Below are 50,029 nucleotides of genomic sequence, written 5' to 3'. Positions count from 1 at the left end.
CTGCATACTGTCGGAGCTGGTGAGATGTCCGGCGTTGAGTCCAATTAAACCGCAGGCTCCTCCGGTTGTAGTGCTCCCCCGCCAATTCCTTTAAGTTTCATCCTTGCGGACGTACTTCCCAGGCGGCTCACTTCACGGCTTCCCTACGGCACAGCACTGGCTCGTAGCCAGTGCCACACCTAGTGAGCATCGTTTACAGCTGGGACTACCCGGGTATCTAATCCGGTTCGTGACCCCAGCTTTCGTCCCTCACTGTCGGATCCGTCTTCCTGAGGCGCTTTCGCCACCGGTGGTCCGTCCAGGATTACGGGATTTCACTCCTACCCCAGACGTACCCCTCAGGTCTTCCGGTCCCAAGCCGATTGGTTTCCGCCGGACGCCTGCTCGTTGAGCGAGCAGATTTCCCGACGGACCCTCTCGGCCAGCTACGGACGCTTTAGGCCCAATAATATCGGTCATCACTCGAGCTGCCGGTGTTACCGCGGCGGCTGGCACCGGTCTTGCCCAGCTCTTATTCCTGTACCACCCTACGGTACAGAAAAGCGAGGGCTCTATGCCCTCGCACTTGGAGTTCCCTTATCGCACTGTCGTGCAGTGTAAAGTTTTCGCGCCTGCTGCGCCCCGTAGGGCCCGGTATCTTGTCTCAGATACCGTCTCCGGGCTCTTGCTCTCACAACCCGTACCGATTATTGGCACGGTGGGCCGTTACCCCACCGTCTACCTAATCGGCCGCAGCCACATCCTATGGCGCCGTAGCATTTCGGGCTCAACCCAGTTCCAGGGAGAGAGCCGTATGAACTATTAGCCTCAGTTTCCCGAGGTTATCGTTCTCCATAGGGTAGTTTGGCCACGTGTTACTGAGCTATCTGCTACGAATATGAATTCGTGCAACTAGCATGGCTAAATCGAACTCCAATAGCAATGACCTCCGGCAGGATCAACCGGAATGCTCCCGAGCGTAAGCTCGGGGGGCTTGGCGGGTGCACCGCGTGAACGGTGCATCCATATCACATTGCGTGGTCCGAGTCCGGTGAGCCAATCGGCATGGCCGATCGAGCGTCACCGAACTACCAAGGCTAACATCAGATTCCATCGTGTACGGCGGACCGCAGGGGTGGAATCCTCATTTCCTTACGGACCTGAACATTGTCGAGAAGACATCTTAAACCCATCGGAGTCGTTCTCCGAGGGCGGCCCCTCGAACGTTGGTCCGTGACTGAGGCACGAGTTGAACGTGCCCCAAATCGCGTCGTCTTTCGCGTTCGTATCCGAATGCCCTGTGACGTATAAGGGCGTCGGTTCGTGCCAACGCCGACGTGGATGTCGGCGGGCGGTTGCATTAGTATCGGAGGCCTCGTGTAGTACATAAGGCCTTCGAACCGAGGCGAACCGTCGCCCGGAGAGCACCGGAGACGTTCCTGCCTCCGAGCCGGATCGCGGCCGGAGGGAGTGGCGCGTCGCGCCACGTCGTTTGCATTCTATCGAAGAGCGATGATACACTTAAGGCCGTCGAACCATCGGCGGCGTGTGAACCGCATGACGTGAGACTGGTTATCGTGCTCGGTGCCCGTTACAGAACGATGTCGCGCGGGCGGAGGCCGACCGGTCATCCCTCGCGTGTGCGTCCGGTCTGGTCGGGATAGAACCGCGCACCCTCCACTCGACGCTCCGCCCACAAACGCCTTTCGAGCCTGCGGGCTACTCGCTCGTGGTCCGGATCAAATAGGGTAGTTTGTTCCACACGTGCGAACGCACGTGCGAGTGAGGAAGTGGCGACTCAGTCCTCGAGGTGGTCGATGCCTTTCTTCGAGACGTTCGCCTCCGTGATCTCCTCGGGCATCCAGTCGGGTTTGTCGTCGGGAGCCGTCTCGTTCCAGGCCCAGCCGTCGTAGATGTGTACCTTGTCGGTTCCTTTCTCGCGGAGTCGGATCTCGGTGCGGTCCGCGTCGTCCTCGCTCGGCGCGGGATCGAGTCGGCGGGCGGCCTTCAGTGCGGCCTGCCGTGGGGTGTTGCCTGAGAAGACGCTCTCCTCACCACTGTCCTCGCGCAGCGCGAAGTTTCGCTTACCATCTTCACGTACCATGATTGTCCCTCCATGCTCATTGAGCGCATGCCCCACCATAAATATATCCCCAAAAACGGGGGACGGCGACGATGTGTTTATAAATGATGCCCGGTTCGGGGGTGGATTTCGTCGTTCGAACGCCCGATTTTCGCCGGTTTTACCCCACCGAAACTCTCGCCCGCGGTGGTCTGTGGCGTCGAGACGTAGAAAACACTTAAGTACATCCTATGGCGAACACACGAGATAGACTACCGCGATGGTACGGAAAAAGAAGTTGAGCCCGAGTGGCGCCAAAGACGAGAACGGCGAATACCACAACGTCCACATCAACCTCCACGAAGACGAGCTCGCAGTTGCAGGCATGGACATCGGCGACGAGGTGTTCGTCCGCGTGCGCGAGGACAAGATAATCATCCAGAAGGCAGACCAAGACGAAGTCGAACACGAGTTCTAACGCCGTACCATCCCCACGGCTGTTTCGGGAGATTTACCCGCAGCCGCGCCGCTTCCCGACGTATGGACGCGTACGATGTCGCGAGACCGCTGCTGTTCCGTCTTGACGCCGAGACCGCCCACGAGACCGTCCACCGGGGCCTGTCGGCTGTCCAGGGGACGCCGGTCGAGCGACTGCTCGCGCGTCGCTACACCGTCGACGACGACAGGCTGGCCGTCGGGGCGTTCGGTCAGTCGTTCCCGAACCCCGTCGGCGTCGCCGCGGGCTTCGACAAGAACGCCGAGGTTCCGCGTGCGGTCGCCGCCCTCGGCTTCGGCCACGTCGAGGTCGGAGGCGTCACCGCCGAGGCACAGCCGGGGAATCCCCGCCCACGCATGTTCCGCCTCCCGAGCGACCGCGCGATCATCAACCGCATGGGGCTGAACAACCAGGGCGCGGACCGCGTCGGTCGGCGGCTCCACGAGTCCGACCTGCCGGACGTGCCCGTGGGCGTCAACCTCGCGAAGTCCGAACACACGCCCACCGAGGAGGCACCCGCGGACTACCGCTACACCTACGAGCGCGTCGGCGACGCCGCGGACTTCTGCGTCGTCAACGTCTCCTGCCCGAACTCGGAGGGCTTTCGCGACCTCCAGAACCGCGACGAGATGGCGGCCATCCTCGGCGAGCTGGTCGACGCCGGCGCGGACCCCCTCCTCGTGAAGCTCTCGCCGGACCTGCCCGACCCCGCCGTCGAGACCGCACTCGACCTCGTCGACGAGTTGGGCCTCGACGGTGTCGTCGCCACGAACACCACGACCGACCGGCCGGACTCGCTCACGCACGCGAACGCGGACGAGACGGGCGGGCTCTCCGGCGCACCCATCGAGGAGCGCGCCACGGAGATGGTCCGCTTCGTCGCCGAGCGCGTCGACGTCCCCGTCGTCGGCGTCGGCGGTGTCGCCTCCGCGGAGGGCGCCTACCGGAAGATCCGCGCCGGGGCCTCCCTCGTCCAGCTCTACACCGCGCTCGTCTACGAGGGGCCCTGCCTCGCCCGCGACATCAACGAGGGCCTGCTCGACCTGCTGGAACGCGACGGCTTCGACTCCGTGGAAGACGCCGTCGGCGCTGACCTCTAAACTAGCTTGCGACGATTTCTGAGCTATCCACGTGGCGCGCGACTGGCGAGACTGCGCGAGCGGTGCGCGGTTCGGAGCGAGCGCTAGCGAGTGAGAACCGCGACTGCGAACGGGGAGCGTGCGACCCGTGAGCGACAGCGAGCGCGTCGAGCCATTCCGTGCGAGGGATGAGCGAGGGAGCCTGCGAGCGAACGGGGGCTCGTCGGACCGCAGCTCCGACGGTGGGATTGAAAGGGGCTGCTCGCTCGACGAACCCGGACCCAACAAGCACCGGAGCGGAGCGAGGAGCGCAGTTGTGGTCCCGGGAGTCGAGCGAGCAGGGGCTTTCTGGGCGTCGTCGTCACCAGCAGTTCCCATAACCGAAACCAGTCCATCGAACCAAACGACAGAAATCGCGACAAGAGAGACGAGTTACTTCAGCGCATCGAGCCGGAACTCGAACGCGACGACCGGAAGCTCCAGATCGTGTTCCACGAGCACGGCCGGATGCAGCTCACCCACCACTCCAACCTCCGCATCGTCCATCACGACCGACGCTGTCCGTCCGTCGATGAACGACGGGTGCTCGGTCGGCGGCGTCGACAGCTCCACGTCGAAGTCCCGCGCGAGTGCCTGCAACACGGCCTTGGCGTCCTCGTAGGAGGCGTCGTGGCGGGCGAGCGCACCGGCGACGGTGTGGCGTTCGCCGACGTAGGTGTCCTCGGCTGCGTCGTACTCCGCTGCGAAGCCGACCTCGGCGATGTCCTGCGGGTACGAGCGGTGGGTGTTGTTCTCCAGCACCATCGCGAGCGACGGGAGCGCCCACGACCGGACCATGGTGTAGTCCTCGCTGTAGGGCTCGGTGATGGTGACGGGCTCGCCCGCGCCGACGCAGTCGTGCTCGTCGGGGTGGACGCGCATCCGCTCGTAGTTCTCTTCCTCGTTGGTCATGTGGAAGTTGAGCAGGTCGGTGAAGCCCAGTCCCACGAGCTGGTCGCGCACGGCGTCTTCGAGGTTGGAGCGGTCGTGACGCCCCCCGACGGTGCCGACCTCGGGGTACTGGGGCTCCAGCTCGTTGAAGCCGTACGCGCGGCCCACGTCGTCGACGAGGTCGAGCGGGTGGAGCACGTCGACGCGGTACGGCGGCACGTCGACCCGATAGGTGAGCTCGCCGTCCTCCGTCTCCTCGGTGGTGGCGTCGAGCCCGGACCGTTCGAGCAGATCGACGACCTCGTCGGGGTCCAGGTCGACGCCGAGCAGGCCCTCGATGCGGTCGTGCGTGACGTGCTTCTCGCTGGTCGAGAGGGCCGGCCGCACGAGGTCGACGCCGGGGTCGACCCGTTCGATACTCTCGTCCGCGTAGACCGGGTCGTCGGGGTAGTCGACGGTGACCTCCTCGACGGTCGCGCCGCGGGCGTCGAGCGCGTAGCAGACGATGTTCAGCATCTTGTCGATGGTCCACTGGTCGGTGCCGGTCATCTCGACGAACAGGTCCCGCGACTCCGTGCTGACCTCGGTCCGGCGGCCGTTGATGACCGGCGGGAACGAGAACAGCCCGATGTCGTCGTAGATGGCGGGGTAGCGCTCGTAGTCGGCGACGATGTCGGCGTACTCCTTCCCGGTCTGGTGCTCGGTGAGCACCTCGCCCGGGGTCAGCTCCCGGTCGCTGTCGAGCGGGACGAACCGGTCCCCGTCGGGCTCGACGCCGACGTACTGGATGCTGTTGCCGCCACCCTCGCTGGCCAGCTTGCCCTTCAGCATCGTCAGGTCGTGGATACCGATGGCACCCTTGACGCGCTTGCGACCCATGGTCGCGTGGAGCTTCTCCTGCAGCTGGATGAGCGAGTCGAGCGCGGCCTCGTCGAGGCTCACGTCGCGGATGACCGCGCCGGTGACGAACGGCCGCTCGTCGGGCACCGACGCGTCGACCTCGATGGTCCAGTCGGCGTCGTTCGTGTTCGGCACGTAGACGCCGCGGTCGTCGCCGTACTGGTAGCGCAGGCTGCGCGCGACGCCCTCGACGCTCAGGCGGTCGAGCCGGTCGGGAGCGAACTCGAGCTGGAACTCGCCCTCCTCCGTCTCGCCCTCGAACTCCAGCCCGAGGCCGAACAGGTCGTCCTTCAGCTCCTCGTCGTCCTTCTCGTCGTGGCCGGTGAGCCGGCGCAGCTCGTCGGGATTCACGTCGACGACGGGCATCAGTGCACCACCTCCTCGGTCCGCAGGAAGTCGAGGTCCACGAGCGTCCCGTGCACGTCGCGGATGTCCTCGAAGCCGTGGGTGAGCATCAGCAGGCGCTCCAGCGCGAGCCCCCAGGCCATCACGTCGCAGTCGACGCCGAGCGGGCGGAGCACCTCCTCGCGGAAGATGCCCGAGTTACCGATCTCGACGATCTCGCCCGTCTCGGGGTGCTCGCCGAACAGCTCGAAGCTCGGCTCCGTGTACGGGTTGTAGTGGGGCTTGAACTCCAGGTCGGTGATGCCGAACTGCTCGTAGAACTCCGTGAACGTGCCCATCAGGTCGCGCACCGAGAGGTCCTCGGCCATCACCCAGCCCTCGATCTGGAAGAACTCCAGCAGGTGGGTCGCGTCGAGCGTGTCGTTCCGGTACACCTTCTCCACCGAGAAGTACCGTTGCGGCGGCTCCAGCTCGCCCTCGGCGTGGCCCGACAGGTAGCGCATCGACAGCGAGGTGGTGTGCCCGCGCAGGTCGACGCCCCGGGCCACGTCTTCGGTCCACGGCGAGTGGTAGCCATCGCCGTCCGGGCCGACGCCGTTGCGGTGGGCGTCCTCGACCCGGTCGACGAGGTCCGCAGGGAGGTCCTGCATCGGCGGCACGTCCAGCGCGAACTGGTCCCAGTGCGTGCGCGCGGGGTGGTCCTGTGGCATGAACAGGCAGTCGTTGATCCAGAACTCCGCGTCGGCGTGGGGGCCCTCCATCTCCTTGAAACCCATCCCGACGAGGGTGTCCTTCACCCTGTCTGCGGTCTGGCGCAGGATGTGCTTCTTGCCGCCGTAGCGCGTCTCCGCGTCGGCCTCGACGTTGTACTCGGCGAACTCGACGTCCTGCCACTCGCCGCTCGTGAGCAGTTCGGGTGTGAGCTGGCCGACGGTCTCCGCCGCCTCGACGCCTTCCATCAGCACGGTCACGCCCTCGTCAGTCAGCGTGACCAGCCGCTCGGTCGACTCCGAGACGGTGACGAGGTCGCGGCTCACCAGCTGCTCGCGCACCGACGCCTCGATGTCGCCGGCGTCCACGCGCCCGTCGGCGAGCGCGGCCAGCACCGTCGCCTCCCCGTCCGCGTCGGGGTCGGCGTCCGGGTCCGCCGTCAGCTCGCCCGCGTCGATCCGTCCGTAGCCCTTCCGGGCGTAGTTCGCCAGCGCGATGTCGACCGCACCGCCCTCCAGCCCGGACGCCCCGATGACCTGTCCCATCGAGACGGGCTCGTCGGTCGCCCCGACCTCGACGGCCGCCCGGTAGAGCCGGACCTCCGGCAGCCCCGACTCGACGTACGTCTCACCTTCGTCGGTGAGTGCGACTCGCTCCTCGGTTCGCTCCTCGACCGTGAGGAGGCCGCTGTCCTGTAGCTCGAACACCGCGCCGACGACCGTCTCGGGCTTCTCCCCGAGCTCGTCGGCCAGCGCAGACACCGACCTCGCGTCGGTGGCGCTCGCGGCTTCGAGCACCGAAACCTGTGTCCCTGGTAGTTGCATTGGTGGTGGATGCTCGCGTCTCTCAGTTAGCTATTCCGGACGAGCGCGCGATTTCGTCGGCCGACGGCGGATTGGTCGCCGTCCGCCGAGTCCGCCGCGCTCACGCCAGCGCAAAAAAGCCGAACCCCAGGGTGTCGCGACGACCGCGCTTGCCTGCGATACCTCGATGGCGGGATTCGGCTGCCATGCTCCCTCGTTTCTGTTAGTCGGGCAAAAGCCTTCGGTCAGCGTGTGAGTTCGTTTGTGTCGGGCGACTATCCGATAGGCGCAGGACACTCTGGAACCGCGAACAGCCAGAAAGCCCCGGCGGGCTACACTCCCGCGCCTCGCTGCGCTCCTCGTTCCTGCGGTGCTTGCTTCGCCGAGATTCGTGTAGCCCGCCGCCCCTTTCAGTCCCACCCGACAGCGACCGCACCGCACCTCATACCTCCCCAGCCTCCTGCGGTGCTCGTTCCTGCGCTCCTCGTCCCTCGCACGAGTGTCTGCTCGCGGCCTCGCAAGGCTCGGCACGCTCGCCAGCCGCGCGCCACCCGGCTGACCGGGGAGCTACAGAAAGCATTCGCTCCAGAAGGCAAGAACGACCAGAACCACCGAATTGAATCTACAGCCGGTCGAGCACGGCCTCGCGGTCGTACTCCAGCGTCAGCTCCCGCGACCGGCCACGACCCTCGACCTCGGCGTACTCCGTCTCGACGATGCCGAGGTCGTCGAGCTTGTTGACGATCTCCGAGTAGCGGGTGTAGCCCAGTCCGGTGCGCTCGTGGAATATTTCGTACACGTCGCCGGCGCGTTCGCCCTCGCACTCGGCGATGACCTCGACGAGCGCGAGTTCGGACTCGCTCAGGCCCTCCAGCGAGCGTCGGAGGTGGACGTACTTCGACTTCTCGTAGGCCGCCTTCACGTCCTGCTCCTCGACGGTGCGGGATGCGCGCATCTCGGCGTGGAGGCCGGCGCGGCGGAGCAGGTCGATGCCGACGCGGAGGTCGCCGGTCTCGGCGGTGAACTCGGCGACGAGGTCGAGGATCGGGGCCGGGATCACGTCGTCCTGGAAGCCGCGTTTGACGCGCTCGCGGAGGATCTCGACGATCTCGCCCTCGTCGTACGGCGGGAAGTAGATGTCCTCGGGCCGGAAGACGGACTGCACCCGTGAGTCGAGCTCGTCCATCACGTTCAGGTTCGGGTCCGAGGAGACGACGATGACGCCGATGCGCGCGCCGGAGTGCTCCTCGTGGGCCCGGAGCAGCGAGTACAGCGTATCTGAGGCCTCGCTCTCGTAGAACAGGTAGTTCACGTCGTCGAGCGCGACGACGAGCACCTCGTCCTCGTCGACGAGTCGCTCCGTGACCTGCGAGAACAGCTTCTTGAACGAGATGCCCGAGGCGGGCGGCTCGTAGTCGAACATCCCCTCGAACAGCCGGGAGAACACCGAGTAGCGCGTCGCGTTCATCTGGCAGTTCACCCGGACGGTGCGCACGTCGCTGGTCTCCGCCTGGAGCTCCGAGAAGAGCTTCTGGACGGCCGTGGTCTTCCCGGTGCCAGGCGGGCCGCGGACGACGGCGTTGAGAGGACGGGACCCCCGGACGGCGGGGCGGAGGACGTACTGCAGGCTCTGAGTCTGGGTCTCGCGATGTTTGAACGTCTCGGGGACGTAGTCGATCTCGAACACCCGCTCGTTGCGGAAGACGGACTCGTCCCAGCCCAACATTCCCTCGTCTGGAGGGTCCTCAGCCATCACTTTCACCACGCTACGCTGAGTACTTAGTCCTTCGGCAGACTCGCGTCAGACGGCCGAAAATGGTCGCGACGGTTCTGCCCGGTTTCCCTGCCCGGTTCAGTGCATCTCCTGGATGCCGCTTTTGATGTCGCCCTCGTTCATCGACATCCCGTGGACGTTCTGGGCGTGCTCTCTGACCATCGACACGATCTCGCCCTCGTCCTCGGAGTGTATCTCGAACGCACAGCCCTCCTGGCTACAACCGAATGATTTCGCCATGGATCCGGCTACGCGAGCGGGCCACTTCGACATGAACCACCTAGCTGGCGGGTAACGACGGCTGACTCGCCAGGACACCGATAAGTCGACGTTACCACCGTCTCCGTAGCCCCCTCACTCGAACTTCTCCAGCAGCCGGTCGTAGAACGCGCCCTCGGACTCGCCGGCGAGCTTCTCGACGATGAGCTCAGGCGTCGAGCGCGCGAGGTGGTCCTTCACGGGCGAGCGGTTCACGACGAGCTCGCCGTCGACCAGCCCGACCGCCTCGATGCCGTCGACAGTGACGGAGAAGTTCGCCGTCTCACGTATCTCGCCCGCGAGGTGGGAGACGAACACCGCCGACGCGCCGTTCTCCTCCAGCGCTTCGAGGATGCCCGCGATGATCTTGGCCGACGCCCCCGGCTCCGTGATCGACTCCAGCTCGTCGACGAGCACCAGCGAGTCCGCGCCGCCGTCGGCCACGTCGGCGAACTCCCGAACCGTGGACTCGAACGCGCCCGCGTCGAGGGTCCCCTGGGTCTTCGCGTGGTAGTGCAGCGCCGAGAACCGCTGGAGCCGCACCGACTTCGCGGGGACGGGCAACCCCATCTGTGCGAGGACGACCACGCTCGCCACGAGGTCGAGCGTCGAGGTCTTGCCGCCGGAGTTCACCCCGGACAGGAGCGCGACGCCGTCGATGCCGTAGTCCACCGGGTCGACCTCGTCGTGGGTCACGTCGAGCAGGAGCGACCGGCCACCCTCGATCTCGATACCCGAGCCGTCGAAGGCGGGGAGCGTGCAGTCGTAGTCCGCGGCGAAGCGCGCGACCGCGAGCTCCACGTCGAGCTCGAGCGCCGCCCCCACGAGCGCCTCCGCGTCGGCGCGCCGGTCCGCCAGCTCGTCGGCCAGTTCGCGCTTCAGCCGGGTCTCGCGCCGCTCCTTCGCGGCGTTCACGTCCTCGCGGAGCCGCGAGACCACCGACTCCTCGTGCTCGACGGGGTACGTCGGTTCGTCGCCGAAGGCTCGCCGGGCGACCTCGGCCTCGCCCGCGTCCAGATCGAGGCTCTCGACGAGGTGGTCCCGCGCGGCGTCGACGGCCGCTGCGTACTCGTCGGCGAGTTCGCGAGAGAGGAGCGAGTCGACCCCGGCCCCGCGCTCGACCAGCGAGAGCAGGTCCGCGCCCTCGATGGTCACGTCGCGCTCCTCGATGGCCTCCCGCAGCCGGTCGTTCGCCACGCTCTCGGCCATCCCGACCGCCGCGTCGAGGTCGTCGAGCGCGGTCGCGAGCCGGTCGACCTCCTCGTCGCCCGCGATGCCGCCGTCCTCGGCCAGCCCCGAGAGCGCCGATTCCAGGTCGTCGAGGTCGCAGGGCGCGTCCAGCCCCGCGGCGCGATGCACCGCGATGGCCGCCCGGATGCGGTCGCGGTTCGTCGCGAAGAACGCCAGCGCACGCTCCGGCACGACCTCGACGGGGTCCGACAGCGTGTCGGGCTCGACCCGCACGTCCCCTTCGACCTCGACGCCGGCGAACGTCTCGTCCAGCGCGACGACGGTCGAGTAGCCCCGCGCGAGGTCGGCCAGCCCGCGTGCGTCGTCGACGACCTCGACCGGGAGCTCCGGAATCGCCTCCCGGGCCCGCGCGTACGTCTCGCCGTCGGTCGTCGCCAGACAGCGGTCCCGGACCGACACGTCCCGGGGCTCCTGCAGGGGTTCGACGCCCGCCAGCGCGTCGAGCACCCCCTCCGAAACCTCGCGGTCCATCGCGCACTCGGTGAACGCGCGTACCTCGTCGATGCGCGACCGCGCCGCGCTCGGGTAGAACGTCTCCATCCGCTTGGCCCCGTAGTCGGTCACGGTCCGGGCCTGCAGCTCGCCGAGCAGCTCCCGGTACACCTCGCGGGCGCGGTCCGTCGCGAGGAAGCCGCCCGGGTCGTCGTGTTCGGTCCGGATGGCCGCCCGCGCGATGCGGGCCGCCCTCCCCTCGGAGACGCCCGGCGCACGCGAGAGCGTCGCCACGTCACCCGCCCGTAACGCCGCCTCGGGGTCGTCGAGTTCGGCCAGCGCGTCGGCCGTCTTCGCGCCGACGCCCGGTATCGCCGACAGTTCCATCGGGTTCCCCTATCCGCGGCTAGGCGAAAAAGCTCCCGCCGACTTCGCACCGACGCCGGTATCGCCGACACTCCCGCGAGCGAACGGCGCGGGTCGGAACGAGCGAAGCGAGTGAGAACCGCGCCATGAGTGAGTGGGAGGCCGTCGGAACGCGAGGTCGAGCCTGCGAGACCGAGCGCTCCGACGAGCGTTCCATCGGCCTCCTCTATCCGCGGCTAGGCGAAAAAGCTCCCGCCGCCGACGCCCGGTATCGCCGACACTCCGGCGAACGCGGGAGAGTGCCGAGACCACGCAGACGTTTCATCCCGGAGTCCGAACTGTCGACCATGCACGCGAACACCGTCCGCGAGGCGTTCCCCGAACTCGACGCCATCCAGGATGACGACCTCAGGGCCGGCGTCGTCGAGGCCTGGGCGACCACGATGGACGACCACGGCGTCACCGACCTCGCGGCGGTCCCCTGGTTCCCACCGGCCCAACGCGATCTCGGCCTCGACGACGAGTACCTGGTCGAGCACGTCCGCGAGGTCACGGCCTGCGCACTCGCCCTCGCCGAGAGCCTGCTCGACCACCGCGACGTCAACCTGTCGCTCGACACCGTCGTCGCGGGGGCGCTCGTCCACGACGTGAGCAAGCTCGCCGAGTTCGACGGGATGGACGCGACGCCGGTGTCCGACCTCCTCGGGCACCCCCACTACGGCGTCCACCTCGTCGCGCGGGCCGGGCTGCCGGTCGAACTCGCCCACATCGTCCTCTCGCACACCCACCGGACGACCGTCGAACCGGCGACGCTGGAGGCGGTCATCGTCGCCCACGCCGACACCGTCGCGGCGGCGGCCATCCGCTCGCGCGCGACCGACGACCTCCGGACGGTGTGACCCGCCCGTGTCCCGACGTGTCATACCGCCGGGACCCTTTTTGAATGCAGCCCTGTCTCTCCGCCGATGACCGACGCCAGCCTCGATACAACGGACCTCGAAGCATACCTCGCGACCGAGCTGGACGCCGAGATCGCGGCCGTCGGGACGCTCTCGGACGGGCTCAACCTCGTCCTCGCGGTGTCGACACCCGAGACGGAGTACGTCCTGCGGCGGCCCAACAAACTCCGCGACAGGCAGTACATCAACGCGCTCCACGACGAGTACGGCGTGATGGAACGGCTCCACGACACGCCCCTCCCGACGCCGGAGCCGGTGCTGTACTGCGACGACCCGTCGATACTGGACGGCGCGTTCTTCGTCATCCCACGCGTGCCGGGCGAAGTCGTCCCCCTCGGCTCGGACCTGCCCGAACGGTTCCGACATCCGGCGGCGAGACGACAGCTCGCCCACACGCTGGTCGACACCCTCGCAGACGTCCACGCGCTCGACCCCGAGCAGTTCGAGGGCGTGTGCGACCGCCGAACCCCGCGCGAGCAGGTCCAGAACGGCCTCGACCGGCTCGACGAGGCCACGGCGGTGACCGGCCGCGAGTTCGACCGGCTCCGGGCCCTCGGCGAGTGGCTCGTCGGGAACGCGCCCGAAGACCCGGAGACGACGCTCGTCCACGGCGACTTCCGCCCCGGAAACGTCCTGTTCGCGGGCGAGGAGACGCCGGAGATAACCGGCGTCCTCGACTGGGAGGCGGCGCTGCTCGGCGATCCGCTCACCGAGCTCGGCTACCTCCTGCTGCGCTGGGGCGACGCGGACGACCCGACACCGTCGCTCGACGCCATCGCGGAGCGCTACCCCGAGCACGAGCGGACAGTCGCACACCTCCGCGAGCTGAACGAACGCGGGCTCGCGCCGTTCACGACCGACCCCGGAAGCCCAACCCGGCGAGAGCTGGTCGACCGGTACGAGGAGCGGACAGGTCGGACGTTCAAGCACGAGCGATTCTACCGGGTGCAGGCGGCGTTCTCGCTCGCGTCGGTCTGGGTGGATCTGCACCGCTACCGGGTCGAACACGACGAGGACTCCGATTTCGAGCCGTTCATCGACCACATGACGCTGCTCGCGGAGGGCGTCGTCGACGGCGAACGGCCGCTGTAGAACGGATTCCGGCGACGGGCGAACGCTTATACCGTTCGTCTGTCAGCGATAGGTCATGCCAACCGTACAGGCGGACTCACACCGTGGACGAGTGTGTCAGGCGTTGTCGACGCGAGACTGGATGGATTGCCACGACGTCGCGAACGAAATCGGGTACTCCACCGGTGGGGCCTCGAGCGTCCTCTCCGATCTGGCAAGAGCGGACTACGTCGAACGAAAAACCGTCGAGGGACGCGGCTCGGTGCAGTACGAGTATCGATTGAAGTCGAACGTCAGCGTCCAGTAACGGCTCTGAAGACGAACCGGGTCAGACCGCGACCGTCGCGTTCGCGTCCGTCCCGTTCCACCGCGCCGACCCCTCGGCCGGCCACTCGTCGTCGTCGCCGGCGAGCTCGTCGTGGTCGACGGCGTAGATGGTCACCTTGTCGTTCTCGAAGGCGACCGAGATGCCGTCGTGGTGGTGGAACTGCCGGATGTCACCGCCGTACAGCTCGTTGGCGCGGGGGCCGACGTAGATGTACCGCACGTCGTGCTCGCGGAGCGCGCTGGTCGCGTTCGCCCAGGTGCCGGTGTAGATGTCGTCGACCTGCTCCATGCGGTGGAGGTACGCCTCGCCCCCGCGATAGTTGACCTGGTGGTCCCAGCCGAGCACCGTCGGCAGGCCGGTCAGCGTCGCGGCCGGCGTGATCCAGTCGTACTCGACGTAGATGTGTTCGGGGTCGTCGGGCACCGGCGTGTCGACGGGTTCGACGATGACGGGGCGACCCTCGCGGTCGTCGAGCCAGTGGATGGCCTCGATCTCCTCGGCCTTCCAGCGCTCGTGGGTCGCGAGGCCGTCGATGGTCGCCGGCGCGTCGTCGTCGTACGGCGTTTTCACCTCGTCGGCGAACGCCAGCGCGACGAACGGCGTGCTCGTGAGGACGACGCCGATGGCGAGGACGGCGATGCCGAGCGTCGCGAGAGACGACCGTGCCGGGGAGCCGCCGTCGGCCGCCGCCGTCGTGTCGGCGTGGGTGTGCGGACCGGCGTCGTCCGCCTGTGCCCCCGGTCCGGCGTCGTCGACGCCAGCCGTCTCCGGCATGTCCGCGTCGGCCGTGGACTCGCTCGCGAGCGCGTCCCAGGCCTCCGAGAGCACGAGTGCGGTGATGCCCCCTGCCCCGGCGGCGGCGAGCGTCCAGCCCTGTACCGCCACCTTCAGCGTCGTGTTCCAGCGCGGCAGGTCGTACGGCGCGACGCGGGCGTGGAGCACCTCGAACGAGAGCAGGAGTCCGACGCCCGCGACGACGAGCACGCCCTCGAAGCCGGCCCGGTCGGTTCGGACGAGCCACCACATACCGAGCAGGATGGGGCCGACGACCGCGAACACCGCGAAGTCGAGCACGTGGACGAGCACCGCGCCGACGGCGAGGAGACCGACCGCGCCGCCGACGGACGCCCACGTCGGCAGCGCGCGGATCTCGGGCCAGCTCCGGTAGAGGACGAAGCCGGCGAACAGCGCCACGATGCCGCCGTAGATGACGAGGAACGGCGCGAGCCCGGTTCTCGGGGGAAGGAAGCCGATGCCGTCGTTCGTCGGCACGTGTCCGAATATCAGGAACGGCGAGGCGAGCGCGACGCCGAGGACACCCACGAGCGCGGCGAACACCCCCGCGAGGACTACCCGCCACGTCTCGGCGGCGAGCCGACGACCGAGCGCGGAGCCGGGCGCAGTGTCGGGCGTCCCGTCCTCCGCCGGCTCGGCAGCCGCCGAAACCGCGGGCTCGTAGTGGAGGCGCTCGCCGAGCGCGCCGGGCAGCAGCGTCGCCGGGTGTGCGTCGGCGGCGGCCATCGCGAGCCACGCGAGTCCGACCGCGGTCGGGAGCGACCAGGTGTTCATGAAGCCGAAGACGCCCGCGATGAGTCCGATACCGCCGTAGACGAGGCCGAGCCGCCGGAGCCGGTGCTCGGCGGGGGTGAGGTAGTACGCCAGCGCGAGCGCGGCGGCGACGAGGATGTAGCCGTTCGCGAGCGCGTGGCCGTGGAGGTCGGACTTGATGAACGAGTACAGCGGGAACTCCTGGAGCGTACCGGGGACGACGTAGCGGGTGAACCACCAGCCCCAGCTGTCCATGTGGCCGCCCTCCTGGATGGCGGCCCGCATCGCCTGGTCCATCGTCTCGATGCCGTCGTCGCCGATGTAGAAGCGTCGGGCGACGAAGCCGAACGCGGGCTGGCCGTACTCGACGGCCACATCGATGGGGAGCGCACCGAACACCAGCCGGACGAACGTCGTGAGCGCGCCCGCGATGGCGACGAAGAAGACGCCGAACGCGCCGCCGAGGCGGTACGAACGGTCCTTGAGCGAGGTGACCGTGCCGACCAGCCCGTAGGCGGCGACGACGAGCATCGCGTAGAACGCCGGGATGCCGAGGTTGAACGCGTACCGGGCGGGCGTGTCGGTGAGCATCGCCATCATGGCGACCTGCATCTGCGTGCCGTAGTAGTACCGCAGGGGTTCGCCGGCGAACCAGAAGTCCTCCGGTGGGAGCGAGCCGGCCCGGAGCAGCGACTTCACCAGTCCGAAGTGGAGGAACTGCTCGCCGCCGACGGGCGTGATACCGGCGTTGTACGCGCGGAACGCGGTCAGGAACAGGAAGCCCAGCGTGAAGACGACGTAGCTGCCGGCGACGCCGCGCCAGTCCGGCTCGACGCCACGGTGGAGGACGATTCCGGAGACGACGACGACGACGAGCAGGCTGGCGAACACGGTGAGAGAGCCGAACGTCGCCTGGCCGAGCCAGAACACGAGGAGGACGGTCGGGAGCAGTGCGGCGGGAATCGCGAACGCGGCCCCGCGCCGGGGGAACTGGCGGAAGACCACCGCTGCAAGGGGGGCACCGATGACGGCGAGGGCGGCGAACACGAGGAGCCACTTCGCGACGATGAACACCTCGAACATACGTACGAACGCACCGCCCATCCGGCGTAAACCTTCTGGAGTCCGCAGTCGGGTAGCCGGCTCCTACTCCCGGTAGTCGGTGTCGCCGTCACAGACCACGACCGGGCCGTCTTCGGTCAGTCGCACCTCCGACACCGCACAGTTGCCCTGGTCGTGCTCGGTGAGTGCGGTGACGATGTCCTGCCCGCGGAGGTGGCCGAGAAGGACGTACAGCGGGCCACCGTGGGTGACCACCGCGACCGTCCCACCATCGGGGACCTCGGCGACGAGCCGGTTCCACGCATCGAGCACGCGCTCGCGTGCCGTGAGCAGGGACTCGCCGCCCTCGGGGTCGGTCCGTGCCGCCTCGACGCCGATCTTGTGGACCGCGAACTCCGGGTGCCCCTCGAACAACGTCTCGTAGGAGAGCCCCTGATACACCCCGAAACTCCGCTCCCGCCAGCCGCGGTCGTAGTCGACCGGACAGGCGACGTGCCGGGCGACGAGCCGCGCCGTCTCGCGGGTCCGCCGGAGGTCCGAGGCGACCAGCCGGTCCACGTCGTAGCTGTCCGCGAGGTGCGTGCCCAGCCGCCGGGCCTGTTCGCGCCCCGTGTCGGTCAACGAGGTCGGTGCCCAGCCCTGGATGCGCCGCTCGCGGTTCCACGTCGTCTCGCCGTGGCGTGCCAGCACCACCGTCGCGTCGTCGGCGACCGACTCCATACTGGATGGTCGTCGGCCGCAGAGAAGTGTGTACCGACTCTCCCTCGTGGGGTCTCAGGCGTCGTCGCCGTCGTCGGTGCTGCTCCGCCAGCGCGCGACGAACAGTCCCGCCTCGAAGAGGACGACGAGCCCGACGACCAGGCCACCGGCCTGGACCTCGGTCAGCGTCACCCGCTCGACGAGTTCGACCGCGCGCGGCTCGGGGGTGCCGAGGTAGCCGACGGCGATGGCACCCAGCCACACCGGGACGCGCGTCGCCTGGACGGTGTCCCACGCCCGGAGGCTCCCGATGTAGTTCTTGTTCACGTAGGCGACCAGCTCGAACACGAAGACGATGGCCGCTCCCAGCAGCAGCGACGTGGCGTCACCGAGCCCGAGCGTCGCCAGCGCGTCGGTCACCGCGGGCGGGAGGTCGCCGTAGTACCCCGTCGGGATGGGCCACGGACCGAGCGTGTAGCCGACCAGCCCGGCCAGCACGTACACCTTCGGGCGGCTGTTCCGGAGCTCCGCGACCGTCGGCACGGGCGAGGTCTCACGCGTCCACTTCAGCAGCAGCAGCGTCCCCTCGAACAGCCCGATCATCGACGCGGCGACGATGAACGGTGCGACACCGGTCGGGTCGGGCGAGAACAGGAACGAGATACCCATGAACGCGCCCCAGAACAGCAGCCGGCGGTCCTGGAGCCACTGCCGGGTCGTGATTCCCATCATGATGGCGAGCATGATGAGCAGCGGAATCTGGAAGACGATGGCCTGGAACGCCATCAGCGTGATGATGAGGTTGAACGTGTCCGAGAGCGCGAACGCGATGTTCGCAGAGCCCTCCGTGTAGTAGAGGAAGTACTCGAACAGCGCCGGGAGGACGAGGAAGTACGCGAAGGCCATCCCCGCGACCGCGAGCACGAGGCTCACCGGAACGGACGCGAGGTAGTAGCGGCGCTCCTTGGGGTAGAGCCCGGGACGCATGAACAGGTAGGACTCGTAGACGAACAGCGGGAGCGCGACGACGATGCCCGCCAGGCTCGCCACCTTGATCTTCGTCAGGATGAACTCGAGCGGCGAGTACACGTGCGGGCGGGTTATCTCCGTCGTCGTCGGCAGCAGGTCGTACCACATCGTCGTGATGATCTGCTCGGAGGCCGGGATGGCGAGCGCGCTCGCCGCTGCCGCCGCGAGCAGGACGATGCCCAGCCGGCGGACCATCTCCTCGATGTGGACCGCCAGCGGCAGCTCCTCGTCGTCCGGTGGCCCCTCGAACTCCTCGTCGTCGTCGAACGGGTCGCCCGGTTCGCCGGGCGTCGTCGGGTTCTCGCCGATGGCCTCGCTCGGCCGGGTGGCACCGGCGGCGTGGCCGACCGGCACGTCCTCGCCGCCGTCGGCCTCGCTCGGGAGACCGTCGCCGTCGTCGTCCGCCGGCGTGGGGTCGTGCGGGCCCATGTGTATGTCGTCGCCGGTCGCCGGCGACTCGACCGGGACGTCGGCCGGCTCGTCCGGAGCGTCGTCGGCCGCCTCTCGCACCGATCTGGCGGCTGCCTCCTCAACCGACTCCACGGGCTCGTCGTCCGCGGAATCATCGGCGGGGTCGCCACCGGGGAGGTCGGGTTCGCGTGGCGGCTGCTCGTCGTCCTTCGAGAGCCCCGTATCGTCCGGATCCTCCGGCATCTACCAGAGGTAGAAGTCGCGCGCGTTATAGACCTTTTCTTACCCCCGTCGGCGACTCGGAGAAGAAGATTGATGTGAAAGAGGTGGAAAGCTACCCCAACGAATGAGTTCCGTCATCGGTGAGGACACCGCCCGAAGCATCAACAGCGGGCGGGAGACGGCCGGTGTGATGCTTCGAACGCTCCAGAAGCATCTCCAGAAGGTGTTCATCGTGTTCCTCGTCGGGATGATCGGGACCATCTACTCGCTTCGCCTGTTCATCTGGGATTTCCTCCAGCAGAACACCAAACAGCGGATGCCGCCCGACATCGCCCTGCAGGTCGACGTCATCGCCCGGACGCCGTTCGACGTCATCCTGCTCCAGTTCAAGATCGGGGTCATCGTCGGCGCGCTGCTCGCGCTGCCGCTCCTGCTCTACTTCGCGAAGGACTCGCTGGCCCAGCGGGGCTTCCAGCCCGACGTGCCGCTGTCGCGCTGGCAGATCGGCGGCATCGTCGGGGCGGTGTTCATCCTGTTCATCCTCGGCGTCATCTACGCGTACGTCGTCTTCTTCCCGTTCATGTTCGAGTTCCTGGCGACGAACGCGGTGAACGCGTCCATCAAGCCCAGCTACGACATCACGATGTGGACCGAGTTCATCGTGTTCCTCACGTTCTCGTTCGGGCTCGCCGCCCAGCTCCCGCTCATGATGTCGTCGCTCTCCTACGTCGAGCTCGTCTCCTACGAGTTCTGGCGTGACAACTGGCGCTACGCGTTCCTCATCATCTTCGTCTTCGGCGCGCTGTTCTCCCCGCCGGACCCGTTCACCCAGATCATGTGGGCCATCCCGCTCATCTCGCTGTACGTGCTGAGCCTGGGCTTCTCGAAGGTCGTCACGAACCTGAACCGCGCCGGCGGCTCTGGGCCGAACGCACCAGACCAGAACCTGCTCCGGAAGCGGATGCTACAGTTCGTCGGCATCGCCGTCGCCTCGGCGGCCGGCACCGCCACCTTCTTCGCCAGCGAGGGGACGCAGATCGTCTCCGAGCAGCTGTTCCCGGCCATCCCGTCGATGGTCCGTCCCGGCCCGCTCTTCCCGACGAGCGACCCGCTCTCGCTGTTTGTCGTCGGTCTCCAGGGCGCGTTCGTCATCGCGGGCTCGGCGCTGGTCATCTACACCATCAACATGCTCCGCCTGCCGGTCGTCCCGAAGGGCGGGACCCGGCCGGGCGACCCCACGTCCATCGACGTCGGCCAGCTCGACGCCGCGGGCGTCCGGGCGGCCCCGCCCGAGGTGTTCGCGGAGATGAGCGAGGAGGAGGCCGTCGGCTACGCCCGCGAGGCGATGGACGCCGACGAACCCGACAAGGCCGAGGCGGTGCTGGACCGCTTCGACGAGGCGGAGGCGGCCCGTGAGGCGGAGGAAGCCGCCGAGCAGGCTGCCCAGGACGAGCCGAAGTCACTCGCCGACCCCACCAGCATGGGGATGGAGCGCGAGAGCCACGAGAACTACGTCGAGGACGAGGAGGAGGAGGGTGGCTTCCTCTCGCGGACCACCGCCGGCATGGTCGACCCGTTCACCGAGGACGAGACGACCGAGGATGACATCGGCGGCTACTACTACGACGTGATGTTCATCTTCGAGTCGATCACCTCGAAGCTGTTCCGCGTCGTCGGCCTGTTCATGGTCGTCATGTTCGGCAGCTTCTACTGGCTGTACACGGGCGGCCTGGGCGACATCAAGCGGAACTTCATCAAGCGCATCCCGCCGGCCGTCCGTGGCGACCCCGCGGCCGTCGGCTTCGACACGGCGTTCGAGGCGGGGAAGCCGCTCATGGACGCGATGACCGTCGCGCCGGGCGTCTCGCAGGCCCCGTCGAGCGGCCCCGCCAACCCGGGAGCCGTCGCCAGCGGCCAGCCCTACTCGGAGATCGTCGCCAGCATGGGTGGCCCGAGCGAGGTCGGCCTCATCGTCGCGCTACACCCCGTCGAGGCGCTCATCTTCGAGGTGAAGGTGAGCTTCCTGTTCGGCGTCGCCGCCGCACTCCCGGTGTTCATGTACTACGCCTGGCCAGCGATGAAGGAGCGCGGAATCGTCTCGACCGGCGAGAACTCGACGTTCCTCGTCTGGGGCGCCGCGCTGTTCGTCGGCTTCGCCATCGGGAGCGTGCTCGGCTACTTCCTCGTCGCGCCGACCATCATCTCCTACCTGGTCGCCGACGCCATCCAGGCCGACATGGTCATCTCCTACCGCCTGAAGAGCTTCTTCTGGCTCATCTTCTTCACCACCCTCGGTATCGGCATCTTCATCGACATCGTCGTCACGATGCTGCTGTTCCACTGGGGCAACATCGTGAAGTACCGGACGTTCCGGGAGTTCTGGCGGCCCATCGTCGTGAGCATCTTCCTCGCGGCGGCGCTGTTCTCGCCGTCGGGCGTCCTGACGATGTTGGTCCTCTCCATCCCCATCGCCCTCGCGTACCTGCTCGGCCTCGGCCTGCTCAGTATCGTGACCGTCCCCTGGCGGCTCCGCGGTGGTGGCGGTGGTGGCGGTCGCGGCGAGCCCGAGGAGCCGGCCGCCGACGAGGCGGCCTGATAGGTCGCTCCCGACGCCGATCCGCACTCGCAACTCGTTCGCGTCGTCTCGGTCGACGACGCTGTTGGAGTCGATCGCACGACCTCATCGTGATAGGGACGATTCACGGGGAGCGGACCGGGCGAGTGTCCCCCAACCCTCCTCTGTCACCACGTCACCCGTCTTTCGACGAGCCTTCGAGCGGAAACGGCAGGCGGCGACTGCACGCTCACGCTTCGATCCAGGCCGCGATGTTGGCAGTCGGCGTCGTTCCCCGAGGACAGATGACGGTGCCGGTCCGGTGTCCCCTGGCTGGAACGTGCGTGAAAACCAGCGAGCGCTCGACGCTCCCGCACCGAACCACTACTTCGACCGAACTGAGGCCGGTTTCTCCTTCGTTTTCCAGACTGACTGTCACGCGAATGCTCCCTCCCTGTGGACTGTCGGACGGCAACGGCTCGACGGAGTCGATGGTGGCGGTCGGCTCGGCGGCAGTGGGCGCGACGATTGCCTGCGACGCGATATACCCGAGCAGACCAACGAGCAGGAGGGCGCTGACGATCATGATGCCGGTCTCGAGGAGGTCGCCGCCCGCGATTTCGGTCGCGGTGTCGTCGTCTGTACCGGACGCGTCCGTCTCGGACTGCTCGTCGGGTGTCATCCGAGGATCACGCGTGCGCCGCTTGCGCCGATGGCGGCGGGAAATGCGAGGACGACCGTCCGACGCGTCCAGGTCGCGACCGGTTCGCTCTCGATGCCCCCGAGTGCGACGAGCAACCCGAAGGCGACGAGGAGCCCCACCACGGTGACGATACAGGTCTGGCCGACCTGTCGCCAGCGCGAACGACCCTGAAGCCGTCGGGACTGGCCGCGGAACTCGAGTTCGTAGAGCATCAGATACGTGACACTAACTGTGACGAGGAGGAGCACGCCGACCCGTGTCCAGTCGATCTGTGCGGCGATCAGCCCGATTTCGCCCGTCGGAGCGATGGGGGCAGCGAAGAAGATCGCCCCCAGCGCGAACACGCCGAGGTTCTGCGGGAACCCCGCCTCGGAGAGCTCCTCTTGCTCGCCGCTGAGTAACTCGTTGGCCAGCGCCGCGCCGACCGCGAGCGGGACGACCTGTATCAGCCCCATTCGGACGACGACAGGAAACGGCGTCCGGAGATCGACGACCCCGAGCAGAGCCAGCGTCGCGTACCCGATGAAGAGGCTCTGAAAGACGATCTCGGTGAACTCGACCCAGAGGGGCGACCCGCCGTCCCGACGCAGCCCGGTATCGGTCCCTCCTGACTCGGCGTCCTCGTCGGATCTGAAGCCGACACTGCGCGTGATCAGAACGACCAGCGCGAGGCCGGCGACGACGAACCCGAGCAGGTGGACGGCCGAAATATCGGCAGCCAGCCGCCAGCTCTCGACGGTGTAGGCAAAGGAGATGCCGAGGACCAGGAGCGCGCCCGCCATTCCTCGCCCCTGCTCCCGGAGTTCGACGGCGAGTTCCATTGCCCGAAGGTACCGTCCCGTGGTGAAAATTATAGTGAGGTTACTCCGGCAACGACAGGGTACCGACGCCATCGCACAGAGAGGCTCCGCCGAGGGCGATCTGACGCCGTTCGTTCGCCGGACCGACGTGAACTCCTGTAAGCAGTAACGTTTTAATCGTCCGATTCGCATCTTCGCCAGAGAATACTATGGGAGCAGAACATCACAGCGACCGCAGTACAGCCGTCCGAATAGCCACGTCCGTCTCTGTACGGTGACAGTGGGATGCCCAAGATCAGCGTCGAGATTCCGCAGGAACTGCTCGACGACCTCGACGAGCACGTCGGCGACGACGGGAAGTTCGTCAACCGCTCGGACGCCGTCCGCTCGTCCATCCGGAAGAACCTCGACATCCTCGACGAGATAGACGCCCGTCACGACCGGCTGGAGGACGACGACGAGTAGGAGACGACGCGCGAAGAACGGCGAGAACCAGCTACAGCGGCTTCGCGAAGCCGAAACGGGGCTTCACTTCGGTCACCTCGACCTCGACGGTCTCGCCCTCGTCGGCGCCGTCGACGAACACCGTGAAACCGTCGACCTTGGCGATGCCGTCGCCCTCGCTGCCGACGTCCTCGATGGTCACCTCGATGGTGTCGCCGGGGCGGACGGGCGCGGTCAGCCGGTGCTTGGCGACCAGATACACCTCGGAGGACTCGTCGCGCGACGCTTCGGGCGTGGTCGTCCGGACGTACTGGAACTCGGCCTCGATGTCCTCGCGCAGGTCGTCGAGGTCCTGCCCCTGGAACACCTTCACGGCGAAGTCGCCGCCGGTGTCGAGCACGTCCAGCGCGGTCTCGAACGCCTGCCGGGCGAGGTGGACCGAGCGGGCGTGGTCGAGCTGGTACTCGCCGGTCATGTTCGGGGCCATGTCCGAGAGCACCACGTCGACCTCGTTCCCGGCAGCCTCGCGGACCTGCTCCTTCGTGTCCTCCTCGGTCATGTCGCCGCGGATGGTCTCGACCCGGTCGTCGTACTCCTCGTCGAACGCCTTGATGCGCTGGAAGTCGACGCCGATGACCGTTCCCTGCGAGCCGACCTCTTCGGCGGCGACCTGCAGCCAGCCGCCGGGGGCGGCCCCGAGGTCGACGACCGTGTTGCCCGGGCCGAACAGCCCCTCCTTCCGGTCGAGCTGTTTGAGCTTGTACGCCGCCCGCGAGCGGTACCCCTCCTGTTTCGACTTGTTGTACCAGTGGTCCTTGCGCGCCATGGGTGGTCAGTTGCCTGTTGTAGCCCGCGAGCGCGGTTAGGGCCTTCGTTCCGTGCTCACCGCCCACCCACCTTCTCCGTGACACGGAACTCGCCGGGCGGGTTGAGGATGCCGACGACGGTCCCCATCGAGTGGACGACGGTGACCAGCGGCGCGAGCGGCAGCGCGAGGCTCCACTTCAGCTCGTCCCGGCCGTAGCACTGCAGGCCACGGGCGTACCAGAACAGCGTGAGCAGCCCGAGACCGAACGAGAGGACCATGAACAGCCCGCCGGTGCCGACACCGAGACCCAGCACCGACAGCGGGATGGCGACGAGGGTCACCACCGGCGAGAGCGCCCACGCGAAGTTGCGGATGCGGGTGAGCAGCTGGTAGCGCAGCGGGAGCCCCGTCGCGGCCTCGACGTTGCCTGCAGCCCAGCGACGGCGCTGCTGGGTGATCTCGGAGAGCGACGGCGGGGCCTCGTTCCGGCAGGTCGTCGACGCCAGCTCGTAGCTGAGGTCCTCGACCTGCTGGGCGGCCGCCCAGACGAACGCGGTGTCCTCGACGAGCGTCTCGCGGTCCCAGGTGACCTCCTGCTCGACGGACTCCCGGACCGCGATGCCGCCACCCCACGCGAACAGCGGGATGGAGAGGCGGGCGAACGCGCGTTGCTCGATCTGGACGCCCATCCGGTAGACATCGGCGAGGTACGACAGCACGGAGCCGGTCCGGCGGGGCTGTTCGCGGAGCTGCACCACGTCGGCGTCGGGCAGGCCGTCGAACGACGCCATCTGGCTGTCCTCGTCGAGGTAGAGGACGAACTCGCGGTCGCAGTCGAGCGCGCGGCGTGCCCACTCGATGGCGCGACCCTTCCGGACGGCGTCGCAGTCGAACCCGTCGGGGACGACGTGGACGGTCGCGCCGTCGACGTCGATGTCCGCCTCGGCGACGACGTGGACGTCGTCGAGTTCGGCCGGGAGCGAGTCGACCGTCGCCTGCACGACGGACGCGGCGTCGATGGTGAGGATGCGGACCTGCACGTCGTCGCCGCCGTGGACGGGTTCGGGCGGCTCGTAGTTCGCACCGACGACGTAGGTGAGAACGACCCAGACGAGCGCCGTCAGCGCGAACAGCGTGGTCGTGGCCCACAGCAGCAGTGCCAGCGCGCGCTGCCACTCGACGAGGCCGAGTGTCACCGACGGCACCACCACGGCCAGCGCGGCGAACAGCAGCACCGCGCCGACCGTCGTGAGCGTGATACGTTCTGTATTCATCGTGTCCCCGGCTCGGGCTCACGGCCATATGAACCGCCGAGACGGTCCAGTCGAGTTCGAACCGTTTCGGACGCCGTCTGCGGGTTTGAATGGATTAAACGGTCGAAAGCCGGGGGAGGTGCGACGTTCGGGACGGGCGACCTGACGTTCGACGGACTCACCGTCGAGGGGCCGGGAGCGACGGTGACGAACTTCTGAGAGCCGTGCGACTGGGCGATTCACACGCGCTCGCGCGACCGAAAGGGTGTTTTTTTAGTGTCCGGTTTCGTAGCGTGATTCAACATGTTCAAGGCCATCGTGAGCGCCGAGACGCTCAAGACGACGCTCGACTCCGTGAGCGTCCTGGTGGACGAGTGTAAGGTCCACCTCGACGAAGACGGCATCGAGATACGCGCCGTCGACCCCGCCAACGTCGGCATGGTCGACCTGCGGCTCTCCGCCGAGGCGTTCGAGTCATACGAGGCCGACGGCGGCGTCATCGGCGTCAACCTCTCCCGGCTCGAAGACATCGCCGGGATGGCCGACGCCGGACAGCTCGTCGAGCTCGAACTCGACGAGGAGACACGCAAGCTCCACATCCAGATCGACGGGCTGGAGTACACGCTCGCGCTCATCGACCCCGACAGCATCCGCCAGGAGCCCGACATCCCGGACCTCGACCTCTCCGCCGAGATCGTCATCGAGGGCAAGGACATCAACCGCGCCGTCAAGGCCTCCGACATGGTCTCCGACCACATCGCACTCGGCGTCGACGCCGACGACGAGCTGTTCTACGTCGACGCGGAGGGCGACACCGACGACGTCCACCTCGAACTCACCACCGAGCAGCTCATCGACCTGCAGGCCGGCGACGCCCGCTCCCTGTTCAGCCTCGACTACCTGAAGGACATGAACAAGGCCATCCCCGCCGACGCCGAGGTCACGCTCGAACTCGGTGCGGAGTTCCCCCTCAAGATCACCTTCCCCATCGCCGAGGGGCAGGGCTCGGTCCTGTTCGTGCTCGCACCGCGCATCCAGAGCGACTGAGGCCGTTCTCGCTCTCTCCTTTCTCACGCTCGCCGCCACGCCGCGTGCCCGAGTGACGCGGCCGGGAGGCAGACCAGCGACCCGAACAGGAACACCACCGCGGCGAGTTCGACGAGGGCGACGGCGCTCACGGCGACGACGACCGCTGTCAGCGCGCCCACCCCGAGCGCGACGTTCCGGTCCCCTCGTCCAAGCGCGATACCGACGACGAACGCGTGGGCCGCCGCCAGCGCGGTCGCGGCCATCGCGAGCGCCAGTGTCGGCTGGTCGGTTGCGACGAAGTAGCCGAGGAACGGGACGAACGCGACGAGCGCGACCGGCCAGTGGGCCTCGGTCACGCCCGCGACGACGTCCCGGTAGCCCGGCGACGACCCTGTCATGTGCCGGGGTTGGAGTCGCGCCGGGAAAAGCACAACGTCGTCCGCCGAGGTGGGCACAGGAGTCAGCGTGAACGAACGTAGGGTCACCGTAGCGCTAGCCGTGGGGGCCGTCGCCGGGATGGCACGAACGGTCGTCCGGCCCCCTGAACGGTTCACGAACCGTCGGCAGGGAACGCGCAACTATGCCCTCGAACGGCGTACTCGAAGGTAATTCTCGACCGGGGGGTTGGGAGTCAGGGACCGTCACCTCGCACGAGAAGCACCAGCTATGGAAACACCGATCACCACCACAGACGACCGAGAGAAGACCGCAACCGGAATCTCGCGACGCCGCGTGCTACAGAGCACGGCGCTGACGACCGGCGTCTTCGGACTGGGACTGCCGTTGTCGAGCACGACCGTGCTCGCGGACGAGCACACCGACGGACGCATCGACACCTGTAACGCGACGCTCGACATCGTGCTCGCGCTCGACTACTCCGGCTCCATCGGCTCCGCCCTCTGGGGCGACATCGAATCCGGTGCCGAGAGCTTCGTCGACGTGCTGAACGACGACAACCAGCTCGGCGTCGTCACCTTCGGCGACACCGGCAAGGCCTACGACTTCGGCACGCAGGAGTATCTCCTGCTCGCCCAGGACGGCACGACCGACAACCGGCCCGCGATGAAGGCCGCCATCCCCGGCGTCGCGCCGCCCAACGAGAACGGGACCCACATGGCCGCGGCACTCGACCTCGCCGACGACATCCTCGACGGCCAGGGCCGCGACGGCAAGGAGGTCATCGTCCTCCTGACCGACGGCGAGCCGAACTACCAGAACGGCATCGTCGGCAACGGGTCGAACCCGCCCGAGGACGAGGCCGACGGCACCGTCGGCGGCGTCTCCGGCTACGTTCCCACCGCGACGACGGGCTTCGACCCCGAGGGCGACGGCGACAAAACCTACGCGTACACCGGTGGCTCGACCGGCACCGACGCCGTCATCACCGACGGCGAGCGCGACGAGACCGAGGCGGTCGCCACGGTCGCGAAGGCCGACGGCACCCGCATCGTCGCGGTCGGTATCGGCAGCGGCGTCGACGACGACTACCTCCGCGACCGCATCGCGACCGCGCCCGAGGACTACGTGCAGGTCGCGAACTCCAGCGAGCTCGGTGCCGCGCTGCGGAACCTCCTCTCGGAGATCTGCGACGAGTGCGACGAGTGCGAGGACGAGGGCCTGCTCGCGAAGTACGAGTTCGAGTGCGTCGAGACCGTCGACGACGAGTGCGTCGCGTACGACTTCGTCCTCGAGACGGGCGACGAGAGCCTCGTCTCCTACACGGCGGGCAGCTACGTGAACAAGGACGGCGAGGAGTTCGAACCCATGACCGCCACCTTCGACACCGGGTACTGCACGGTCTACGCGGTCGTCAAGGCCGGGCGCGGGCTCGAAGTGCAGGAACTGGTCGCCGAAGACGGTCAGGTCACCGCGGAGTACATCGCACCGCACGCCATCAGCTTCGTGGCGTTCTTCTGCACCGAAGACGCCGCGGAAGCGTTCGCCGAGAGCTTCCCGTCGAACCGTGGCGGTGGCCCCCGGGCACGGTAACACTGCCGTCGAACAGCCGCTTCGATTTTTTCCGACGCTTCACCGATACCGGTCGATGACCGCCTTCGCCTCGCGTGCCGCCTGCTTCCAGCCGTAGCCCGCCTCGTAGACGTGTCGCTTCGCCTCGACGAGCTCCTCGGGGGAGTCCTCGGCGAAGCCGCCGCGCTCCCACGTGCCCGTCTCGTGCAGCCACTCGATGACCTGCTCGCGCGTCTCCGGCCACGAGAGCCCGACCATCTCGTAGTAGGCGACCAGCGCGAACACGCTGTTGTCGTGACAGCCCGGCACCGAGCCGTACTCGTAGACGGTCTTCACCGGCTCGTACTGCGGCGTCGTCAGCAGCTCGCGGTACTCGTCGGGCGAGCGCAGCTCCAGCCGGCCGTCGTGCTCCTCGACCCGCTGGACCGTCCGCAGGTGCTCCAGCGCCGCGTTCTGGAGCCCGCCCCAGTCCGCCGCGACCGACGGCAGTTCGTCCTCGTGTTTCACCCCGCCCGCCAGCGCCGCCAGCACGTCCGCGTACGCCTTCTCGACCGCGTGCCACTCGACGCCCGCGAACCGACACTCCGGGTCGTGGAGGTCGTTCGTGCTCCGGCAGTCGGGACAGGGATACTCGAAGTGGCGTGCCACGTCCACAGTGAGGGGAGTGCTCGTCTAAGAGTGTACCGTTCCGGTATCGGACTCGGTTGGAACCGTCGTTGTGGTTGCGTGGGTCACCGAAACCGCGAGAATCGGCGACGAATCCAGCCAGAAAGCTCCGCTAAACGCAGAAACAGCTCGCGACGACACAACCCAGAAAGCCCCGGCGGGTGACGCTCCCGCGGCTCGCTGCGGTCCTCGTACCTGCGGTCCTTGCTTCGCCGGGGTTCGCGTCGCCCGCCGCACCTTTCAGTCCCGCCCGTCTGCACCGCGACCGCACCGCACCAGCCCTCCCCCTCGACAACCACGCGCCTAGCGGCGCGGGTTGTCTTGGCCGTGTGGCTGGTGACGGTGTCGTCGAACCATCCAAGGTTTACAAATATTGTAAACTTTTCACCGTGGCGCGCGGCTGGCGAACGTGCCGAGCGCAGCGAGGCCGTGAGCCATTCGCGCGAGGGACGAGGAGCGCAGCGCCAGCGAGCACCGCAGGAGGCTGGGGAGGTTCGAGGGCGGTTGCGGTGGGTGGGGCTGAAAGGGGCGAGGCGCTCGGCGAACCCGGACTCCGCAAGCACCGGAACGAAGTGAGGAGCGCAGCGTGGGTCCCGGGAGCCGAGCGCCTCGGGGCTTTCTGGCCGTTGTCGTCGTCAGTGAATCCCACGACAAATGGGATATACGGACTGTCGTCAACACCAGCAGCAGTCGCAGTAACCGAACCAGCACCTCCCGAGCACTAGCCTCATTCGGAGACTTTACACCACATCGAACACTCCCACAGTACAGAGTGGACCCGTCGCGAATCTTCGAGGAGTTCCCCGCGCCCTCCTACCGCGGTGCCCAGGAACAGGCGCTGAGAGACATCCAGGCGGCGTTCGACGCGGGCAACGAGGTCGTCCTCGTCCGCGCACCGACGGGTAGCGGCAAATCGTTGCTCGCGAGGGCAATCGCGGGCTGTGCGGCGACGGTGGACGAGGTCGCGCCGAGCGACGCGAGCGGGGCGTACTACACGACGCCGCAGGTCTCGCAGCTGGACGACGTGGCCGCGGACTCGCTGCTGGAGGACCTGAACGTCATCCGCGGGAAGTCGAACTACAACTGCATCCTCCCCGGGGAGCGCGACACGCCGGTCAACCGGGCACCGTGCGTCCGCGAGGCGGGCTACGACTGCTCGGTGCGCCACCGCTGTCCGTACTTCTCGGACCGGGCCATCGCGTCGAACCGCGAGATCGCGGCGATGACGCTGGCGTACTTCATGCAGACGGCGGGCTCGGAGGTGTTCCGGAAGCGGGACGTCGTGGTCGTCGACGAGGCGCACGGGCTGGCGGAGTGGGCGGAGATGTACGCGACCATCGAGCTGAGCCCGCAGACGCTGCCGAACTGGGACGACCTCAGAGTACCAAAAATCGATTCGCTGGACCGGGCGGTGGACTACGCCGACGCGCTGCTTGGGACGCTGAAGCGTCGGAAGGACGAGCTCATCGGCAAGCCGGAGCTGTCGGCGGCGGAGGTGTCGCTGCGGGACCGGCTGCAGGAGCGCATCGGCGAGCTGGACTGGTTCGTGGGCGACTACCGCGACCCCGAGAGCGCGACGGAGTGGCTGGTCGACCAGGACCCCGACGACGGCTCCAACGACGGCGAGGGCGGCCCGCTCACCATCAAGCCGATGAATCCCGAGAAGTACCTGAAGCACACCGTCTGGGACCGGGGGAACCGCTTCGCGCTGCTGTCGGCGACCATCCTGAACAAGGAGGCGTTCTGCCGGCAGGTCGGCCTCCCGCCGGAGCGCACCGCCCTCGTCGACGTCGAGCACACGTTCCCCGTCGAGAACCGGCCGCTGTACGACGTGACCCAGGGGAAGATGACCTACGAGCACCGGGACGAGACGCTGCCGAAGGTCGCCCGCGTCGTCACGCGCGTGATGGGGCACCACCCCGACGAGAAGGGGCTGGTCCACTGCCACTCCTACGGCATCCAGGAGCGCCTCGCCGAGCTCCTGCGTGATTTCGGCGTCGGCGCGCGGGTCCGCACGCACTCCCGTGAGGACCGCGACGGCGAGCTCGACAGCTGGAAGGCCACCGACGAACCCGAGGTGTTCCTCTCGGTGAAGATGGAGGAGGCGCTCGACCTGAAGGGCGACCTCTGTCGCTGGCAGGTGCTCTGCAAGGCCCCGTTCCTGAACACCGGCGACTCCCGGGTCGCACACCGGCTGGAGCAGGGCCAGTGGGCGTGGTACTACCGCTCCGCCCTGCGGACCGTCATCCAGGCCTGCGGCCGGGTCGTCCGCGCGCCCGACGACTGGGGCCACACCTACCTCGCGGATTCGAGCCTCGTCGACCTGTTCGACCGCGCGCGGAGCGACACGCCGCCGTGGTTCGCCGAGCAGGTCGACCGGCTCTCAGACCCGGACCTCCCCGAGTTCGACCCGAGCGCGGCGCTCGCGGGGATGGACGAGGGAGCCGCGGCGGGCCGACGGTACCAGCGCGGGAGTGGGAGCGAGAGCAGCGGCGGCGAGGGCGACGGCGGGTCGGGTGGAACCAGCGGGGGCAGCGGCTACAGCCGGTCGCGCAGCAGCCGCTCGGGGTCGTCGAGGTCACCGATGGCCGACGTGTGGGACACCGACGGCTGACCGGCCGGTCGACGTGTGTCGGGGAGCGGCTCAGAACGCCGCGAGAACGCCGACGACCGACGAGAGCAGCATCAGCGCGACGAAGAAGAGCGCGATGATCTGCTGGCGGTTGAACTCGGGCATACTCCCGTCTTCTGCCTCCGAGGGCTTCAATCCCTCGGCCTCAGGCCGTCGCGCGGCGGACGACGTAGGCGGCGAGTCCGAACAGGCCGGTCCAGCGGACGGCTGCCGTCGCCAGATCGACCCCGTCGAGGAGCAGTCCGTAGAGCTCGTACGACAGGGCGAGTCCGAGCCCGTGGACGAACACCGACTCGAAGAGGTCGAGGAGGAGGTGGCCGACCGTCTCGACGAACCACGTCGCGAGCAGTATCGAGACGACGCCGAGCAGTATCCAGGGGAGTTCGCCGAGGAGCCAGCGCAGGTCCGCGTCTCGTGTGGAGGGCATCGTCGGAACGGCTCACGGGAGCGGGAAATCCCTTCTGGTTCGGACCTGCCCCGGGACGGCTGTCAGTCCACCCGCGCGTCGACGACGACGTGGACGACGCCCTCGCTGTGGCTCTTGACCTCGCGGCGGTCGAGCACGGTCACCTCGCGACCGTGCGCGTCGCCGACGGCTTCCAGGCGCGAGACGGGGTGGCTCCACGGGTCGTCCGCCGGTTCCGTCGCGTGGACGTGGAGCGTTCCACCCGAAACGACGGCGTCGAAGGCGGCGTCGAGGTAGCTCCGGCCGTCGTCGCCATCCCCGGCGGGGGCGACCGCGTCGTAGTAGCCCATCACGACCCGGTCGGCCGTCGTCTCGACGTCGCGGCAGTCCCCGAGGACGAGCTCCATCCGGTCGAGGACGGCGTTGTTCGCGGCGTTCTCGCCGAGGTACCGGAACGCGTCGGGGTTCTTCTCGACCGCGGTGACGGTCGCCCCGGCGCGGGCCATCGGCAGCGCGAAGTAGCCGATGCCGGCGAACATGTCGAGCACGCGCTCGCCCTCGCCGGTGGCTTCGCCCATGTGGACGCGCTCGGCCTGGTTGCCCGGGGAGAACATGACTCGCGCGAGGTCCAGCCCGTACCGGGTCCCGTGCTCGACGTGGACCGTCTCGGTGTCGCCCAGGCCCGCGACGACCCGCACGGTGGGCTCGCGGAACTCGCCGTCGACGCCCGCGCGGGCGCAGACGGTGTCGGCCTCGCCGTGGAGTTCGAGCAGCGCCTCGCCGACGGCCTCCTCCTCGTCGGCGTCGAGGTCGGTGAGGGAGACCAGAATCACGGTGCCGACGACGGCCCACGACGACGGCGCGCGCTCGACGGCCGCGTCGTCCCAGCCGCGTTCGCGCAGCAGCGTCGCGAGGTCGGGCGCGCGCGGCTCGGGGTCGGTCTGGCGGACGACGCGGCGGACGCTCGTCTCCGTGGGTGGTTCGGTGACGGGGAGCGCGACGGCCGCCTCGGGGACCGGCTGGACCCGTCGGTCGTCGTCGTACACCCCCTCGGCGCGCAGGCTGGCGATGGCGACCTCGGCGCGCTCCCGTGCGACGACGACGGCGAGCGGGCCGTCGGCGGTGGCGTCCGCGACCTCGGGGAGGGCGTCCACCTCGTCGCCGCGTTCGTCGTCGCCGGGCTGGCCGTTGTCGTCGCCGCGCTTGCCGTCGTTCATCTCACCACCAGTCGTCCTCGTCGTCGTCCTCGGGCGGGAGGACGTGCAGGCCGGCGCGGCTCTTCAGTACCCGAACCGTGTCGCCGTCCGCCTCGAAGTAGTCCGGCCGGGCGATGGTCTTCGCCTGGTACGTCTCCGGGTCGAGCACCTGCACGGAGTGCTCGTCCTCGACGGCGACCAGCGAGGTTTCGACGCCGTCGTCGACGGTGCCGAGCTTCCGGGCGTCCGGGGCGTCCCCCTCCTCGTAGCTGGCCTCGTAGCGCTCGCCGGTCGTGACCCGGACACCCTTCAGGTTGCCGCGGGCACTGCTGACGAGCACCGGGCCGCCGTCGTCGTCCTCGTCCGCGAGTTCGATGACGTCGCCGGGTCGGTACGGCGGGAGGCGGACGGCGTAGGTGACGCGGTACACCTCGTTGCCGTCCTCGTCCTCGGTGACGAGCGTCTCGTGGTCGGTCCAGGCCCCGCCGAACTCCTCGACCACCTTCGCGGCGATCTGCTTGCCGATGTTGTTCGTCGAGACCTTCACGTCGAGCCCATCGTCGGTCTCGCCCATCTCGGTGACGAACGCGTTCCGGTCGCCCGTCGCCTCCATCCGGTCGACGACCATGTTCGAGATCTCCTTCGCGCGCTCGATCTCCTCGCTGTCTGGGGTGCGGTCGAGCGCACGAATCTGGACGATGGAGGCGTAGTAGTCCCCGGCGATGCGCCCACACCGGGTGCAGGTCTGGCGGGCGATACGGACGGGCACCGTCACCTCCGCCTCGCGGTACTGGCCGCGTACGACCCCCGAGAACAGGCAGTGCATCCGGATGTTGTTCTGGTCGACCTGCTCGGGCTGGACCTGCCAGGAGACGTCCTCGGCGTCGACGTGGACCGCGAGCGCCTCCGACACCTCCTCGATTGCCACGTCGGTGTAGTCCTCCGCGCCGATGTCGACCCAGCGACGGCCCCGGAAGACGGCACCGCAGGTTGCACAGACGCGCACCTCGATGCGCTCCGGCGCGTCGACGAGCTCGAACTGGTCGAAGTAGCAGTCGTCGCAGACGCCCACGTCGGACTTGCCCAGCGGGTCGCTGGCGGCCGCCTCGGACATCGCCTCCCCGCAACGGGGGCAGAACGAGCGCTGGTCGGTCATGACCGACTCGTAGGCCGTTCTGCCGTATAAAGCGCAGGATTCGGCGGTGGACGGCGGCGTCCCTCGCTGGCGTGGCATCGCTGGGCCGACTCGCCGACGGCGACGAACTTTAGACCGCTCGACTCCTTCCTGCGAATATGCAATGGAAAGCGGACTGGGGGCTACGGCTCCGCATGTTCGTCACGATGTTCCTGTTGACGGCGGTGTATCTCGCCTTCATCGGGGCGCTGTCGGTGTATCTCGGGTTCGGTTTCACCGGCATCGTCCTGGTGTTCGCGCTGTTCTCCGGCGCGCAGTGGTTCTTCAGCGACAAGCTCACGCTGTGGAGCATGGGGGCGAAGGAGGTGAGCGAGGACGAGTACCCCGAGCTCCACGGGATGGTCCGCCGGCTCTCCCAGCAGGCCGACGTGCCCGTCCCGAAGGTCGCAGTCGTCGACTCGCAGGTGCCCAACGCGTTCGCGACCGGTCGCTCGCAGAAGCACTCGGCCGTCGCCGTGACGACCGGGCTGCTGAAGACGCTGAACCGCGACGAGCTGGAGGGCGTCCTCGCCCACGAGCTCGCCCACGTCAAGAACCGCGACGTGATGGTCATGACGATCGCGTCGTTCCTCTCGACCATCGCCTTCCTCGTGGTCCGCTTCGGCTTCTTCTTCGGCGGGGGCCGCAACCGGAACAACGGCGGCGTCTTCGTCGCCATCGCCGTCTCGCTGGTCGTCTGGATCATCTCCTACCTGCTCATCCGGGCGCTCTCGCGCTACCGCGAGTTCGCGGCCGACCGGGGCGCGGCGGTCATCACCGGCAAGCCCGCGGCGCTGGCGTCCGCGCTCGCCAGCATCTCCGGCGGGATGGAGCGGGCCCCGAAGGAGGACATGCGCGAGCAGGCCGAGATGAACGCGTTCTTCATCTTCCCGGTCAGCGGCGGCACCATCACCCGCCTGTTCAGCACGCACCCCTCGATGGAGCGCCGCATCGATGCCCTCCAGCAGCTCGAACGCGAGATGGAGGCGACCTGAACCGATGGACCGGGCGCGAGCCGGGGCGATACTGCTCGTCGTCGGCCTCCTCGTCGCGGCCCACCCGGTCTACCTCGACCTCGAACCCGGCGACACGACCGTCGAGGTGGTCGCCGAACCCGCGGACGGAGCCGTGGCCGAGGACCGCGTGACGAACGCCTCGAGCCTCGCCGATTCCGCGCGGGCGACCCTCCGCGAGGCCGTCGACGGCGACCAGGCGACGCGCTGGCGCGGGGCCGACAGCGCCGCCGTCGTCCCGCTCATCGAGGCCGACTACGTCCGCCTCGACGGACAGGTGTACCGCGTCCAGGTGTTCCCCGCGCAGGGCCTGTTCGACCGCGTCGACACCGTCGTCTCGCCGCTGGTCGCGCTCGTCGGCGTCCTCGCGGCGCTCCTCGGTGGGCGGACCATCTGGGACGTGGGCGCGACCGGCGGGGACGACCGGGCACCGCGATAGGGAGGCCTAAGGCGGTCCCGGTCTTTTCGCCCGATATGGGGCTGTTCGATTCTATCCGCGAGATGCTGGGCACCCGCGCCGAGGCCGACGCCGCCCGCGCCGCCGACCCCGAGGACCTCTTCGGGATGAGCACGGCGTACATCACGATGGCCACCGAGCTCGACTACGCGTCCACCGGCGACGCCGCACTCTGCTTCTCCGGCGTCGACAGCACGGACTTCGCCGACGCCGTCCGCGAGGTCGAGGACATCCTCGCGGCCGGCTCCGAGGAGACGGGCACCGACTTCGACCTGCGCGAGGACGACCACGGCTACCAGTGGGTCGTCCTCCACGACGACGACCCGGAGGACCTCGTCACCAGCATCCACTTCGCCGCCGACACGTTCATCGAGCGCGACTACGGCTCCCGGCTGCTCGCCGCCGTCTTCGGGTTCGCGAACGACGACCGCACCGCCTACTGGATCTACTCGTTCCGCCGCGGCGCGTACTACCCGTTCGTCCCCCGCAGCGGCCAGGAGCGCGACGACGCCCTCGAGTTCAAGCTGGAGAGCAACCTCGACGGCGAGCTCGACATCGAGACGGACAAGCAGTACTGGTACCCGCTGTGGCCGAGCAACAGCGGGACACATCCGTGGGAGTGAGACGAATCGGGTGACGGGTCACGGCCCTCGCCGACCCCGCGCTCGCGCTGGTCGACCCGCGCGTCGGCCCGCGAGCCGGCCACAGCTGACCGTCTCGCCCCCGTCTTCCGGTTTAATCCCTCGCCCTGCTACCGAGTCCACCCCCATGCCACGTTCCACTTTCACTTTCACTCCCCTGTTTACGGGGCTTTATACCCCATCGGGACTCACGGACAGGTATGGCAGACGTAGACCTCGAGAAACTCCCCGGCGTGGGACCGGCAACGGCAGACAAGCTCCGCGACGCAGGCTTCGACTCCTTCCAGGGCATCGCTGTCGCGGCCCCCTCCGAGCTATCGAACACGGCCGACGTGGGCGAGTCCAGCGCCGCCGACATCGTGCAGGCCGCCCGTGAGGAGGCCGACATCGGCGGCTTCGAGACCGGCTCGCAGGTGCTCGAACGACGCAACGAGATCGGCAAGCTCAGCTGGCAGATCGACGAGGTGGACGAGCTCCTCGGCGGTGGCGTCGAGACCCAGTCCATCACCGAGGTGTACGGCGAGTTCGGGGCCGGCAAGTCCCAGGTCACACACCAGCTCTCCGTGAACGTCCAGCTCCCGAAGGAGGTCGGCGGGCTGCGCGGCTCGACCATCTTCATCGACACCGAGGACACCTTCCGCCCCGAGCGCATCGACGACATGGTCCGGGGACTCCCCGAGGAGGCCATCGAGGCCACCCTGGAGGACCGCGGCATCGAGGGCTCGCCCGACGACGACGAGACGATGGACGAGCTCGTCGACGACATCCTCGACAAGATCCACGTCGCGAAGGGGTTCAACTCGAACCACCAGATGCTCCTCGCCGAGAAGGCCCAGGAGCTCGCCGGCGAGCACGAGGACGGCGAGTGGCCCGTCCGCCTGCTCTGTGTCGACTCGCTCACCGCCCACTTCCGCGCCGAGTACGTCGGCCGTGGCGAGCTCGCAGAGCGCCAGCAGAAGCTCAACAAGCACCTCCACGACCTCGACAAGGTCGGCAACCTGTTCAACTGCGCCGTCGTCGTGACGAACCAGGTCGCCTCGAACCCCGACTCGTTCTTCGGCGACCCGACCCAGCCCATCGGTGGCAACATCCTCGGCCACAAGTCCACCTTCCGGATGTACCTGCGCAAGTCCAAGGGCGACAAGCGCATCGTGCGGCTCGTCGACGCGCCGAACCTCGCCGACGGCGAGGCCGTGATGCGCGTGCAGGACGGCGGGCTGCGGCCCGAGTAACGCCGCTTCGGCCTCGGCGCTAGTTTTTCGCTTCCCGACCACGTACCGTCAGGTATGAACTGGCGACGACTCCTCATCGCGCTCGGCAGCGGTGCGACGACGTTCCTGCTCGTCGGCGCGGCCATCCTCTCGGTCATCCCCGACATCCCGGGCGGCATCATCGGCGTGTTCGGCGGCCTGTTCGCGGGGCTCGCCGCCGCCGTCGGCGTCTGGGTCGGTCTCGGCCGTGCGAGTGCCGCCGTCGAGCGCATCGCCCTCGGCTACGCCGCCTTCGCGTACGCCTTCCTCGGCATCTGGTTCATGCGGTACGCACACGTGATAGACGGCGTCGGCTTCCAGGGTCAGTTCCTCGGCGGCATCGTGCTCGCGGTGGCGGTGGTGGTCGTGGACTACCTCCGGCCGCCCTCGCGGGCCGTCGCGGAGTAGTCGTCCGGGGGTTCGTCGTTCCGTCCCGCGGTGATCCGTCACGTCCACTGTTTCCCACAGTCTTGGAATTGAAGTGCAATACTATATCCGTCGGTGTCGAACCTCTACCTGTGAAGACACCATGAACGGCTACGCACTCGTCGTCGCGACGGACGAGTTCGAGAAGATCACCGCAGCGAGCATCATCGGCTCCATCGCCGCAGCCTCGGACATCCCGGTCGACGTGTTCGTGACGATGAACGGGCTCCGCCCGTTCGAACACGAGGTCGTCGAGACGCGGGACTTCACGACGGGACCGCTCGGCGAGGCGATGCTGACGAGCGAGGAGACGGAGGTGCCCCTGTTCACGGAGCAGTTCCGCGACGCCAGGGAGATGGGCCCGATGAACCTCTACGCCTGCACGATGGCCATGGAGATGTGGGGCCGCGAGCTCGACGACTACGTCGACATCTTCGACGGGGAACTCGGCGTCTCCGGCTTCCTGACCAAGGCCAGCGACAAGCAGGTGATATTCGTCTGAGCTGCCCCGTCGCCGACCGCACCGCCATCAGAACACCACACCAGATCACGAGATATCCAACAATGAGCGAACAACTCACTGCCGACGTAACGATCGACGCACGCGGTGCCGGCTGCCCCGGCCCCCTGATGGACCTCATCGGGAAGGTCAAGACGGCAGACAGCGGCACCGTCTTCGAACTGCAGACCTCCGACCGCGGGTCGGTCAGCGACGTGCCCGAGTGGGTCGAGAAGGCCGGTCACGAGCTGGTCGAGACCGTCGAGCACGAGGACTACTGGAGCATCTACGTCCAGAAGGCCTGACCCATGACCCGGATCGTCATCGTCGGGGGCGGCACCGGCGGCACCGTGCTGGCCAACCGGCTCGTCGAGGACCTCGACAGCGAGGTCACGGCCGGCGAGGTCGAGGTGACGCTGGTCAACGACTCCCCCGACCACGTCTACAAGCCGACGTACCTGTACGTCCCGTTCGGGAAGAAGACCGTCGAGGACGCGGTCCGCCCGCTCGCGGACCTCGTCGACCGGCGGGTCGACCTGGAGATCAACCGCGTCGTCGGCATCGACACCGACGCGAAGACCATCGAGCTGCAGGACGGCCGCGACACGCTGTCGTACGACCACCTGGTGCTCGCGACCGGCGCGAAGCTGGTGCCCGACGAGGTGCCCGGCCTCGTCGAGGGCGGCCACCACTTCTACGGCCCCGATGGTGCCGAGAAGCTCCGGGACGCGCTCGCGGAGTTCGAGGGCGGTCACCTCGTGCTCAGCGTCGTCGGCGTCCCGCACATGTGCCCGGCCGCACCGGTCGAGTTCACGCTCATGGCCGACGAGTGGTTCCGCCAGCGCGGCATCCGCGACGAGGTTGAGATCACGTACACCTACCCCATCATGCGCCTGCACGGGCTCGAACCCGTCTCCGACTGGATGGAGCCCCGGTTCGCGGAGCGGGACATCCACACGGAGACCTTCTTCAACGCCGAGGAGGTCGACCCCGAAGCCGGCGTCATCAGGTCGATGGAGGGCGAGGAGCTCGACTACGACCTGCTCGTCGCCATCCCGCCCCACGCGGGCGACGACCTCATCGCCGGCTCCGGCCTCGGCGACGACGGCTGGGTCGCCGTCGACAGGCACACCCTCGAGGCCGAGCACGCCGAGGACGTGTACGCCATGGGCGACGCCGCCGACGTGCCGACCAGCAAGGCCGGCTCCGTCGCCCACTACGAGGCCGACGTCGTCGCGGACCGCATCGCCAGCGAGGTCCGCGGTCAGCTCCCGACGGCGACGTTCGACGGGAAGACCGTCTGCTTCATCGAGGCGGGCATGGACGAGGCGACGTTCGTCGAGTTCGACTACGAGCACCCACCGGAGCTGCGCGACGAGTCCCGGCCCGTCCACTGGGCGAAGCTCGCGTACAACGAGACCTACTGGCTGACCGCCAGGGGGCTGCTCTGAGGTGATACCGATGGCAGAAACCCCACAGGAGCTCGAGGCCGAGGAGCTCACCGAGGCCATCGAACGGAACCCCGAAGCCGTCGCCGAGTTCGTCGCCCGGCTCGACCGGGTGAACGAGCTGCTCGACGTGCTGGAACTCGGGACGAGCGCGCTGGACGACGAGATGGTCACCCGCCTCGCCGGCACCGGCTCGACGCTCGCCGAGTCCGCCGACGCGATGGCGACCGACGAGGCCGTCCGGCTCGCGGAGGCGGTCGGCGAGAACGGTGACGAGCTCGCCGACGCCATGGCCACGGTCGCCGAACTCCAGCGCAACGGGACGCTCGACGACCTCGCCGCGCTGTCGGACCTGCTCGCGCTCGCGAACGGCGCACTCGACGACGAGATGGTGATGCGTCTCGCCGCCACCGGCAGCGGACTGGGCGAACTCGCCGACACCGCTGCCGAGCCCGAGACCGTCCGCGGGCTCGAACGCATGCTGGACGCGGTCGGCGACGCCAGCGCCGAGGAGCCCGAGCCGGTCGGGGCGCTCGGGCTCGTGAAGGCGACCCGCGACCCCGAGGTCAAACGCGGGCTGGGCTACCTGGTCGCCATTGCCAGGGCGCTCGGCTCCGCGTGAGAACGAGTTCGTCCAGCCCGCTCACTCGTCGTCTTCTTCGGTAGTCGTCTTCCCCAGGTCGAGCTCGCCGCGGTAGATGTCCGCGCCGTCCTGTGCCACCTTCTCGGCGAGCACCGCACACTTCACGCGCATCGGGGAGATGTCGACGCCGAGCATCTCCGTCATGTCGTCGCGGTCCATCTCGGCGAGCTCGTCGAGCGTCTTGCCGCGGACCTCCTGCGAGAACATGCTCGCGGCGGCCTGCGAGATGGCACAGCCGTCGCCGCGGAAGGCGACACCCGCGATGGTCTCCCCGTCGTCCTCGAGCTTCACGTCGATACGGATCTCGTCGCCGCACATCGGGTTCTCGCCGACGTGCGAGAACGTGGCGTCCTCGATCTCCCCGTAGTTCCGGGGGTTCTTGTAGTGGTCGAGGATCTGCTGCCGGTACATGTCCGAGCCAGGTCCCATTGTTGGCAGTGGATAGGGGAGTTCGGTGGAAAAGGGTTCCGCAGCGCCCTGCGAGAGTCAAACGAGTCTTTGAGGTTGGGATACGCACTTACAACCGTCTCGCATCAGTCGTCGTATGGTTCCCCGACAGACCGACGATGCAGCCGACCGCCCCTCGGAGGTCGACCGCCGCCGCGTCCTCGCCGGACTCGCCGGGGTTGCAGCCGCGACCACCCTCCCGGCCACGGCGGCCGCGTCGCGGTCGGCCGACCAGGCAGCACCGCTCGAACCCACCGCCGAACTCGCCATCGAGGGCGTCTGCGAGGCCGTCGTGAGCGAGGACGGCGAGACCGTCTTCGCGGCGACCCGCGACGGCTTCGCGACCGTCGACGTGAGCGACCCCGCGAATCCAGCACTGCTGTCCGAGGAGCGCGACCTGACCCACGACGGGCAGGGGCCGATGCAGCGGGTCTACGACGTGAAGTACGCCGACGACCGGCTCGTCGTCGCCGGACCGAACGCCGGCGGGCGAAACGAGCTCTCCGGGTTCTTCCTCTACGACGTGAGCGACCCCGCGAACCCCGAGCGGCTCGCCTTCCAGCCGACGAACTACGGCATCCACAACTGCTTCTTCGACGGCACGCACGCCTACCTCACCGGCAGCGGCGTGCCGAACGAGCCGACGATGATCTACGACGTGACCGGCGACTCGCCGGAGCAGGTCGGCGAGTGGTCCGCCGTCGACGAGGACGACGCGTGGCGCGACGCCGGGCGGAACTCCCTCTCGTGTCACGACGTGTACGTGCAGGACGACACGCTGTACGTCGCGTACTGGGACGCCGGCACCTGGGTCGTCGACGTGAGCGACCCGGCGAACCCGAGCGCGGTGGCGAAGCTCGGCGAGCACTCCGCCGCGTACCTCGCCGAGATCGGAGACGGCTTCACGTCCGAGTTCATCGAACTGCCCGGCAACGCCCACTACGTCCAGCCGAACGCCGACGGGTCGGCGGTGTACGTCGGCAAGGAGGCGTGGGACCGCGAGGACACCCCCGACCACGACGGCGGGCCCGGCGGCATCGAGCTCTGGTCGATGGGCGACGAGCCCACCCGCGAGACCATCCTCGCGCCCCCCGAGGACAACGACGGCGCGACCTCGCACAACTTCGGCGTCGACGGCGACCGGCTCTACACCTCCTGGTACGGCGGCGGCGTGCGGGTGTACGACGTCACCGACCCGACGGCCCCACGGCTCCTCGGCGGCTGGCGCGACGACGAGACCGCCGTCTTCTGGACCGCGAAACCCATCCACGAGGGGTTCGTCGGCGCGAGCTACCAGAACCCCGAGAACAGCCGCGAGGAGCGCCAGCAGGGCCTCGATGCGCGCCTGCTCCTGTTCCCCGAGCCCGAGGGCGAGGGCGAGCCCGCGCCGACGATGGAGCCCCGGCCGGTGCCCGAAGGGGGCTCGGACGGCGACACTGACACGCCGACCACCCGCCCACCGGACGGCGGCGGCGAGGGCGGAACGGCAGGGACAACCGACGACGACCCCGTCACGCCGGCCTCTCACACGCCGGGGACCACCACCACCGACGACAGCACCGACGGCGGCTCGCCCGGGTTCGGCGTGCTCGCCGCACTCGCGGGCGTCGGCGCGGCCGCCGGGCTGGCGAGACGGCGACGGCGGCAGGACGAGGAGTAGTCGGCGCGGGGCCGACGGGCTCAGCGTTCGCCGGCGACCTCGCGCTCGAACTGCTCGACGAACGTCTCGAGGAAGGCGTGGCGGTCGGCCGCCAGCTCCCGACCGGCGTCCGTGTACATCCGGTCCTCGATGCGGAGCAGCTTCTTGTGGACGTGGTTGAACGAGGTCTCGCCGGCCGGCGAGTCGTCGGCTACCGGTGGCAGGTCGGGGTCGTGGAGGGTCCGGCCGTGCTCCCCGGCGTAGGCGAACGTCCGGGCGAGCCCGACCGCGCCGATGGCGTCGAGGTTGTCCGCGTCTGAGAGCAGCTCCGCTTCGCGGCTCTCGGGCTCGACGTCGTTCGAGAAGCGGTGGGCGCGGACGCAGTGTGCGACGGCGTCGACGGTCGCTGTGTCGACCCCCTGTGCGTCGAGGATACGTCGGGCTTCTCCGGCTCCCCACGCCGCATGGTCGTCGATTTCGCCGTCGGCCTCGCGCTTGCGTCCGATGTCGTGGAGCCACGCGGCCGCGAGCAGCACGTCCTCGTCGACCGCGTGGTCGGTGCGGTCGACGAGCGCCTCGGCGTTCTCGACCACGCGCTCGACGTGGTGCCAGTCGTGCGTCGGCGCGAGCCCGCCGAAGTACGTCTCGGCGCGCTCGCGGAGGGCGGGGATGTCCATGGTTCGGACACCGAAGCCAGCGGCAAAAACGGTCCGATGGCGGAGCGGAACTGGTCGGGTCAGGCGAACAGCTGGCGCGCGTCGTCGATGGCCTCGACGAGCACGTCGACCTCTTCCTCGGTGTTGTAGATGTAGAACGACGCGCGGGCGGAGGCGGCGACCCCGAGCGTGTCGTGCAGCGGCTGGGTGCAGTGGTCGCCGGCGCGGATGGCCACGCCGTGGTCGTTGACGATGCTCGCGAGGTCGTGGGCGTGGACGCTCCCGACGTTGAACGCGACGAGGCCGCCGCGGCCCTGGTCGGGCGACGGGCCGTAGATGTCAACGTCCTCGAACTCGCCCAGGCGCTCGTAGGCGTAGCGCGCGAGGCGCTCCTCGTGGCGCTGGATCCGCTCCATGCCGATGTCGTCGAGGTAGTCGATGGCCGCGTCGAGGCCGACCGCCTGTGCGATGAGCGGCGTGCCCGCCTCGAACTTCCACGGCAGGTCGTTCCACGTCGCGTCCTCGTAGGTGACCTTCCGGATCATGTCGCCGCCGTAGAGGTACGGCTGCATCTCGTCGAGGATGGCCTCCTTGCCGTAGAGCACCCCGATGCCGGTCGGGCCGGCCATCTTGTGGCCAGAGAAGGCGTAGAAGTCGGCGTCGATAGCTCCCACGTCGACCGGGCGGGTCGGCACCGCCTGTGCGCCGTCGATGAACGCGTAGGCGTCGTGCTCGTGGGCGAGGTCGGCGAGGTCGGAGACCGGGTTGACGGTCCCGAGCGTGTTCGAGACGTGGACCGCGCTGACCATCTTCGTGTCGTCCGTGATGAGGTCGGCCGCCGCGTCCATGTCCAGCAGCCCGTCCTCGTCGATGGGGATGTACTTCGCCGTCGCGCCGGTGCGCTTTGCCACCTGCTGCCAGGTGACCAGCGAGGCGTGGTGCTCCATCTCGGTGAGGACGACCTCGTCGCCCGGCCCGAGCTCCTCCATGCCCCAGGCGTACGCGACCAGGTTCATCGCCTCCGTCGTGTTCTTCGTGAAGACGATCTCCTCGCGTCCCGCCGCGCCGATGAACTCCGCGACCCGGTCGTGGGCCTCCTCGTAGGCGATGGACGCCTCCTGGCTCAGCTGGTGGACCCCGCGGTGGACGTTCGCGTTGTAGCCGTAGTAGTAGTCGACGATGCTCTCGACGACCTGCTTCGGTGTCTGGCTCGTCGCCCCGTTGTCCAGGTAGACCAGCGGGACGTCGTCGCCGACCGTCCGCTCCAGGATGGGGAAATCCTCGCGGATGCGCTCGACGTCGAGTGCCTCGATGTCCTGCGTGCTCATTACCGTATTCTGGGGGTCCGAGACCCAACTGTCCTTCGGTCGCTTCGCGTTCTGCCCCTGTCTGTGACGGTGCTCGGTTCCGGTTCGGGCGGTCGTGCGGGTCGCCTGCCTCACCGAGGTTTATAATTATTGTAAACTTTGGCGGCGATATCGATGTGTCAGGCGGGTGGCGCGCGGCTGGCGAACGTGCCGAGCGCAGCGAGGTCTCCGCGAGTCTGCGAGCGGAGGGCAGCGAGACGACGAAGGAGTCTCGCCAGGCCGTGAGCCGTACTCGTGCGAGGGACGAGGAGCGCAGGGAGCGGTCACGAGACGCTCGCGTCTCGTGGGCCCACCGGAAATCTCCGATTTCCGGGGACGCTAGCGACTGAGCACCGCAGTCGGTTGGGGAGGTACGAGGTGCGGAGGCGGTGGGCGGGACTGAAAGGGGCCGGTCGCTCGCCAGCCGAGACGACGCAAGCACCGCAGGAACGAGGAGCGCAGCGAGTCACAGGCGGCGAGCGACCGGGGGCTTTCTGTCTGTTCGTGGGGCAAGCGAGTCTCACTATAGAACCAAATTCTCGGCTATCGCCATCACCGAATCCGCAACCAGAAACAGTCACGACGAACAGTCCAGAGAACAGCCGAGACACACGAAAACTCCACTGCCGAAGCCTTAAACGCGTCCGCGTGCTACGCCGTTCTATGCAGCAGCACGTGAAGATTCCGCAGGACCGCATCGGCGTGCTGATCGGCGAGGGCGGTGAGACGATGCGACGGATCGAGAACCGGGCCGGTGTCAGACTGGACATCGACTCGGAGAACGGCTCCGTCGCCATCGAGCAGGTGGGTGACCCCGTGGACGCGCTGAAGGGCCCCGACATCGTCCAGGCGATCGGCCGCGGCTTCCCGCCGGAGGACGCGTTGACGCTCCTCGACGACGAGATGCGGATGTTCGACCTCATCGACATCGACGCGGCGGCGCGCAACAAGCGCGACCGCAAGCGAAAGAAGGGCCGCCTCATCGGCGAGAACGGCCGGACCAGGGAGCTGATGGAGGAGCTGACGGGCGCGAGCGTCGTCATCTACGGCTCGACGATGGGCATCATCGGCGGGCCGGAGCAGGTGCAGATCGTCCGCGAGGCCGCCGAGCGACTGCTCGACGGCGCACCGCACGGCTCGGTGTACGCCTTCCTCGAACGGAAGCACAACGAGCTGAAGCGCAAGGGGATGGACTACCACCGGTACCCCGGCGGGACCTGAACCGCGGCCGACCGTCGCCGACCACCCCGCCGAACGGTTCTCGTCGAGCAGTCACACCGGAGAGCGCCAGCGCCACCTCACGACGCCCGAATACAGTATATAAAGCACAGGCCATGACAACAAATAACAAGGGTTATTGTGGTACCGTCTGGCGTTTTTGAGACCTGCTTACACAACTTTTATATAGAATGCCAATCAATCATTCGGACGACCATGGCTCAGCAAATGGGTAATCAGCCCCTCATCGTTCTCTCCGAGGACAGTCAGCGAACGTCCGGCAAGGACGCGCAGTCGATGAACATCACGGCCGGAAAGGCCGTCGCAGAGTCCGTACGCACCACACTCGGCCCGAAAGGGATGGACAAGATGCTCGTCGACTCGACGGGCGGCGTCGTCGTCACGAACGACGGCGTGACCATCCTGAAGGAGATGGACATCGAGCACCCGGCGGCCAACATGATCGTCGAGGTCGCCCAGACCCAGGAGGACGAGGTCGGCGACGGCACCACCTCCGCCGTCGTCGTCTCCGGTGAGCTCCTCAAGAAGGCCGAGGACCTCCTCGAGCAGGACGTCCACGCGACCACCATCGCGAACGGCTACCGTCAGGCCGCCGAGAAGGCCAAGGAACTCCTCGAGGACGCCGCCATCGACGTCGACGCCGACGACCGCGACTACCTCGAGCAGATCGCCGCGACGGCGATGACCGGCAAGGGCGCGGAGTCCTCGAAGGACCTCCTCGCCGAGCTCGTCGTCGACGCCGTCCTCGCCGTCCAGGACGAGGAGGGAATCGACGCCGAGAACATCAAGATCGAGAAGATCGTCGGCGGCTCCGTCGACGACTCCGAGCTCGTGGACGGCGTCCTCCTCGACAAGGTCCGCGCACACGACAACATGCCGTTCTTCGTCGAGGACGCGAACGTCGCCGTCGTCGACGACGCACTCGAGGTCCGCGAGACCGAGATCGACGCCGAGGTCAACGTCACGGACCCGGACCAGCTCCAGCAGTTCCTCGACCAGGAGGAGAAGCAGCTCAAGGAGATGGTCGACACGCTCGTCGAGGCCGGTGCCGACGCCGTCTTCGTCGGTGACGGCATCGACGACATGGCCCAGCACTACCTCGCCCAGGAGGGCATCCTCGCGGTCCGCCGCGTGAAGGACTCCGACGCGAAGCGCATCGCCCGCGCGACCGGCGCTCGCGTCGTCGCCAACGTCGACGACGTCGAGGCCGACGACCTCGGCTTCGCCGGCCGCATCAGCCAGCAGGACGTCGGCGGCGACGAGCAGATCCTCATCGAGGACGTCGAGGACGCCAAGTCCGTCACGCTCCTGCTCCGCGGCGGCACCGAGCACGTCGTCGACGAGGTCGAGCGCGCAATCGACGACAGCCTCGGCGTGGTCCGCACGACCATCGAGGACGGCACCGTCCTCCCCGGCGGCGGCGCACCCGAGGTCGAGGTCGCACTCCAGCTCCGCGACTTCGCCGACTCCGTCGGCGGCCGCGAGCAGCTGGCCGTCGAGGCCTTCGCCGACGCACTCGAGGTCATCCCGCGCACGCTCGCCGAGAACGCGGGTCTCGACTCCATCGACAGCCTCGTCGAGCTCCGCTCCCGCCACGACGGCGGCGAGTACGCGGCCGGTCTCGACGCCTACTCCGGCGACGTCATCGACATGGAGGAGGAGGGCGTCGTCGAGCCGCTCCGCGTGAAGACCCAGGCCATCGAGAGCGCCACCGAGGCGGCCGTCATGCTCCTGCGCATCGACGACGTCATCGCCGCGGGCGACCTCTCCGGCGGTCAGGTCGACCCCGACGACGGCGGCGACGCCGGCGGCCCGCCCGCAGGCGGCATGGGCGGCGGCATGGGCGGCATGGGCGGTATGGGCGGCATGGGCGGCGCGATGTAAGCTCGGCCACCGCCAGCACACCACCCACCGGCTGACCGACGTATCGCCGCTCGACCGACCTTCGAATTCTTTCGACGCTCTCCCGGTAGCGGCCGCACTCGACGGAGACGACCCTCGATGCATGGCCGAACGTTACTTGTCACCACACGGTCGACGTTCGGGTATGCGGGTCCGCGAGATCATGTCGGAACAGCCGGTCAGCGTCGACGAGGACGAGCCGGTGCGGACCGCAGCCGAGACGATGGTCGACGAACACATCGGGTGCGTCGTCGTGACCCGCCAGGGCGGCGCGAGGCCGTACAAGGTCGGCATCCTCACGAAGAGCGACGTGCTCGAACTCGAGTGCGAGCACCGGACGGACGCCGAGGAACGCTCGACGCTCGGTCTGGTGCTCGACCGACTCCGCAGTTCGAACCCGAGCCTGCTGGACGAGGTGACCGTCGGCGAGGTGATGAGTTCGCCGCTGGTGACGGTCTCGCCGAAGACCTCCGTGGAGGAGGTGATACAGCGGATGCAGGCCGAGGGCGTCCGCCACGTCGTCGTCACCGAGAAGCTCCAGGCGGTCGGCATCGTGACGCCGACCGACGTGATGGAGCACCACCCCGAGGCGATCGAGCTGGCGCGCCGGCTCGGCGGCCGCGGGCCGGACTGGGGCGACCAGTGAACTCGTCCTCGGTTGCTTCTGGTGGTCGGGTTCCGATTTAACTAAGTACGGTGGTTCAGTAGCACCAGCTATGCAGACGCTTCTTCTGGGCAGCGACGACGTGGACGAAAACGCGCAGATGCCCGAGGTCATCGGCGCGGTCGAGGACGCGTTCGCAGCCTACGAACACGGGAACGCACAGATGCCGGCGAAGTCGTACATCGACCTGCCGGAGTACAACGGCGACTTCCGGTCGATGCCGGCCTACCTCAACGCGAAGACGTGGGACGCCGCAGGCATCAAGTGGGTGAACGTCCACCCGGACAACCCGGACTACCACGACCTCCCCACGGTGATGGGGACGATGATCTACTCCGACCCCGAGACGGCGTTCCCCCTCGCCATCATGGACGGCACCGAGCTGACGATGAAGCGCACGGGCGCGGCCGCCGCCGTCGCCACGGACCACCTCGCCGTTCCCGACGCGACCAGCCTCGGTATCGTCGGCGCTGGCGTCCAGTCGTACACGCAGCTCGACGCCATCGCCGAGGTCCGACCCATCGAGGAGGTCGTCGTCAGCGACGTGCGCGAGGAGGCCGTCGAGCGGTTCGTCGACCGCTACGACGACGAGTTCGACGTCCGCGGCGGCTCCATCAGCGAGGCCGGCCACTGCGACGTGCTCTCCACCGTGACCCCCGTCGAGGAGCCGCTCGTCTCCGCCGACGACCTCGGCGAGCACACCCACATCAACGCCATGGGTGCCGACGCCGAGGGCAAACACGAGATCGCCGACGAGGTGCTGCTGGCCGCGAAGCTCGTCATCGACGACTACAAGCAGTGCACCCACTCCGGCGAGATCAACGTCCCGTGGCACGCCGGCGTGCTCGACGACGACGACATCTACGGCGAGATCGGCCAGATCGTGACCGGCGAGCGCCCGGGCCGCACCGACGAGGACGGCGTCACCGTCTTCGACTCCACCGGCCTCGCCATCCAGGACGTCGCCACCGCCCACGTCGTCTTCGAGCACGCCGACGAGAACGACAACGGCACGCCCTTCGACCTGCTCGGGCTCGGGAACTGATCCTCGGCCGCGTACTCCCGCTTCGTTTCCGCCGTTACGACTCCGCCGCGTACTCCTCCAACGTCTCCAGTTCGACCGAATCCAGCACCGCCTCGTTCGTCGCCGACAGGTCGACCGGCGGTGCGACACCGTCCTCCTTCGCCTCCAGCCAGCGCCCGAGACAGAGACACCAGCGGTCGCCCGGATGGAGCCCGGGGAACTCCAGTTCCGGACGGGGCGTCACGAGGTCGTTGCCCTGCTCGCGGCTGTACTCGAGGAACTCCTGCGTGACGACCGCACAGATCTCGTGACGGCCGAGGTCCTCCTCGACGTGGCGACAGCAGCCGTCGCGCAGGTAGCCAGTGGGTGGTGTCGAACAGCAGGGGT

Annotated in this window: 46 protein-coding genes and 1 rRNA gene (1 of these 47 only partly in view); 24 read left to right on the top strand and 23 right to left on the bottom strand. The window is 68.1% G+C overall.

What is annotated here, in order from left to right; genetic code table 11:
• Together NOW55_RS17645 and NOW55_RS17640 are read right to left on the bottom strand one after the other, a co-directional pair.
• Positions 1-948 (bottom strand): 16S ribosomal RNA (locus NOW55_RS17645); the annotation flags it as partial.
• A gap of 829 nt (positions 949-1,777) precedes the next feature.
• The gene (locus tag NOW55_RS17640; RefSeq protein WP_256401424.1) at positions 1,778-2,083 is read right to left on the bottom strand and encodes a non-histone chromosomal MC1 family protein; all 306 of its coding nucleotides are present in this window, start codon (positions 2,081-2,083) and stop codon (positions 1,778-1,780) included.
• Between the two features lie 238 nt (positions 2,084-2,321).
• Here NOW55_RS17640 and NOW55_RS17635 point away from each other — a divergent pair, with 238 nt between their 5' ends.
• Positions 2,322-2,519, top strand: a complete 198-nt coding sequence (locus NOW55_RS17635; RefSeq protein WP_089730978.1) for a hypothetical protein — start codon at positions 2,322-2,324, stop codon at positions 2,517-2,519.
• A 62-nt stretch (positions 2,520-2,581) separates the two neighbouring features.
• Positions 2,582-3,637 carry a quinone-dependent dihydroorotate dehydrogenase gene (locus NOW55_RS17630; protein WP_256401423.1) on the top strand — a complete coding sequence of 352 codons (1,056 nt, stop codon included), beginning with the start codon at positions 2,582-2,584 and terminating at the stop codon, positions 3,635-3,637.
• A gap of 411 nt (positions 3,638-4,048) precedes the next feature.
• Here NOW55_RS17630 and pheT read toward each other — a convergent pair whose 3' ends face one another.
• The 5 genes from pheT to NOW55_RS17605 all read right to left on the bottom strand — a co-directional run bounded on the left by pheT (position 4,049) and on the right by NOW55_RS17605 (position 11,407).
• Positions 4,049-5,812, bottom strand: a complete 1,764-nt coding sequence (gene pheT / locus NOW55_RS17625) for a phenylalanine--tRNA ligase subunit beta (protein WP_256401421.1) — start codon at positions 5,810-5,812, stop codon at positions 4,049-4,051.
• The gene (pheS, locus tag NOW55_RS17620; protein ID WP_256401420.1) at positions 5,812-7,326 is read right to left on the bottom strand and encodes a phenylalanine--tRNA ligase subunit alpha; all 1,515 of its coding nucleotides are present in this window, start codon (positions 7,324-7,326) and stop codon (positions 5,812-5,814) included. The genes pheT and pheS overlap by 1 nt, the downstream gene beginning before the upstream one ends.
• A gap of 601 nt (positions 7,327-7,927) precedes the next feature.
• Positions 7,928-9,058, bottom strand: coding sequence for an ORC1-type DNA replication protein (locus NOW55_RS17615; RefSeq protein ID WP_256401419.1), 1,131 nt, complete (start codon positions 9,056-9,058; stop codon positions 7,928-7,930).
• 99 nt (positions 9,059-9,157) lie between these two features.
• Complete coding sequence (locus NOW55_RS17610; protein WP_256401418.1) at positions 9,158-9,319, bottom strand: DUF1059 domain-containing protein; 162 nt, start codon at positions 9,317-9,319, stop codon at positions 9,158-9,160.
• 114 nt (positions 9,320-9,433) lie between these two features.
• Complete coding sequence (locus tag NOW55_RS17605; RefSeq protein WP_256401417.1) at positions 9,434-11,407, bottom strand: MutS-related protein; 1,974 nt, start codon at positions 11,405-11,407, stop codon at positions 9,434-9,436.
• Between the two features lie 326 nt (positions 11,408-11,733).
• Here NOW55_RS17605 and NOW55_RS17600 point away from each other — a divergent pair, with 326 nt between their 5' ends.
• The 3 genes from NOW55_RS17600 to NOW55_RS17590 all read left to right on the top strand — a co-directional run bounded on the left by NOW55_RS17600 (position 11,734) and on the right by NOW55_RS17590 (position 13,723).
• Entirely contained in the window at positions 11,734-12,285 is a 552-nt protein-coding gene (locus tag NOW55_RS17600) for an HD domain-containing protein (protein WP_256401416.1), read from the top strand.
• A 66-nt stretch (positions 12,286-12,351) separates the two neighbouring features.
• Positions 12,352-13,437, top strand: a complete 1,086-nt coding sequence (locus NOW55_RS17595; protein ID WP_256401415.1) for a phosphotransferase family protein — start codon at positions 12,352-12,354, stop codon at positions 13,435-13,437.
• Positions 13,438-13,492: 55 nt separating this feature from the next.
• Positions 13,493-13,723, top strand: coding sequence for a hypothetical protein (locus tag NOW55_RS17590; protein WP_256401414.1), 231 nt, complete (start codon positions 13,493-13,495; stop codon positions 13,721-13,723).
• Positions 13,724-13,744: 21 nt separating this feature from the next.
• Here the strand turns inward: NOW55_RS17590 and NOW55_RS17585 are convergent, their stop codons facing one another.
• The 3 genes from NOW55_RS17585 to tatC form a co-directional block, all read right to left on the bottom strand.
• A complete protein-coding gene (locus NOW55_RS17585) occupies positions 13,745-16,375 on the bottom strand; it encodes a DUF2298 domain-containing protein (protein ID WP_256401413.1) in 2,631 nt (876 codons plus the stop codon).
• A gap of 63 nt (positions 16,376-16,438) precedes the next feature.
• The gene (locus NOW55_RS17580) at positions 16,439-17,074 is read right to left on the bottom strand and encodes a histidine phosphatase family protein (protein ID WP_256401412.1); all 636 of its coding nucleotides are present in this window, start codon (positions 17,072-17,074) and stop codon (positions 16,439-16,441) included.
• A 54-nt stretch (positions 17,075-17,128) separates the two neighbouring features.
• Complete coding sequence (gene tatC / locus NOW55_RS17575) at positions 17,129-18,736, bottom strand: twin-arginine translocase subunit TatC (RefSeq protein WP_256401411.1); 1,608 nt, start codon at positions 18,734-18,736, stop codon at positions 17,129-17,131.
• Positions 18,737-18,839: 103 nt separating this feature from the next.
• Between tatC and NOW55_RS17570 the strand changes: the two genes are divergently transcribed.
• On the top strand, positions 18,840-21,311 hold the full coding sequence (locus NOW55_RS17570) for a twin-arginine translocase subunit TatC (RefSeq protein WP_256401410.1): 2,472 nt from the start codon (positions 18,840-18,842) through the stop codon (positions 21,309-21,311).
• 208 nt (positions 21,312-21,519) lie between these two features.
• On the opposite strand, the gene NOW55_RS17565 is transcribed toward NOW55_RS17570, so the two are convergent.
• Together NOW55_RS17565 and NOW55_RS17560 are read right to left on the bottom strand one after the other, a co-directional pair.
• Positions 21,520-21,951, bottom strand: a complete 432-nt coding sequence (locus tag NOW55_RS17565; protein ID WP_256401409.1) for a hypothetical protein — start codon at positions 21,949-21,951, stop codon at positions 21,520-21,522.
• Entirely contained in the window at positions 21,948-22,793 is an 846-nt protein-coding gene (locus NOW55_RS17560) for a DUF2391 family protein (protein WP_256401408.1), read from the bottom strand. The genes NOW55_RS17565 and NOW55_RS17560 overlap by 4 nt, the downstream gene beginning before the upstream one ends.
• A gap of 264 nt (positions 22,794-23,057) precedes the next feature.
• Here NOW55_RS17560 and NOW55_RS17555 point away from each other — a divergent pair, with 264 nt between their 5' ends.
• Positions 23,058-23,237, top strand: coding sequence for a ribbon-helix-helix domain-containing protein (locus NOW55_RS17555; RefSeq protein WP_256401407.1), 180 nt, complete (start codon positions 23,058-23,060; stop codon positions 23,235-23,237).
• Positions 23,238-23,268: 31 nt separating this feature from the next.
• Here the strand turns inward: NOW55_RS17555 and NOW55_RS17550 are convergent, their stop codons facing one another.
• On the bottom strand, positions 23,269-24,042 hold the full coding sequence (locus NOW55_RS17550) for a 23S rRNA (uridine(2552)-2'-O)-methyltransferase (RefSeq protein ID WP_256401406.1): 774 nt from the start codon (positions 24,040-24,042) through the stop codon (positions 23,269-23,271).
• A 56-nt stretch (positions 24,043-24,098) separates the two neighbouring features.
• Positions 24,099-25,298, bottom strand: a complete 1,200-nt coding sequence (locus NOW55_RS17545) for a glycosyltransferase family 2 protein (RefSeq protein ID WP_256401405.1) — start codon at positions 25,296-25,298, stop codon at positions 24,099-24,101.
• Positions 25,299-25,580: 282 nt separating this feature from the next.
• Here NOW55_RS17545 and NOW55_RS17540 point away from each other — a divergent pair, with 282 nt between their 5' ends.
• Positions 25,581-26,324 carry a DNA polymerase sliding clamp gene (locus NOW55_RS17540; RefSeq protein WP_256401404.1) on the top strand — a complete coding sequence of 248 codons (744 nt, stop codon included), beginning with the start codon at positions 25,581-25,583 and terminating at the stop codon, positions 26,322-26,324.
• 23 nt (positions 26,325-26,347) lie between these two features.
• On the opposite strand, the gene NOW55_RS17535 is transcribed toward NOW55_RS17540, so the two are convergent.
• Positions 26,348-26,704: a hypothetical protein gene (locus tag NOW55_RS17535; RefSeq protein ID WP_256401403.1), complete on the bottom strand. Its 357-nt coding sequence runs from the start codon at positions 26,702-26,704 to the stop codon at positions 26,348-26,350.
• A 268-nt stretch (positions 26,705-26,972) separates the two neighbouring features.
• Between NOW55_RS17535 and NOW55_RS17530 the strand changes: the two genes are divergently transcribed.
• Positions 26,973-28,295 carry a vWA domain-containing protein gene (locus tag NOW55_RS17530; protein WP_256401402.1) on the top strand — a complete coding sequence of 441 codons (1,323 nt, stop codon included), beginning with the start codon at positions 26,973-26,975 and terminating at the stop codon, positions 28,293-28,295.
• Between the two features lie 39 nt (positions 28,296-28,334).
• On the opposite strand, the gene NOW55_RS17525 is transcribed toward NOW55_RS17530, so the two are convergent.
• Positions 28,335-28,922, bottom strand: coding sequence for a DUF7474 family protein (locus NOW55_RS17525; RefSeq protein WP_256401401.1), 588 nt, complete (start codon positions 28,920-28,922; stop codon positions 28,335-28,337).
• 790 nt (positions 28,923-29,712) lie between these two features.
• On the opposite strand from NOW55_RS17525, the gene NOW55_RS17520 reads away from it, so the two are divergent.
• On the top strand, positions 29,713-31,554 hold the full coding sequence (locus tag NOW55_RS17520) for a helicase C-terminal domain-containing protein (protein WP_256401400.1): 1,842 nt from the start codon (positions 29,713-29,715) through the stop codon (positions 31,552-31,554).
• A 163-nt stretch (positions 31,555-31,717) separates the two neighbouring features.
• Here NOW55_RS17520 and NOW55_RS17515 read toward each other — a convergent pair whose 3' ends face one another.
• From NOW55_RS17515 to NOW55_RS17505, 3 genes are all read right to left on the bottom strand, one after another.
• Positions 31,718-31,999 carry a hypothetical protein gene (locus NOW55_RS17515; RefSeq protein ID WP_256401399.1) on the bottom strand — a complete coding sequence of 94 codons (282 nt, stop codon included), beginning with the start codon at positions 31,997-31,999 and terminating at the stop codon, positions 31,718-31,720.
• 62 nt (positions 32,000-32,061) lie between these two features.
• Positions 32,062-33,195: a class I SAM-dependent methyltransferase gene (locus NOW55_RS17510; RefSeq protein ID WP_256401398.1), complete on the bottom strand. Its 1,134-nt coding sequence runs from the start codon at positions 33,193-33,195 to the stop codon at positions 32,062-32,064.
• Position 33,196: 1 nt separating this feature from the next.
• A complete protein-coding gene (locus tag NOW55_RS17505; protein WP_256401397.1) occupies positions 33,197-34,330 on the bottom strand; it encodes a 60S ribosomal export protein NMD3 in 1,134 nt (377 codons plus the stop codon).
• A 137-nt stretch (positions 34,331-34,467) separates the two neighbouring features.
• On the opposite strand from NOW55_RS17505, the gene htpX reads away from it, so the two are divergent.
• The 9 genes from htpX to NOW55_RS17460 all read left to right on the top strand — a co-directional run bounded on the left by htpX (position 34,468) and on the right by NOW55_RS17460 (position 40,704).
• Positions 34,468-35,343, top strand: a complete 876-nt coding sequence (gene htpX / locus NOW55_RS17500) for a zinc metalloprotease HtpX (protein WP_256401396.1) — start codon at positions 34,468-34,470, stop codon at positions 35,341-35,343.
• 4 nt (positions 35,344-35,347) lie between these two features.
• Entirely contained in the window at positions 35,348-35,800 is a 453-nt protein-coding gene (locus tag NOW55_RS17495; RefSeq protein WP_256401395.1) for a hypothetical protein, read from the top strand.
• Positions 35,801-35,835: 35 nt separating this feature from the next.
• A complete protein-coding gene (gene pspAB, locus NOW55_RS17490) occupies positions 35,836-36,441 on the top strand; it encodes a PspA-associated protein PspAB (protein ID WP_256401394.1) in 606 nt (201 codons plus the stop codon).
• Positions 36,442-36,659: 218 nt separating this feature from the next.
• Positions 36,660-37,691 carry a DNA repair and recombination protein RadA gene (radA, locus tag NOW55_RS17485; protein WP_256401393.1) on the top strand — a complete coding sequence of 344 codons (1,032 nt, stop codon included), beginning with the start codon at positions 36,660-36,662 and terminating at the stop codon, positions 37,689-37,691.
• A 54-nt stretch (positions 37,692-37,745) separates the two neighbouring features.
• On the top strand, positions 37,746-38,117 hold the full coding sequence (locus NOW55_RS17480; RefSeq protein WP_256401392.1) for a DUF8147 domain-containing protein: 372 nt from the start codon (positions 37,746-37,748) through the stop codon (positions 38,115-38,117).
• Positions 38,118-38,238: 121 nt separating this feature from the next.
• Positions 38,239-38,637, top strand: coding sequence for a DsrE family protein (locus NOW55_RS17475; protein ID WP_256401391.1), 399 nt, complete (start codon positions 38,239-38,241; stop codon positions 38,635-38,637).
• Between the two features lie 62 nt (positions 38,638-38,699).
• Positions 38,700-38,939, top strand: coding sequence for a sulfurtransferase TusA family protein (locus tag NOW55_RS17470; protein ID WP_256401390.1), 240 nt, complete (start codon positions 38,700-38,702; stop codon positions 38,937-38,939).
• Between the two features lie 3 nt (positions 38,940-38,942).
• Entirely contained in the window at positions 38,943-40,085 is a 1,143-nt protein-coding gene (locus tag NOW55_RS17465; protein WP_256401389.1) for an NAD(P)/FAD-dependent oxidoreductase, read from the top strand.
• A 10-nt stretch (positions 40,086-40,095) separates the two neighbouring features.
• The gene (locus tag NOW55_RS17460; protein WP_256401388.1) at positions 40,096-40,704 is read left to right on the top strand and encodes a helical membrane plugin domain-containing protein; all 609 of its coding nucleotides are present in this window, start codon (positions 40,096-40,098) and stop codon (positions 40,702-40,704) included.
• A 21-nt stretch (positions 40,705-40,725) separates the two neighbouring features.
• On the opposite strand, the gene sufU is transcribed toward NOW55_RS17460, so the two are convergent.
• Positions 40,726-41,154, bottom strand: coding sequence for a Fe-S cluster assembly sulfur transfer protein SufU (gene sufU, locus NOW55_RS17455; RefSeq protein ID WP_256401387.1), 429 nt, complete (start codon positions 41,152-41,154; stop codon positions 40,726-40,728).
• Between the two features lie 115 nt (positions 41,155-41,269).
• Here sufU and NOW55_RS17450 point away from each other — a divergent pair, with 115 nt between their 5' ends.
• Positions 41,270-42,832 carry an LVIVD repeat-containing protein gene (locus NOW55_RS17450; RefSeq protein WP_256401386.1) on the top strand — a complete coding sequence of 521 codons (1,563 nt, stop codon included), beginning with the start codon at positions 41,270-41,272 and terminating at the stop codon, positions 42,830-42,832.
• Between the two features lie 20 nt (positions 42,833-42,852).
• Here NOW55_RS17450 and NOW55_RS17445 read toward each other — a convergent pair whose 3' ends face one another.
• Both NOW55_RS17445 and NOW55_RS17440 read right to left on the bottom strand, forming a co-directional pair.
• Positions 42,853-43,488: an HD domain-containing protein gene (locus tag NOW55_RS17445; protein WP_256401385.1), complete on the bottom strand. Its 636-nt coding sequence runs from the start codon at positions 43,486-43,488 to the stop codon at positions 42,853-42,855.
• Between the two features lie 59 nt (positions 43,489-43,547).
• Entirely contained in the window at positions 43,548-44,795 is a 1,248-nt protein-coding gene (locus tag NOW55_RS17440) for an aminotransferase class V-fold PLP-dependent enzyme (RefSeq protein ID WP_256401384.1), read from the bottom strand.
• Between the two features lie 681 nt (positions 44,796-45,476).
• On the opposite strand from NOW55_RS17440, the gene NOW55_RS17435 reads away from it, so the two are divergent.
• The 4 genes from NOW55_RS17435 (at position 45,477) to NOW55_RS17420 (ending at position 49,663) form a co-directional block, all read left to right on the top strand.
• Positions 45,477-46,034, top strand: coding sequence for a KH domain-containing protein (locus NOW55_RS17435; protein WP_256401383.1), 558 nt, complete (start codon positions 45,477-45,479; stop codon positions 46,032-46,034).
• 225 nt (positions 46,035-46,259) lie between these two features.
• On the top strand, positions 46,260-47,936 hold the full coding sequence (gene thsA, locus NOW55_RS17430; RefSeq protein ID WP_256401445.1) for a thermosome subunit alpha: 1,677 nt from the start codon (positions 46,260-46,262) through the stop codon (positions 47,934-47,936).
• A gap of 163 nt (positions 47,937-48,099) precedes the next feature.
• On the top strand, positions 48,100-48,600 hold the full coding sequence (locus NOW55_RS17425) for a CBS domain-containing protein (RefSeq protein WP_256401382.1): 501 nt from the start codon (positions 48,100-48,102) through the stop codon (positions 48,598-48,600).
• A 70-nt stretch (positions 48,601-48,670) separates the two neighbouring features.
• A complete protein-coding gene (locus NOW55_RS17420; protein ID WP_256401381.1) occupies positions 48,671-49,663 on the top strand; it encodes an ornithine cyclodeaminase family protein in 993 nt (330 codons plus the stop codon).
• A 34-nt stretch (positions 49,664-49,697) separates the two neighbouring features.
• On the opposite strand, the gene NOW55_RS17415 is transcribed toward NOW55_RS17420, so the two are convergent.
• A protein-coding gene (locus NOW55_RS17415; RefSeq protein ID WP_256401380.1) for a DUF2237 family protein crosses the window boundary here: on the bottom strand, positions 49,698-50,029 show its 3' portion. 46 nt of this gene lie beyond the right edge of the window; the window shows 332 of its 378 coding nt (coding positions 47-378); its start codon lies beyond the right edge, outside the window — the gene reads right to left on this strand; it ends in the stop codon at positions 49,698-49,700.

It is taken from the genome of Haloarchaeobius litoreus, from assembly GCF_024495425.1.
GTDB lineage: Archaea > Halobacteriota > Halobacteria > Halobacteriales > Natrialbaceae > Haloarchaeobius > Haloarchaeobius litoreus.
Note: the sequence above shows the minus strand (reverse complement) of the source record. Positions and strands in the feature narration are given on the sequence as shown.

Coding starts and splice junctions, on each gene's coding strand:
- NOW55_RS17420 (WP_256401381.1), top strand. CDS start 48,671: ATGCAGACGCTTCTTCTGGGCAGCGACGACGTGGACGAAAACGCGCAG.
- htpX (WP_256401396.1), top strand. CDS start 34,468: ATGCAATGGAAAGCGGACTGGGGGCTACGGCTCCGCATGTTCGTCACG.
- NOW55_RS17640 (WP_256401424.1), bottom strand. CDS start 2,083: ATGGTACGTGAAGATGGTAAGCGAAACTTCGCGCTGCGCGAGGACAGT.
- NOW55_RS17450 (WP_256401386.1), top strand. CDS start 41,270: ATGGTTCCCCGACAGACCGACGATGCAGCCGACCGCCCCTCGGAGGTC.
- NOW55_RS17435 (WP_256401383.1), top strand. CDS start 45,477: ATGCAGCAGCACGTGAAGATTCCGCAGGACCGCATCGGCGTGCTGATC.
- NOW55_RS17465 (WP_256401389.1), top strand. CDS start 38,943: ATGACCCGGATCGTCATCGTCGGGGGCGGCACCGGCGGCACCGTGCTG.
- NOW55_RS17555 (WP_256401407.1), top strand. CDS start 23,058: ATGCCCAAGATCAGCGTCGAGATTCCGCAGGAACTGCTCGACGACCTC.
- NOW55_RS17605 (WP_256401417.1), bottom strand. CDS start 11,407: ATGGAACTGTCGGCGATACCGGGCGTCGGCGCGAAGACGGCCGACGCG.
- pspAB (WP_256401394.1), top strand. CDS start 35,836: ATGGGGCTGTTCGATTCTATCCGCGAGATGCTGGGCACCCGCGCCGAG.
- NOW55_RS17535 (WP_256401403.1), bottom strand. CDS start 26,704: ATGACAGGGTCGTCGCCGGGCTACCGGGACGTCGTCGCGGGCGTGACC.
- thsA (WP_256401445.1), top strand. CDS start 46,260: ATGGGTAATCAGCCCCTCATCGTTCTCTCCGAGGACAGTCAGCGAACG.
- NOW55_RS17515 (WP_256401399.1), bottom strand. CDS start 31,999: ATGCCCTCCACACGAGACGCGGACCTGCGCTGGCTCCTCGGCGAACTC.
- NOW55_RS17475 (WP_256401391.1), top strand. CDS start 38,239: ATGAACGGCTACGCACTCGTCGTCGCGACGGACGAGTTCGAGAAGATC.
- NOW55_RS17440 (WP_256401384.1), bottom strand. CDS start 44,795: ATGAGCACGCAGGACATCGAGGCACTCGACGTCGAGCGCATCCGCGAG.
- NOW55_RS17635 (WP_089730978.1), top strand. CDS start 2,322: ATGGTACGGAAAAAGAAGTTGAGCCCGAGTGGCGCCAAAGACGAGAAC.
- NOW55_RS17540 (WP_256401404.1), top strand. CDS start 25,581: ATGTTCAAGGCCATCGTGAGCGCCGAGACGCTCAAGACGACGCTCGAC.
- NOW55_RS17445 (WP_256401385.1), bottom strand. CDS start 43,488: ATGGACATCCCCGCCCTCCGCGAGCGCGCCGAGACGTACTTCGGCGGG.
- NOW55_RS17425 (WP_256401382.1), top strand. CDS start 48,100: ATGCGGGTCCGCGAGATCATGTCGGAACAGCCGGTCAGCGTCGACGAG.
- NOW55_RS17590 (WP_256401414.1), top strand. CDS start 13,493: ATGCCAACCGTACAGGCGGACTCACACCGTGGACGAGTGTGTCAGGCG.
- NOW55_RS17530 (WP_256401402.1), top strand. CDS start 26,973: ATGGAAACACCGATCACCACCACAGACGACCGAGAGAAGACCGCAACC.
- sufU (WP_256401387.1), bottom strand. CDS start 41,154: ATGGGACCTGGCTCGGACATGTACCGGCAGCAGATCCTCGACCACTAC.
- NOW55_RS17615 (WP_256401419.1), bottom strand. CDS start 9,058: ATGGCTGAGGACCCTCCAGACGAGGGAATGTTGGGCTGGGACGAGTCC.
- radA (WP_256401393.1), top strand. CDS start 36,660: ATGGCAGACGTAGACCTCGAGAAACTCCCCGGCGTGGGACCGGCAACG.
- NOW55_RS17610 (WP_256401418.1), bottom strand. CDS start 9,319: ATGGCGAAATCATTCGGTTGTAGCCAGGAGGGCTGTGCGTTCGAGATA.
- NOW55_RS17565 (WP_256401409.1), bottom strand. CDS start 21,951: ATGACACCCGACGAGCAGTCCGAGACGGACGCGTCCGGTACAGACGAC.
- NOW55_RS17495 (WP_256401395.1), top strand. CDS start 35,348: ATGGACCGGGCGCGAGCCGGGGCGATACTGCTCGTCGTCGGCCTCCTC.
- NOW55_RS17580 (WP_256401412.1), bottom strand. CDS start 17,074: ATGGAGTCGGTCGCCGACGACGCGACGGTGGTGCTGGCACGCCACGGC.
- NOW55_RS17560 (WP_256401408.1), bottom strand. CDS start 22,793: ATGGAACTCGCCGTCGAACTCCGGGAGCAGGGGCGAGGAATGGCGGGC.
- NOW55_RS17630 (WP_256401423.1), top strand. CDS start 2,582: ATGGACGCGTACGATGTCGCGAGACCGCTGCTGTTCCGTCTTGACGCC.
- NOW55_RS17505 (WP_256401397.1), bottom strand. CDS start 34,330: ATGACCGACCAGCGCTCGTTCTGCCCCCGTTGCGGGGAGGCGATGTCC.
- NOW55_RS17545 (WP_256401405.1), bottom strand. CDS start 25,298: ATGAATACAGAACGTATCACGCTCACGACGGTCGGCGCGGTGCTGCTG.
- NOW55_RS17510 (WP_256401398.1), bottom strand. CDS start 33,195: ATGAACGACGGCAAGCGCGGCGACGACAACGGCCAGCCCGGCGACGAC.
- pheS (WP_256401420.1), bottom strand. CDS start 7,326: ATGCAACTACCAGGGACACAGGTTTCGGTGCTCGAAGCCGCGAGCGCC.
- NOW55_RS17550 (WP_256401406.1), bottom strand. CDS start 24,042: ATGGCGCGCAAGGACCACTGGTACAACAAGTCGAAACAGGAGGGGTAC.
- NOW55_RS17585 (WP_256401413.1), bottom strand. CDS start 16,375: ATGTTCGAGGTGTTCATCGTCGCGAAGTGGCTCCTCGTGTTCGCCGCC.
- tatC (WP_256401411.1), bottom strand. CDS start 18,736: ATGCCGGAGGATCCGGACGATACGGGGCTCTCGAAGGACGACGAGCAG.
- NOW55_RS17595 (WP_256401415.1), top strand. CDS start 12,352: ATGACCGACGCCAGCCTCGATACAACGGACCTCGAAGCATACCTCGCG.
- NOW55_RS17470 (WP_256401390.1), top strand. CDS start 38,700: ATGAGCGAACAACTCACTGCCGACGTAACGATCGACGCACGCGGTGCC.
- pheT (WP_256401421.1), bottom strand. CDS start 5,812: ATGCCCGTCGTCGACGTGAATCCCGACGAGCTGCGCCGGCTCACCGGC.
- NOW55_RS17460 (WP_256401388.1), top strand. CDS start 40,096: ATGGCAGAAACCCCACAGGAGCTCGAGGCCGAGGAGCTCACCGAGGCC.
- NOW55_RS17600 (WP_256401416.1), top strand. CDS start 11,734: ATGCACGCGAACACCGTCCGCGAGGCGTTCCCCGAACTCGACGCCATC.
- NOW55_RS17480 (WP_256401392.1), top strand. CDS start 37,746: ATGAACTGGCGACGACTCCTCATCGCGCTCGGCAGCGGTGCGACGACG.
- NOW55_RS17570 (WP_256401410.1), top strand. CDS start 18,840: ATGAGTTCCGTCATCGGTGAGGACACCGCCCGAAGCATCAACAGCGGG.